We start from the raw sequence: 57,671 nt of genomic DNA on the forward strand, positions 1-57,671 counted from the left end.
GCAGATCCACTTCGTGCGAATTGGCCAGGGCCCTGCCACTCTGCCGGCACTGGCATCTGACTTGGACGCAAGGCGTTGCCGAAGTGGCGAGGTCACATCTACGTGATTTCTCACGCGGCAATGCGTCATTACTTCGGACCAGCTGAAAAGACGACGCGTCGGAGAACCGCAAGCCCCCTGGTCGCCACGCGGCACGCATCACCCCGTGGCAGCGGATTCAGTACCGCCTTAGACTGCCGCCAACACGGCGCGCTCGTGACCGCCATGCCCCACGTCCTCGACCCAGTGACCGGCATACCGGATCGCCACGACTTCATGGCGACGCTGCAGCGGGCCGTCGGCACGGCCAACGAGATGCACACCTCGCTCGCCCTGCTGGTGGTCGATATCGATGGCTTTGCCAAGATCAATCGCGCCAGCGGCTATTCGGCAGGCGATCGCGTGCTGCGGCACCTGGCGCAGCAGCTCAGGCAGGTGGCGCGCGATACGGACTACGTGGCGCGGCTGGGTGGCGACCGCATGGCGTTGATCCTGCCGGCCATCATGAACCAGGGGCATGCGGAACTGGCGATCCAGAAGCTGTTCCGCCTGCTCGACCTGCCATTCAGCTGGCAGGCTGTGCGCTTCAAGATCAGCGTGACCGTCGGCGCGGCGATCTGTCCGCAGCACGCCAGCCATCCCGAACATCTGCTGCGCCAGGCCGAGAAGGCGATCGACACGGCGCGCAGTCTCGGACAGCGCAGCGCCTTTCCGCCTGACGTGGGCGTCGACGAGGGCCTGTCGGCGTTCTGGGACATGGAGATCGAACTGTTCGGTGCGGTCGAACGCGGCGAGATGGCGATGTATTACCAGCCCAAGGTGCGCCTGCCCGATCTGCGACCGATCGGCGCCGAGGCGCTGATGCGCTGGTTCAATCGCGCGCGCGGCGCGGTGTCGCCGTCCGTGTTCGCGCCGATCGCCGAGCAGACGGGCCAGATCAAGCCGCTGACCATCTGGGCCCTGAACACCGTGTTGCGCCAGGCCAGCGCCTGGAAACACCCCTGGGGAAACCTGTCGGTGTCGGTCAACGTGCCGGCCGAACTGGTGGTGCAGCATGATCTGCCGGAGCTGGTGGAAAGTGCGCTGCGCCTATGGGGCAACGGACACATCCAGCTGATCCTCGAGATCACCGAGCGCTCCCTGGTCGCCGATCCGAAGCAGAGCTTCCGGATCCTCTCCCAGGTGCGCGACCTCGGTGTAAAGGTGTCGATCGACGATTTCGGCACCGGCTATTCCTGCCTGGCGTATTTCAAGGACCTGCCGGTGGATGAGCTCAAGGTGGACCAGTCCTTCGTCTCGCGCCTGCTGTCGGATACGGCCAGTGCGGACATCACCTCCCTGATCGTGGAGCTGGCGCACCAGTTCGGCTTGTGCGTGGTGGCCGAAGGCGTGGAGGACGTGGCCACGCTCGACGCCCTGTGCGCGCGCCGCTGCGATATCGCACAGGGATTCCTGTTCGGAAAAGGCATGCCGGTTGATGCATTCGAACACTGGCTCACGGTGCCCGCGATGACACTGGAGCGCCATGCCTGAGCCCGCAATGGCAACCGTCAATCCAGGAACAGCTCCCGCGGCTTGATGCCGAACGCGCCGCTCGGCAGGCCACACTTGACGCTGAGCGGCTGGCCGCGGTCGTCCTTGTCCACCACCGCCAGGTCCAGCGTGCGGAACTGCCGCAACGGCGTCTTGTTGCGGTCGAGCAGGACCATCACCGTCGGCCGCAGGCGCTTGAGGCTATGCACGGCGCTGACCACGCCCACTTCGCCACTGGACAGTTCCACCAGCGAGCCGGTGGGATAGATGCCGCAGGTCTGGATGAACTGCTCGACCAGTTCGGCCTGGAACAAGGTTCCGCGGTGTTCGTACAGATCGGTCACCGCCTTGTGCGGAGAATTGCTGGGAACATAGGGCCGCACGCAGACCATGGCGTCGTAGCTGTCGACGATGCCCATGATGCGACCGAACAGCGGGATCTCGCTGCCGCTCAGGCCGTTTGGATAACCGCTGCCGTCGTGACGTTCGTGGTGCGTCGCCACCATTTCCACGAGCTTCTTGGACAGCCCCGGCGTGCGCTCGACCAATTCCAGGCTGTGTTCGACATGACGGCGGATCAGCTGCACTTCGTCGGCCGACAGCGACGTCTGGCGCGCCAGCAGATCCATCGGAATGCGCGTCTTGCCCACGTCACACAGCAGGCCGCCCAGCGCCAGCTCGTGCAGATCGCTCTTGTCCAGTCCCAGGTGACGACCAAAACTCGCCGCCCAGAGCGCGCAGCCCAGGGCGTGCTGGTAGGCGTAGGAGTCCCGGCGCTTGATCTCCTTGAGCCAGACAAAGGCAAAGGGATTGCGCAGGATGGATGCCACCATCGCCGAAACGCCGTGCTTGAGGCGTTCCAGGTCCAGGTACTGAACGCGACGCAGGTCGTCCATCACTTCCTGGAAGCGCTTTTCGAGGTTGTTGTAGGCCTGGGCGGCGTCCTTGAGCTCGTCCTTGAATTCGCGCTCGATCGCCCAGGTGTTCTTGCGCGCGTCGGCCAGCTCGTCGCGATCGCGTGCGATGCGCACGACCGCCGCAGGCGCTTCCCGTTCGGGTTCGAGTGTGAGGTAGCGCGGTTCCGGCGCCTTGCCCAGCGCCGTATCGACATACACGAAGGCGCAGATGGCCTGCAGCTTGCGGACCGAATCGGGCGCTTCGAGCCGGACGCCTTCCATGGGAAAATCCGTCTCGATCCAGGGCCGGTCGAGCCGGCTGACGAACATGCCCGGGGTCAGGCCACGTACGCTGACCCGCAGTTCTCTGGCAGTGAGGTTCATGGCATCCCCCGACGCGCAAGGACGAGCGCGACGCCGCCATTCATCCCCTGATCCACGAAGCCGACCCTGGCCGGCAGAGGATTACCGGCGTGTCGCCGGGGCTATTCTGCGCCTGTCCGGGCGCAGCTGCACCCGTTTGTTGGCAACAAGGCGGCACGCCGTCGGGCACCAGGGCTCGACTAACGCCAAGGGCCCGCCCCGCGGGCCCGCGTCGGGTTCCGCCTACTTGCCGCGCAACCGTTCGTACGACGGCAACCGGGTTGGCACGCCGTTCTTGTCGCAGGACTCCATTTTGCACAGCTGCGCGCGCAACACCGGGGCGCTCTGCGCGATGATGTGGAAGATGACGTTCTGTTCCAGCTCGCCATGGAAGGCATAGGCACCCGGGCCGCGCGCGAAGATGGCCACGTCCTCGCCGCCGTGCGATTCGCTGCGCATGGGCAGGGTGGCTTCCTGCAGGTAGTCCGGTGCCTGCGTATCGACGCCAGAGAGATCCGGACGGACCGTGGCCACGCTCGCCTTGGTGTAGCCGTGGGGGAATTTCTTCGGGCCCGCCGGCTGGCGGTCGGTCGCTCCGAAATAGCCCGGGCCATTGGCATAGCTGAGCGTCGTATACGGCAGCCCGAGCTGGTCCTTGGCCAGGTCGCTGCCGGCACCCTCGAAATCCGAGCCACCGCGTACCAGGCCCAGAATGGGATTTCCGCGCACCGGATAGCCGGCAAAGCTCATCGTATGGGCGTGGTCGGCGGTAACCACGATCAGGGTATCGCTGACGGAGGTCTCGTCCATCGCCACCTTGACCGCATCGGCGAAGGCGATGGTGTCGGTCAGTGCGCGATAGGCATTACCGGCGTGGTGGGCGTGGTCGATGCGCCCGCCCTCGACCATCAGGAAGTATCCCTTCGGGTTGCGCTTGAGCAAGGTGATCGCCGTGCGCGTCATCTCGGCCAGGCTGGGTTCGCCCGCCTTGTCCGTGGCGCGATCGTGCTCATAGAGCAGATGCGAGGGTTCAAACAGGCCCAGCACCTGGCGCGGCGGCGCGCTTTCCAGCGCTGCCATTTGTTCCTTGTTCCATACATATACCGCGCCGTCGCGTTGCTGCCACTGGGCGATGAGGTCGCGTTCATCCTTGCGCTGCCCGCTGGTGCCGGCATGCTCGGGGTCGCGTTGCGACGCCGGGATGAACGCGGTGCGGCCGCCGCCCAGGGCGACGTCCAGGCCATCGCCGACGGGAAACTCCACCAGCTGGCGCGCAAAATCGGTGCAGCCCTGCGCCTTGGCTGCGTCGGGCATGGCCGCGTCGACTTCCCATTCGCGCTCCGGCAGGTGCCCATAGGTGGCGGCCGGCGTGGCATGGGTGATGCGAGCTGTCGTGACGGCGCCGGTGGCCATGCCGGCGGCCTCGGCCAGCTCCACCGCGGTGACCAGCTCCTGCCCTTTGCTCGACGCACAATCCGCCCGCTCGGCGGCCTGGCCAATGCTGATAAAGCCCGATTTCGTCTTGGCGCCGGTCATGATGGCGCTCATCGTGCCGGCCGAATCCGGGGTCTGCGAGTCGGTCTCGTAGGTCCGGCTCAGCGCGGTGTACGGCAGGGTTTCGAACGACAGGCGGTGGCTTTCGCCGTCCTTGCCCTGGAGCTGGCCCGCCAGGATGTGCGCCGCGGCAATCGTCGGAATGCTCATGCCGTCGCCCAGGAAAACGATCACATTCCTGGCACGCGGCGCCTTCGGGCCCAGATGGGCATGCGCGGTGGCGGCCCCGGCGGTGAACCACCACGCGGCCGTCTCGCCGGACGGACGTGCAATCGACGGCACTTCGATCGCGCCGGCCGCGGCATCGGCACCCGGGTGTCCGGCGCGATCGGCCGTCGGCTGGCTGGCGCAGGCGGAAAGGAGCAGGGCGAGCGCCAGCGGCGCAGGACGCAAAGTTCTCACGGCAATCTCCGGCACGAGAGCGAATAGGGGGCGGCAACAACCGCGGACCAACGGCGCGCAAGTCTGACAGCCCGCCCGGACGACGACCAGACGGACCCGCATGCGGATCCGGGCGGGCGATGCTATGGTTTCGCCTTTCCCTTGCGTTGAATGCCCATGATGCGTCGCCTGCCGTTGCCGATCCTGACCAGCCTGCTTCTTTCGGCCTGCACCACCGGTCCGGCAGGACGCCACGACGACGGCCCGAAACCGCCCGCCGACGGCGCGCGTGCGGACGTCGCCCTGCTGGAGACGACGGACCTGCATTCGAACGTGCTGTCCTACGACTATTTCAAGGGCGCCGCCGATCCGACCCTGGGTTTTGAGCGGGTCGCCACGCTGGTGCACGCGGCGCGGAAGGATTTCCCGAACAATTTCCTGTTCGATGACGGCGACACCATCCAGGGCACCGCGCTGGCCGATCACCAGGCGCTGGCCAGCCCACTGGCCTGCGACCAGAAGCTGGCGATGTACAAGGCGATGGATGCACTGGGCTACGACGGCGGCACCATCGGCAACCACGAGTTCAACTACGGTCTGGACTTCCTGGCGCATGCCACGGGCACGCCGCTGAATGTGGAAGGCACCGACGGCGCCCGCTGCACCGGCCCGGACTTCCCGCTGGTGCTATCGAATGTGTACTCCAGCCGCGACGGCAAGCCGCTGTACGCCCCGTACCGCGTGCTGACCAAGTCGATCACCGCCTGGACCGCCGACGGCAGCGCAGTGCAGGTTCCGTTGCGCGTGGGCATCCTGGGTTTCACGCCGCAGCCGATTCTCAAGTGGGACAAGCGCAATCTCGAAGGCAAGGTGACCGTCACCGGCATCGTCGAGGCGGCGCAGCGCTGGGTGCCGGAGCTGCGGTCACAGGATGTCGATATCGTCGTCGCGATCTCGCACGGCGGTCTCAATCCGGACGCGTACCACGAGACAATGGAGAACGCGAACTGGCACCTGGCGGGCGTGCCGGGGATCGACGCGCTCCTGATGGGCCATTCACACGATGTGTTCCCCAATGCCAGCAATCCGAAGTCGCGCTTCAACACCATGGCCGAGGTCGACAACGAACGTGGCTACGTGCGTGGCGTGCCGGCGGTGATGGCCGGCTACTGGGGCAAGGGGTTGGGCGTGATCAAGCTCGCCCTGGTGCGCCAGGGCGGCCGGTGGGTGGTCGACAAGCAGAAGACCTACAGCGAGGTTCGCCCGATTTGCACGGCCGCGAAGGAATGCGTGGCGGCCGATCCGGCGATCGCCCGCGTGATCGATGCCGAACACCGGGCGGCCAACGCCTGGGTCAGCACGCCCATCGGACGGACCGCGGTTCGCCTCAACACCTATTTTTCGGACCTCGGCGAAGTGTCGGCCCTGGGCGTGATCAACGCCGCGCAGCGCGACTATGTCGCCCGGCGCATCAAGACCGAGCGGCCGGACCTCGCTGCCGTTCCGGTGCTGTCTGGCGCGGCCGCCTTCAAGGCCGGTTTTGCCGGCAGCGAGGACTACACCGACGTCGCTCCCGGCGAGGTGACGATCAAGAGCGCAGCGGACCTGTACCTGTATCCCAATACCATCGCCGCCGTGCACATCGACGGCAAGACACTCAAGGGCTGGCTGGAAAAGGCGGCCGAGCGCTTCAACCAGCTCGACCCGGCGGCGACCACGCCGCAACCGCTGGTCAATGTCCGCGTGCCGACCTACAACTTCGACGTCATCCAGGGCGGCCTGCGCTACACCTTTGATCTGTCGCGGCCGACGGGCGAACGCGTCGTTGCCCTCACGTACAAGGACAAGCCCGTGGCGCCGGACGCCGCGTTCATCGTCGCCACCAACAACTACCGTGCCAGCGGTGGCATTCCGGGTGTGGATGGCAGCCGCATCGTGCTGGCGGAAGAGACGACCAACCGGGACATCGTGATCGAATGGCTCAAGGCGCACCCCACCCTTTCGGCCAAGGACATCGAGCCCAGTCCGGTCAGTTTCGCCCGGTTGGGCCTGAAGGCACCCGCCACCTTCCGCAGCCGCACCGGCAAGGCGGCCATCGCCGTGGCCGCTGGATTCACATCCGTGCGTGAAACTGCCGGCAACGGTGACGGAACGTCCACCTACGCGGTCGAGTTCTGACGAAACCCGCGGCCAGCCGGCACGCGGAATGGCTGCAGGCTCCGCCTTCGTTTGAACGTTTCGCGTCAACGGCGGTACCGGGCCAATCCGTCCGCGACGACGCCCAAGAACGGCGTAGCGGGATAAACTCGGGAAATGTCCAAGAGTTCCGATTCCCACGAAGGCCGACGCAGCGACGGCCACTCCGGCCGGGGCCGGTCCCGCGCCACGCCGGCAGCTCCCGCTGCCGCGCCGGCTCCACCGGCGCATCCGGCCGATGCATCGGATCGCTCGCGCCGCGTGCTGGCGGCATTTCTGCGGCTCGCGCCCGAGGCGCAGCGCGAGCGCTTCCGCGACTATCTCGTGCTCATGCGCATGGATCGCCCGGTCGGCGCGCTGCTCCTGCTATGGCCGACCTGGTGGGCGCTGTGGCTGGCGCGGGGTGATTTCCCGCCGCCGCACCTGCTGGTCATCTTTACCATCGGCGTATTCCTCATGCGCGCCGCCGGCTGCGTGATCAACGACTATGCGGACCGCTGGCTGGACCCGAAAGTCGAACGCACGCGCGGCCGTCCGATCGCCGCCGGGCGCATCACGCCCAAGGCGGCGCTGGTGTTATTCGCGGTCCTGATGGTGCTGGCCTTCGGCCTGGTGTGCCTGACCAACGCGATGACGATCAAGCTGTCCCTGGTCGGTGCGGCGCTCGCCACGCTCTATCCATTCGCCAAGCGCTACACACATCTGCCGCAGGTGGTACTGGGCGCCGCCTTCGGCTGGTCGATCCCGATGGCCTTCGCCGCCGTCAGGGGCGGTGACGGGGACTGGCTGGCGGCGCTGCCGCCGCTGTGCTGGCTGCTGTTCCTGGCCAACGTGCTGTGGGCAACGGTGTACGACACTGAGTACGCGATGGTCGACCGGGACGAAGACATCGAGGCCGGCGCGAAATCCACCGCTATCCTCTTCGGCGAGGCCGACCGCGTCATCGTCGGCGTGCTGATGGGAACCTTCGTCCTGGCGCTGGTGCTGGTGGGCAGCCGGGCCAAGGTGCATGGCATCTACTACGCGGGCGTCGCAGCGGCGGCAGCGCTCTGCATCTGGCAGCAGTGGCTGATCCGCCACCGCGACCGCAAGGCCTGCTTCGAGGCCTTCCGCAACAATCTATGGCTGGGCATGGCCGTGTGGATCGGCCTGTGCCTGGCACTGGGCCTCAAGCCGGTGTAAACCGGCAGGCGGCGGAGGTCGGGCACAACCCGTCCTCCGCCGCAGCGGACCGCGACTTATTCCGCGAGCTCGGCGCGTTCGAAATTGGACTTGTCGATGGGCATCAGGGCCCAGCCGCCGGCAATCCGGCGACGCAACTGCACGATGCCCTTCTCCACGCCGGCCACTTCGCCGTACATGGCGGGGCGCGCTTTCATATAGATCGCCACGCGCTTGCCGACCCATTTGCCCAGGTCCGCATAGGCGACCGGCGTTCCCGCCGGCGGCGGCGGTGGCGGCTCATCATCGAGCGGAACCACGGCAGGCGCGGCCGGAGCGCGGACTGTCTCGACCGCCCTGGCCGGTGCCGCCGCCGCGATGCTGTTCACCGGCGTTGCCGGCGCCGCTACGGAGGGTGCAGCAGGCGTAACAGCGGTTGATACCGGCGGCGCTGTCGTGACAGCCGGTGCCGTGGCACTGGCTACGACCACCGCACTGCCCGGCGCTGTCGCCGCCGGTGCGGCCGCTGCGGGCGCGACGCCGTAGCCCAGCTGGACCGGATCGATGCCCTCGCTGCGCAGGACCTGCACCATCGTGGGCAGCGGAGCGGTGTCGTCGTAATCCTCGGCTTCTTCGTCCATGCCCGGCAGCGGCCGCGGCGCGGTCGATTCCAGGCTCAACGCCATCGGCGTGCCGTTGAAGGTGAACTGGCCGCGCATGGCCGGCAGCCAGCTGGACAGCGTGTCGCTTTCCTGCTGCTGGACAGTGATCGGCGGGTCGTACTTGAGGTTGAGCGCGATCTTGCCGCCCTTGGTGGCGAACTCGCGATAAGCGTTGACCAGATTCTCGTGACCGGCGACGCCGACGGCGGCGAGGGCGCGGCTGACCGATGCAACGTGGCGGGCGACCACCTGGTCGGGCGTCACCTTGTCCTTCTTGGCGCAATGCTGGTTGCGCGCGGCGACGAAACCGCGGTCTTCGATTTCCCACTCGTCCTGGACAATGTCAGCATCGCCGCTGCCGCGCAGGCTCAGCAGCGCCGAGGTATCGCGCAGCGTCATCGACCCGCGGTAAGCCACGCGCGCTACGCCGGGCGTATCAATGGACTTGATGATGTTGAGCGTGTCGCCGTCACGGTGATATTCGACGATCACTTCGGTGGGGCCAGGCGTAAGCCCCATGTCCTTGAGTTCGTCGGTGCTCCAGAGCGAATCCTCCGCGCAACCGAAGGCTTCAAACAGTGCGCCGGACGAGCCGCCGAAGGCGGCCAGCTCGTAGCCGAACGGGCTGTCCTTGGTGCCCTGCCCCCCGGTCAGCACGATCTTCACGTCGCTGATCGCGTTGAACATCTTGCGTTCCTTGCGCGACAGCAGGCTGCGGAAGTACTGCCAGAAGGGGATCTCGATCCGCACCTTCTCGAACACGAAGTCGTCCGAGCTGCCGTCCATGAGCGGGAAGTGCACGTTCTTGGCGCTGATCGTGCCGGTGAAGCCCGGCCAGCTGGCCTGGTAGGTCGTGTCGTCGCCATCGAAGGCGACCAGCATGACGCGGCCAAGAACCCGATTGGAGTGGAATGCCACGTAAGCAACCAGCAGCGCGATGGTGAATACCGTGCTCAGCACGCGCTTGATAGACACACCCGACTGGCGGGCGCGGAACAGACGAACCCTCATGCGAAATCACCCTGATGACCCCGAGAGCCATCATACCGGCACTTTTCCGGCCGTGCCGGAGCCAGGTCTCAGTCGGGCGACGGGACGGGCGCCGGGCCGCCGGACCGAGGCGCGCGGGCGAGGGCCCAGGCGCTGACCCGCGCCACGCCGGCCGTGCGCAGCGCACCGGCGCAGGCGGCCAAGGTCGAGCCGGTGGTCATCACGTCATCGACGAGGGCCACGTGGGCCGGCCAGCGCAGCCCGGCGGCCGGGGCGAATGCGCCGCGCAGGTTGCGCCGCCGGGCGAGTGCGGCCAGGCCGGCCTGGGCGGGCGTTTCGCGGATCCGGTCCAGGCCGCCGGCGAGCACGGGTATTCCCAGGGTCTGTCCCAGGTGACGCGCCAGTTCCAGCGACTGGTTGAATCCCCGCTCGCGCAGGCGTTGCCGGTGCAGCGGCACAGGCACCAGCGCCTCGGGCCGGTCGCCGGGCGGGACGGCAGCCATCGTCTCGGCCAGGACGCGGCCGCAGGCAAGGTCGCCGGAGAACTTGAACCGGGTCAGCAATTGATCAAGCGGCGCGGCGTAGACAAAGGGCGCCCAGGCCGCATCGTACGGCGGCGGCCGCTTCAGGCACGGGCCGCATACGCCATTGCCGCTTTCCAGGGGAATCGCGCAGCGCGTGCAGGCACGGTGGTTGGGCGTGAAATCCCGTCGGCAGCCGGTGCACAGGTCCTGCGACGGTGCTCCCCGGTCCCCGCAGAGGACGCAGCGGGACGGCAGCCAACGGAATCCCCACCGGCGCAGGCCGTCAACCCAAGCGATTCCCTTCAAGTTGACAGTCTCCGGATCGATCACGACACTCGCCCGACTTTACGACCGGAAGGCCGCCATGACACCCATCCGCCACGACTGGACGCGCCAGGAAGTGCTCGCCCTGTTCGATCTGCCCTTTGCCGACCTGATCCACCGCGCACAGGTCACGCACCGCGAGCGCCACGACGCCAACGCCGTGCAGGTGTCGACCCTGCTGTCGATCAAGACAGGCGGTTGCCCCGAGGACTGCGCCTACTGCCCGCAGAGCGCGCGCTACGCGACCGGGCTCAAGGCCGAAAAGCTGATGGCCGTGGAAACCGTGCTCGAACGTGCCCGCCAGGCCAAGGCGGCCGGTGCGACCCGCTTCTGCATGGGCGCCGCCTGGCGTTCACCGAAAGATCGCGACGTGGAGAAGGTCGCCGCCATGGTCGGCGCCGTGAAGGCGCTGGGCATGGAGACCTGCGCCACCCTCGGCATGCTGAGCGGTCCGCAGGCGCAAACGCTCAAGCAGGCGGGCCTGGACTACTACAACCACAACCTCGATACCGCGCCGGAGTTCTACGGCGAGATCATCCAGACCCGCGAATACCAGGATCGCCTGGACACGCTCGAGAACGTGCGCCAGGCCGGCATGAAAACCTGCTGCGGCGGCATCGTCGGCATGGGCGAGACGCGCGAGCAGCGCGCCGGGCTCTTGCAGACCCTGGCCAACCTGCCCGAACACCCGACCTCGGTGCCGATCAATCGGCTGGTGCAGGTGGAAGGCACGCCGCTGGCCGGCACCGCCCTGCTCGATCCGTTCGAATTCGTGCGCACGGTGGCGGTGGCGCGGCTGCTGATGCCGGCGTCCGTGGTGCGCCTGTCGGCGGGCCGCGCGGAGATGAACGATGAGCTGCAGTCGCTGTGCTTCCTGGCCGGCGCCAACTCGATCTTCTACGGCGAGAAGCTCCTGACCACGGGCAATCCGGATGTGGAGCACGACCAGGCCTTGTTCCGTCGCCTGGGCATCCATCCGATGGAAGTCGTGCTGGAACCGGGCACCGTGCACGCGGATATCTGCGAGCCGGCGGCCGACGGCGAGCGCGGCTGCGGCCGCGCCGCCGCGGCCTGATCCACCGTACGTACCCGACACAGCAGCGATGCGCCGCCCCCACCCGATCGAACGCCTGGCCCGCGTCCAGGCCGAGCGGGCGGCGGCCGGGACGCTGCGGCGCGTGCGCGCGGTGCAGGCCGCCGAAGGGGCCTGGCTGCAGATCGACGGGCGACGCCTCCTGGGTTTTGCCAGCAACGACTATCTGGGCCTGGCGCAGCATCCGCGCCTACGCGAGGCGCTGTGGCGGGCGGCATCGCGCTGGGGCGTGGGCGCGACGGCGGCACACCTGCTCGGTGGCCATCGCGGCGAGCACGAGGCGCTGGAGCAGGACCTGGCCCGCTGGACCGGACGCGACCGTGCCCTGCTGTTCTCCACCGGCTATATGGCCAACATCGGTGTGCTAGCGGCGCTCCTGGACGAAGGCGACAGTGCGGTCCAGGACAAGCTCAATCACGCCAGCCTGATCGACGGAGCCCGCCTGGCGGGAGCCTGTCTGCGGCGCTACGTGCATGGCGATGTGGACAGTGCCCGGCGCCAGCTGGCGGCCGATCCATCGAAAGCAGCCGTGTTGTCCACCGACGGCGTGTTCAGCATGGATGGCGACATTGCCCCGCTCGGCGCGCTGGCCCGACTGTGCCGCGAGGAGGGTGCGGTGCTGCACGTGGATGACGCCCACGGCCTGGGCGTGGTCGGGCCGGAAGGCGCCGGCTGTGTCGCACAGGCCGGGCTGTCAGCCGGGGACGTGCCGGTATTGATGGGCACGCTGGGCAAGGCGCTCGGGGTTGCCGGTGCCTTTGTCGCGGGCGATGCCACGATGATCGACGGCCTGGTGCAGCGGGCGCGCAGCTATGTGTATACGACCGCCATGCCGCCGGCGCTGGCCGCCGCGGCGCGCGTGGCTGTGGAGATCGCCCGGTTCGAATCCTGGCGGCGCGAGCGGCTGGCCCACCTGGTGGCGCATTTCCGCCACGGCGCCGCGGCGCGCGGCCTGGAATTGGTGCCATCCACCACACCGATCCAGCCGGTACTGGCCGGTTCGGCGGAAACCGCTGTCGCGCTGTCCCGGGGTTTGCTGGAGCTGGGCTTCTATGTGCCGGCAATCCGACCACCGACGGTACCGTCGGGCAAGTCGCGCCTGCGCGTGACGTTTTCGGTGCACCACGGCGAAGCGGACGTCGAAGCGCTGCTCGACGCTATCAGCCACGTGCGGCAGAGGCTTTCCTGAAGATTCCAGGCGGTGCGTTCCCGTGCTGCCGCCATCGACCGACATCATGCATATCGAAACCCTGGGCCACGGCCCTGATCTTGTCCTGATCCATGGCTGGGCGATGCACAGCGGCATTTTCGCCCCCCTGACCGAACGGTTGTCGGCCGCGTTCCGGCTCCATCTCGTGGACCTGCCCGGCCATGGCCGCAGCGCCGATCGCGAGGCAAGCCTGGACCCGACGGCGTTCGCGCGGGAGGTGGCCGCCGCTGTGCCACCGGCCCTGTGGATCGGCTGGTCCCTGGGTGGCCTGGTCTGCCTGGAAGCGGCGCGCCTGATGCCTGGCACCGTCCGGGGTGTCTGCCTGATCGCCGCCAGTCCGCGCTTTGTCGTTGCCGATGACTGGCCCCATGCGGTGTCCGCCGATGTCTTCCGCCAGTTCGCCGAAGGCCTGCGCAAGGACTACCACCGCACCATCGACCGATTCCTGGCCCTGGAAGCGCACGGCTCGGACCACGCCCAGTCGGAGCTGCGCGAGCTGAAGGCGCACGTGTTCGACCGCGGCGAACCGGCGCTGCAGGTACTGTGCGAGGGCCTGGGCGTGCTGGAGCAGACGGATCTTCGCGGCGACCTGCCGGACCTTCGCGTCCCGAGCCTGTGGATTGCCGGGCGCCGCGACCGCCTGATTCCCGCCGCGGCAATGCGCTGGTCCGCGCAGACCAGCCCGCAGGGACGCTACCTGGAAACCGCCGCCGGCCACGCGCCCTTCATCGCCCACGGCGACGAGGTGGCTGCCGCCATCCGGTCCTTTCATGCGGAGATCAGCGCATGACGCCTCCCTTCGATATCCGCCATGTGCGCCAGGCCTTCGGCCGCGCGGCAGCGAGCTACGCCAGCCATGCCGTGCTGCAGAAAGTGGTGGAAGACCGCCTGCTGGAACGCCTGGAATACCTGCAGACCGCGCCGCTGCGCGTGATCGACCTGGGCTGCGGACCGGGCCGTGCTTCCGGCCTGCTGCGCAAACGCTGGAAACAGGCCCAGGTGATCGGCATGGATCTGGCCCTGCCGATGCTGCGCCAGGCCAGGCGCCAGGGCAGCTGGTTGCGGCCACTGCCGCGGATCTGCGCCGATGCGCGCGCCCTGCCCCTGGCCGATGCCAGCGTCGATGTGCTGTTCTCGAACCTGTGCATCCAGTGGATCGACGACCTGCCGGCCCTGTTCGATGAGTTCCGGCGTGTGTTGCGCCCCAAGGGAATGCTCGCGCTGTCGACTTTCGGCCCGATGACGCTGCACGAATTGCGCGCAGCCTGGGCGGAAGTGGATCGGGCGCCACACGTGAGCCGGTTTGCGGATATCCAGCGCGTCGGCGATGCGCTGCTGGCTGCCGGGTTTCGTGATCCGGTGCTCGACGGCGAGGATTTCACCCTCACCTACCCGGACACCATGGGACTGATGCGCGACCTCAAGGCGATCGGCGCGACCAACGCCGACAGCGGCCGCAGCCGTACCCTCACCGGCAAATCGCGCCTGGCCGCCGTCGCGGCCGCCTACGAGCCCTTCCGGCGCGACGGCGTGCTGCCGGCCACCTACGAGGTGATCTATGCGCATGCCTGGGGCCCGGAAGCCGGGCAACCACGCCGCAGCCGCGGCGTGGATATCGCCACCTTCCCGGTCGACCAGCTCAAGATTCGCCGGCGCGAAACCTGACGCGGCCGCTAGCGGCCGCGTAGCGCGTCGACGGCCTTGTTGAGGCCCGCGAGGGTGAGCGGAAACATGCGGCCGTCCATCAGTTCGCGCGTGATGCCGATCGACGGTGTCCAGTTCCAGCGCGATTCGTCCACCGGATTGAGCCAGATGGCACGCCGGTAGACGTCGGTCAGACGCTTGAGCCACACCGCGCCGGCTTCCTCGTTCATGTGCTCGATGCTGCCGCCGGGCTCGGTGATTTCGTAGGGACTCATGCTGGCATCGCCGACGATCACCAGCTTGTAGTCGGCCGGATAGGTATGCAGCAGGTCGAGCGTGCGCTGGTGCACGTCCCAGCGCCGCGCGTTGTCGCGCCAGACCCGCTCGTACACGAAATTGTGGAAGTAGTAGTGCTGCAGGTGCTTGAACTCCGCACGTGCAGCGGAGAAGACCTCCTCGCAGATCCGCACGTGATCGTCCATCGAGCCGCCGATATCCAGGAGCAGCAGCACCTTGACCGCGTTGTGCCGTTCCGGGCGCAGCTTCAGGTCGAGCCATCCGGCATTGCGCGCCGTGGCGCGGATGGTGCCGTCCAGGTCCAGCTCGTTCTCGGCGCCCGTGCGCGCCAGCCGGCGCAGGGCGCGCAGGGCCAGCTTGATGTCGCGTGTGCCGAGCTCGCGCGTGTCATCAAGGTTGCGGAACTCGCGCTTGTCCCAGACCTTCACCGCGCGGCGCTGGCCCGACCGGCCCCCGATGCGGACGCCCTCCGGGTTGTATCCGGAATTGCCGAACGGCGAGGTGCCGCCGGTTCCGATCCAGCGCGATCCGCCGCGATGCACGCCATCCTGTTCCGCCAGGCGCTGCTGCAATTGCTCCATCAGCCGTTGCAGGCCGCCCAGGGCCTCGACCTGGGCCTTTTCCTCGTCGGTGAAGACGCGGTCGAACTCGCGCCGCAACCATTCCTCGGGAATACGACCGTAGAGTTCGACCGCCGCGGCATCCACCCCGGCGAAGAAGCCGCCGAAGGCCCGGTCGAAGCGGTCGAACTGGGTTTCATCCTTGACCAGGCAAAGGCGGGCCAGGTGGTAGAACTCGTCCAGCGATAACCGGGCAAAACCGGCCTGGAGCGCCCCCAGCAAGGCAAGCAACTCATTGAGGCTGGGTTTGAGCCCCTGGCTGCGCAGCCAGAGAAAAATCGGATCAACATACGTCAAGTCCTGTCCATTCGCGCAGGCATCGGCCCAGAGCACGCGCCGGGCCGCGGGTTGATGGCATTATTCGACTTTCGATGCCAGGACAGCGTCGGCAAAAATCGCTAGGCTGTCGGGCCCTCTCAGTCGGCCGCGCTCGCTGCGCCCGGCCAGAATTCTACGTTTGCGGAGATCCACCCGTGCACAAGCTTGCCCTTCCGTTGCTCATTGCCAGTGTCGGCCTGGTTGCCTGCGGTCCGTCGACCGATGCCAACAAGCCCGCGGCCCAGGCCAGCCAGGCGGCGATCGCCTCCGCGGTGACGGGCCAGGTGGCGCTCAAGGTCCCTGCCCAGCTGTCGCCCGCCGCCACGCTGACCCTGGAACTGTTCAACGTCTCGGCCAAGCCCAAGGTGCAGGTCGCCTCCTCGACGACGAATGTGGCCGCGATGCCGATGCCGTTCAAGCTGGACGTCGAGCCGGGCAAGATCGACCCGAACTCGTTCTACATACTGATCGCCCGCGTCAAGGACGGCGAACGCAGCTACCTGGCCCCGCGCGAATACCCGGTCCTGACCAAGGGCTCGCCGGCCAAGGTGGAAATCCAGCTCGCGCCCGAACCGACGGCGTCGGAAAAGCTGGAATCCGAATACGGCATGCTCGAACGCGCCATCGGCGGCATGAAGGTCGCCAAGGGCGCCAGCGAAGACGAAACCAGCACCACCGCGTGGGATGGCTTCTTCGACAAGAACGGCCTGCGCTACATCCGCGAGATCACCGATTACGGCGACAAGGGCCGCGTCAATATCTACTTTGCCTACCACGAGAACGGCAAGCCGATGGCCGTGGTGCAGGAACGCGTCGCCGCGATGGCCGAAAAACCCAATTCGGTGACCCGCCTGGGTTGGGACGCCCAGGGCCTGTTCGTGCTGCATACCAAGAAGGAAGGCGGCGCCGTCACCGACGTGAGCGAAGCCGACGCCAAGCCGCTGCATGACCGCGCCGTTGCGCGCTTCGATACGGTTTCGAAGAAAAAGCCGAACTGATCCCGCCTCGCGCCACTGGACGGCCCACGAGCCGTCCAGTTCGTGTCAGCTCCTGCTTCATCGGCGATGATCATCGCCGCCACGGTTTCACGTAGGGCAGGACGGCGCCGTAACCGGGAAGGCAACGACGAACGTTGAAGTCGACGCCTCCCGCCGGTGACGTACCTCTCGCCTGGAGCCTGACGCATGCTTTTCATTCCCGGAACCTTCTCCGCCCGCCGCATCACAGCCCTTCTTGTCGGCTTGGTCGGGACGACTGCCGCGCATGCCGCCGCCTATGTCGGGCCCGACGGCGGCAGCTGGAATGTGGCGTCCAACTGGTCACCACAGATCGTTCCCGACTCAGCAACAGCTGACGTTTCACTTTCCTGCAGCGGCGGCCAGGGCTTCCACATCGATCTTGGTGGAACGGTTACAGTAAACCGAATTGTCGATAGCTGCGCTGGCGCTGGCGAGGCGTGGAATTTGGAGAATGGAACCGTACGGTTTGCTGGAACGGCACCCTACTTTGAATCCGCCGGCCATCATCCGACGACTGCCCCGGCATTACCCGCCGTGATCCTCGATGCCTCCACGCATTTCCATATCGTGGAGGCTAGCAATAGCCACGTCGTGGTCGGCGGAGGAATCAGCGGCAGCGGCTCACTTACCAAGACGGGACCCGGTGCCCTGGGCATGGTTGGAACGCAGTCGCTGACGGGCGCTATTACTGTCCGCGATGGCATGGTTTGGCTACCCGCGGGCTCTACAATTCCTAACGCCACAACAACGCTGGAAAGTACCGGACTACCAGCGGTGCCATATTTGATGGGCGGCGGGCACTTCGGCAATGCCGTACTTGCTCGATACGCCGTACTGCGTCCTGGCGATTCGCCATTCGAGCTGCAATGGGTACCCGGGACGATGACCTTCAGTAGTCTGGCGGTCAACAGCGAAGCATATGTTCACTTCGATTTGACGGAACAAGGCGAGAGGGATCTGGTCGCGGTACAAGGCGAGCTGCAGCGTGGGCAGGACGGCATTCTCCATTTTGTCTTTAAGACTGGCTTCCACGTCATCGGCAGCAGCTTTACGCTCATGACGTTCTCGCAGCAAACGGGATTTGACCTTTCGCATTTCCGATTCACGGTCACCGGGCACACGGGAGGTTTCGGCGGACATTTTGTCCTCACACCGACATCCTTGCAGTTTGTCATCGACAACCTGCCCGTGACGCTCCAATCGTTCCAGGTCGATTAAACGTTCGGCCGGCGCGGTGTCTCAGCCGCCGCGCCGCGCCAGAAACGCAATCTTCTCAAACAGCTGCACGTCCGCTTCGTTCTTGAGCAGCGCGCCGTAGAGCGGCGGAATCGATTTACGCTGGTTACGCTCGCGCAGCGTTTCGACGCCGATATCCTCAGCCAGCAGCAGCTTCAGCCAGTCGAGCAGTTCCGAGGTACTGGGCTTCTTCTTGAGACCCGGCGCTTCGCGCAAGGCGAAGAATGCCGTCAGTGCCTCGTGCACGAGTTCCTTCTTGATGCCCGGGTAATGCACGTCAACGATCGCGCTGAGCGTTTCGGCATCGGGAAAGCGGATGTAGTGGAAGAAGCAGCGGCGCAGGAAGGCGTCCGGCAGTTCCTTTTCATTGTTGGAGGTGATGATCACGATCGGCCGGTGCAGGGCCGTGATGGTCTGGCGCGTTTCGTAGACGTGGAAATCCATGCGATCGAGTTCGCGCAGCAGATCGTTCGGAAATTCAATATCGGCCTTGTCGATCTCGTCGATCAGCACGACCGCGCGCTGATCGCTCACAAAGGCCTGCCACAGCTTGCCTGGCACCACGTAGTTGGCGATCTCCGACGCACGCGCCTCGCCCAGCTGCGAATCGCGCAGCCGCGCTACGGCGTCGTACTCATAGAGGCCGTGCTGGGCCTTTGTGGTCGATTTGATGTGCCATTCGAACAGTGGCGCGCCGAGTGAGCGGGCCACCTCTTCGGCGAGCAAGGTCTTGCCGGTGCCCGGCTCGCCCTTGATCAGGAGGGGTCGCTGCAGGGTGATTGCGGCGTTGACGGCGAGCTTGAGCTCATCCGTGGCCACGTAACGATCGGTGCCTTCAAAACGCATGGGAGTGCCGTGGAGGATCGGACGGCAGAGGATAGCCCGCGTCGCCGGCGGCTCCAACGGCCGCACGCGCCGGACCCGAGGTGACGCGCGCCAGCCGATGGACCGGCCGCATTCACGCTCAGTCCGCCGGTGCCTCGCTCAGTTGCGCGGCACGCAGCTGTGGCTGGCCATCGGTCACCGTTGTCCAGACGAGGAAGGCGCCATCTCCGTGGGGCGCCAGGCGCGGAACGCCCGTTCCGCGGCCACGGGGCAAGGTCGCGATCTGGGTGGTATCCACTGTCGACAAATCGCTGGTGTAACGGGCTGCCATGAGGAAGGCGCCCTCGTCCGTTTCTTCCAGCCAGCTCACCCAGACGGCGTCCTTCACCAGGGCCAGGTCCACCCGCCCGCTGACTGACCGCCGCGCGGGCAAAGTCACCGGCGCGGCGAAGGAGGCGCCGCCGTCCGTAGAACGCGCCAGGCGCAACGTAGGCTGGTCGCCTGGCGCCGTGTACCAGGCGACGTAGACATCATCGCCCCGGGCGGCGACGGCCGGGCCATTTACCGGACATCCCGGCATCGTCCAGTTATCGGCATGGACGGGCCGCGGCGTACTCCAGCGGCTGCCGTCCCAGCGCACCACGGCAATGTCGCGAATTTCCTTCTCGCTCCGGTCGCGGAATACGACGACCGGCCCCTGGCGGGCCAGCGCCACGTCGGTCTGGCAGCAGTCGCACACACGGGCGTCGATCAGCGATTCACCCGCTGCCTGCATCGCACTGGAGAAGACCGCCGTCCGCAGCCCGGTGGCGCCTTCGCCGCCGTGGTCATGGGCGTCCTCGGACGGCGCGTCGCGGCCATCGAGCCAGACCAGGGCGAACCGGTGTGCGTCCATTGGCCAGAGCGAAACGAAACCGTGTTCGGCGGGGCTGCTGTCGGCGTGCGCCGATACGGCGTCGGACCAGGTCCTGCCGCCATCGGCCGAGCGCGTCAGGCGGACGCCGTAGGCATAGGTGCCCGGCGCCGTCTTCTCCAGCCACCAGGCCACCAGGGCGCCGTCGGGCATGACGCGCAGGCCAGGCACATCGGCCCAGTTCACGAACCACCGCGTGCCCTGGGCGACGGTGGCCGACACGGTGAAGCCCTTGCCGTCCCAGCGGCTGAAGCGCAGTTGGTGACCTTTCGCGGCCGTCGCGATCCAGCTCAGGTAGATGTCGCCCTTGGCGTCCGTATCGAGGCCGGGCTGCGCCGCGTGACCCTGCATGGGCAGGGGCACGGGCGTTGAGCGGATGGCGGCACCGGCTGGCGCCACCGCCAGCCCGAGGGCCACGATGACTGCAATGCCGGGCCGCAGCATCGGTCAGTTTCGCTTGGCGCGCGCGAACGCGTCGGCGAAGGCGTTGTTGGTCGGCGCCGGCGCACTGCCGGGCCGCGCACCGCCGGGACGCGACGCGCCGTCACGACGCGGCCCGCGGTCATCCTTGCGGGCTGCCGCGGCACCCGGCGCGCTGGTGCGGGTATCGCCGAGCGGGTCGTCCAGGCGCATGGTCAGGGCGATGCGCTTGCGCGGGATATCGACCTCCAGCACCTTCACCTTGACCACATCGCCCGCCTTCACCACCTCGCGCGGGTCTTTCACGAACTTGGTCGACAGCGCGGACACATGCACGAGGCCGTCCTGGTGCACGCCGATATCGACGAAGGCACCGAACGCCGCGACGTTGGACACGCGGCCTTCCAGCACCATGCCGGGCTTGAGGTCCTTGAGATCTTCCACGCCCTCGGCGAAAGCCGCGGTGACGAACTCCGGGCGCGGGTCGCGGCCGGGTTTTTCCAGTTCACGCAGGATGTCGCGCACGGTCGGCAGGCCGAAGGTGTCGTCGGTGAACTGCTCGGCCCGCAGCGTCTTGAGGAAGCTGGTGTCGCCGATGATCTGGCGCACCTCGCGGCCACAGGCCTTGATGATGCGCTCGACCACCGGGTAGGCCTCCGGATGGACAGACGAGGCGTCGAGCGGATTGTCACCGGCCGGAATACGCAGGAAGCCGGCGCACTGTTCGAACGCCTTGTCGCCCAGCCGCGGTACTTTCTTGAGTGCGTCGCGCGTCTTGAACGGGCCGTTGGCATCGCGGAATTTCACGACGTTCTCCGCCACCGAGGCGGACAGGCCGGCGACGCGGGCCAGCAGTGGCGCGGACGCCGTGTTGACGTCGACGCCCACCGCGTTCACGCAGTCTTCCACGCGGGCATCCAGCGCGCGCGCCAGCTTCACCTGGTTCACGTCGTGCTGGTACTGGCCCACACCAATGGCTTTGGGTTCGATCTTCACCAGTTCGGCCAGTGGATCCTGCAGACGGCGCGCAATCGACACCGCGCCGCGCAGGCTCACGTCGAGTTCCGGGAATTCCCTGGCGGCCATTTCCGAGGCGGAATACACCGAGGCGCCGGCCTCGCTGACCACGACCTTCGCGAGCTTGATATCCGGATGCTTCTTGAGCATGTCGCCGACGAGCTTGTCGGTTTCACGCGAGGCCGTGCCATTGCCGATGGCGATCAGGTTCACGCCCAGCTGCTTGCACATGGCCGCGAGCTGCGCGATGGACTGGTCCCACTGGTTCTTCGGTTCGTGCGGGTAAACGGTGTGGGTCGTCAGAAGCTTGCCGGTGCCATCGACCACCGCCACCTTGACGCCGGTACGGATGCCCGGATCAAGCCCCATGACGACTTTCGGGCCCGCAGGGGCCGCCAGCAACAGGTCCTTCAGGTTGTCGCCAAAGACGCGGATCGCCTCGTCCTCGGCGCCTTCACGGCTCTTGCCGAAGAGGTCCAGCGCCAGGTGCAGGTGCAGCTTCACGCGCCAGGTCTGGCGGCAGGTTTCCAGCAACCAGGTATCCGCCGCACGGCCGCGCTGGGCGATACCGAAGTGCGCGGCAACGCGGCCTTCGGCCTCGGCGTGGCCCTGGTCGGGCTCGATGGTCGGCTCCAGTTCCAGGTCCAGAATACCCTCGTTGCGCGCCCGGAACAGGGCAAGCAGGCGATGCGAAGGAATCGACTTGATCGCTTCGGCGTGGTCGAAGTAGTCGCGGAATTTGGCGCCTTCGGCTTCCTTGCCGGCGACGACTTTCGCGCGGATCTGGCCACGCTCGGTCAGCCATTCACGCAGCTGGCCGACCAGTGCGGCGTCTTCCGAGAACTCTTCCAGGAGAATCGAACGCGCACCGTCGAGCGCGCCCTTGATGTCGTTGATGCCCTTCTCGGCGTTGATGAATGCCTTGGCTGCTTCCTCGGGGGCTTGCGTGGGGTCGCTGCGCAGGCCGTCGGCCAGGGGCTGCAGGCCGGCCTCGCGGGCGATCTGCGCCTTGGTGCGGCGCTTCGGCTTGTAGGGAAGGTATAGATCTTCCAGACGCGCCTTTGTATCGGCTTCTACAATTTCTTTTTTCAGCTCGTCGCTCAGCTTGCCCTGTTCGGCGATGCTGGCCAGGATGGCGCTGCGGCGCTCTTCCAGCTCGCGCAGATAGCGCAGGCGCTCTTCCAGATTGCGCAGCTGGGTATCATCCAGGCCGCCGGTGACTTCCTTGCGGTAACGGGCAATGAAGGGAACCGTCGCGCCGCCGTCGAGCAATTCGATCGCGGCATTCACCTGCACGGATTTTGCGCCGATCTCCTCGGCAATCTTCTGTTCGATTGTGAGCATGAGGGTGTTCTGTTCAGTCCTGCGGATACGCGCACGGCCACCGCTTTCGCGACCGTGTCAGCGGCGGAGTCTAGCAGTCTTGCAGGCCGATTCCGTGTGCAGGTCGACCGCCCGCGCAGACGGCCGGCGTTCATGCCGGCAATGCCGGCGGAACGGTCAATGTCAAGGTTCGGCGCCGCAGAGCGTGCAGCGCCGGCGTCTCAGGCGACGCGACGACCCTTGCTGCGCTTGAGGTGCACCAGCAGTAGCGAAATCGCCGCCGGTGTCACGCCGGCGATGCGCATCGCCTGCCCGACGGTCTGCGGCAGGGATCGCTTGAGTTTCTGCGCCACCTCGGCGGAAAGGCCGCTGACCTGGTCGTAGTCGAACGGGTCAGGGATCGGCGTTTCCTCATGCCGGCGTGCACGCTCGATCTCTTCGCGCTGGCGCTCGAGATACCCCGAATACTTTGCCGAAATTTCCACCTGTTCAGAAACTCGCACATCATCGACCACCGGCCCCAGCCCGGGCACGCGCGCGATGTGGCTGTAGTCCACTTCCGGCCGGCGCAGCAGATCCAGCGCACTGGTTTCGCGCGACAGCGTAATGCCGAGCTCGGCTTCGATCTGGCGTCCGAGCGCGTTGCCGGGTGCAGCCCACAGCCCGCGCAGGCGCTCTGTCTCACGTTCGACGGCATCGCGCTTGCGCCGGAACGCGTCGTGACGCGGCGCATCCACGCAGCCGAGCTGGAAGCCGGTTTCGGTGAGGCGAAGATCGGCATTGTCTTCGCGCAACTGCAGGCGGTACTCGGCTCGCGAGGTGAACATGCGGTACGGCTCGGTGGTGCCGTTGGTGATGAGGTCGTCCACCAGCACGCCGAGGTAGGCCTCATCGCGACGTGGCGTCCACGGCGCCTTGCCCTGGGTGGCGAGCGCGGCATTCAGCCCCGCCAGCAGCCCTTGTGCCGCCGCTTCCTCATAACCGGTGGTGCCGTTGATCTGGCCGGCGAAATACAGCCCCTCGATGGCCTTGGTTTCCAGCGAGGCCTTGAGGCCGCGCGGATCGAAATAGTCGTACTCGATCGCATAACCCGGCCGCGTGATGTGCGCGTTCTCGAACCCCTTGATCGAACGCACCAGCGCCAGCTGCACGTCGAACGGCAGGCTGGTGGAAATGCCGTTGGGATAGATCTCGACGGTGTCCAGGCCTTCGGGCTCGATGAAGATCTGGTGTGTCTCCTTTTCGGCGAACCGCACCACCTTGTCTTCAATCGATGGACAGTAGCGCGGGCCGACGCCTTCGATCTTACCGGTGTAGAGCGGCGAGCGGTCCAGCGCGCCGCGGATGATGTCGTGGGTGTGCTGGCTGGTGTGGGTGATCCAGCAGCTGACCTGGCGCGGATGTTCGCTGACATCGCCCAGGAAAGAGAACACCGGCATCGGATCGTCGCCCGGCTGCGCCTCCAGCCCCGAGTAATCGATGGTTCGGCCGTCGATGCGCGGCGGAGTGCCGGTCTTGAGGCGGTCGGTACCCAGCTTGAGTTCGCGCAGGCGCGAGGCCAGCGTGGCGGCCGGCGGGTCGCCCGCCCGGCCACCGGCGTAGTTGGCAAAGCCAATGTGGATCTTGCCGGCGAGGAAGGTACCCGCCGTCAGCACGATGGCGCGCGCGCGGAAGCGCAGGCCCATCTGGGTGATGACACCGGCGACGCGGTCGCCCTCGAGGATCAGGTCGTCCACGGCCTGTTGGAACAATGCCAGGTTTGCCTGTTGTTCCACCATGCCGCGAATGGCTGCCTTATAGCGGACGCGATCGGCCTGGCAGCGCGTGGCGCGCACCGCGGCGCCCTTGGAGGCGTTGAGGACGCGCCACTGGATGCCGGCCTGGTCGGCCGCACGCGCCATCGCGCCACCGAGGGCATCGATCTCCTTGACCAGGTGGCCCTTGCCGATGCCACCGATGGCCGGATTGCAGCTCATCTGCCCGATCGTTTCGATGTTGTGGGACAGCAACAGTGTCTGTGCGCCACTGCGCGCCGCCGCGAGTGCCGCTTCGGTACCGGCGTGGCCGCCGCCGATGACGATGACGTCGAAATGTCGGGAGTAATCCATGGGTGCTGCAGTGACTGAAAAACCAGGGCGGCGATTCTACCAGGGTATTGACAAGCCGCTGGCAAAGCTGCCCGGAGCAAGGCACGTCGGGAATCGGTCATCTGTGACAACCGGTGACGCCGGGCCGTCGCCGGATGACGAGATGGTGGCGGCCCGGCGATGGGTTTTTGTCACCCGGCGGATCATGGCGCACCGTAAAACACCGAAGATCAGGGCCAGCAGACCCGGTGGGCGTCGGTCTCAAGGATTGGCACAGCTCGTGCTTTATAAAACTCGCACTCCCACCGACGCACGGCGTTTGCGAGCACGTCGATAGTCGGAATTCAGGGGCCGGCTCTGCGTCGGTGGGAGGACGCACCACGATCGAGGGGCGACGCCAGATAAGGCTGGCGCCCGGCGGTCGTAGGAACAGGGGGAATCCAAGAGGACCGTATGCCGGGCGCCAGTAACCGGTATGACGCCGCGACGCGTAGCGCCGCGGCGTTTTTGTATTCACGGCTAAGAGTAGCGCTCGTACACATTAGTAAACCGTGAAGGTCTTCGTAGATTCCGGTTGCGTGCAAGGTCTGTCAGCTCCGGTCACTATCCGACAGACGTCGTCACTCTCGCGACGAACGTGACTACCGTGACAGATCCCGCAATTTTTTGATCCTGGCACGCGAACTGCATCACAGATCACGCACCTCGAAGATCGGTTACGGAGCAGTTCGATGAACCTCGCCAACGACACCCTCATGCGCGTCAATCCGCTGTTCCTGCGCCAGGACCTGATGATCGAAGTCGGCCGCCTGGAGTTGGCGATCGAAGATATCCGCAGTCACAAGTCCGCGAATGAGGCCGAAAGCCTGGTGGCACCGCTCCTGTCGCGCATTGCGCGTCTCAACGAAGCCCTGGGACGCCTGCTGGCCTGATCGACCGATCTCACACCCTCTCTCTCCCTCCGCGCGTTCATTGCGCGGTTAGCCCCCGACCTCGCGCCCACGCGAGGTCGCTTTTTTCCAGGGTTCGCTACCGGTTGCGAAGCGCGCCGGTTTCAGCGGTCCGGATCGGCCTCGCGCTGGCGCGAAGGTGCCGGCGGCGGCATCGACCGCGGCGCTGAAGGCATCGAGGGGGCACTGCGGACCGGCGACGGCATCGCGTCAGCCTGGCGGATCCGGGGTTCCCGCACCGGCGTCGGCGTGCGCACCGGCGCCCCTTCGTCGATCGGCATCCGCGTGATCCGGCCGCCCCGCGTCACGTCGCCGGGGATCGGTGGATCACCATACGGACGGGGACGCGTTGTCCGACGTGGACCGACTGTGTCCTCCCGTGTCGGGAACGGCATGGACGTGTCAGCCCTGCGCACGGATTGTTCGGCATCGACGCGCGTGCGCCGGCCGCTCTCCGCCGGCATACGCGCCTCATCCAAGGGCATCCGGGGCGGCGCCGAAGTCCGCTGCAGGCCTGCCACCGCCGCACGTTCGTTCGCGACGCTGCCGAAGCGCTGCCAGTACGCCTGTCGCGCGTGCTGCTGCTCCCACCAGGCCCAGTCGTAGTAACCGTCCCACCAGCTGCCATACCAGGGCGAGTAGGACCAGTAGGGTCCGCCCCAACCGCCGCCAAAACCGAACAGGTTCGTCGGGTACCAGGTGACGCCGTAGTAAAAGGACGACGACCAGAACGGATCGTAGTAGCCGTGGTAAGCCGGCCACAGCGCGGAGTAGTAGCGGCTGTAGGCGATGTAGTCCGGCCGGTAGGAATCGTCCCGGTCGTAGTAGTAATCGGCCTCACCGGTGCGGTAACGGTATTCGGGGACCTGCGCGCAGCCGGCCACGGCTGCGACGACGACAAAGGATGACAGGAAGCGACGCATGCTGATCACCGGGCGCGTGCGGGGCTCTGAGTGTAGTCCCGCACGGTTGAGGAAGCGTTAGAAAACGATGCAATCCTGCGCAAAGACGACGTCAGGCAAGCGTACGTCGCAGGATGTCGGCAAGGTCCGGCGATGTCGCCGCCGCGGCGAGGCGCTCGACGCTCGCCTGCAGCAAGACCCGGCGCGTCGGTTCCAGGCGTTTCCAGTCCTTGAGGGTGGCCGCCAGGCGCGAGGCCGTGGTGGGATTGATCGCATCCAGTTCGACCAGGCAATCCTCGATCAGCGCATAGCCGGCACCGTCGGGCCGGTGGAAGGCGACGAGGTTGCGCGCCGCGAAGGCGCGCAGCAGCGCATAGACCCGGTTGGGATTGCGCAGGTTGAAACGGCTGTCAGCGCGCAGCGCGGCAACGCGTTCCACCGCCGCTTCGGCGGGGATCTGCGCCTGCAAGGCGAACCATTTGTCCAGGGTGATCGGATCGTCGGCGTAGCGCGCGGCGAAGTCGCCCAGCGCCGCCTCGGCCTGGGGGGCGCCGTGATGCGCCAGGAGGGTCAGCGCCGCCAGCCGCTCGGTCATGTTCGGCGCCTGCGCCGCGCGCCGCGCTGCTACTTCTGCGGCAGCAGTGGGATCGGCGCGCATCCACAGGCCCAGGCATCGGCCGGCAAGGCGACGCCGCGACTGGCTGGCGCCGTCGAGCGCACCCTGCTCCGCCTCCACGAGTTGGCCGTGGCGCGCCGCCACGCGCGCTCCGGTCACCTGGGCCAGGCTCTTTTCCAGGAATTCGCGTGCGCGGTACACCGCGGCGGGATCAAACGGCTCGCAGCGCTCCGCCAGTTCCAGCGCGTCCGGTGGCGTCAGCAGTTCGGCCAGGAGGGCCGGTTCGACGCGGTTGTCATCGAGCAGGGCGGAAACCGTGCTGACCCATACGCCAATCTCCGCGGCACGCAGGTCGCCCGCCAGGACGCGGTCGAAGGCCAGCCGCGCGAGCTGTTGCGCCGCTTCCCAGCGGTTGAACCCGTCGGACTCATGACGCACGAGGAAAGCCAGGTCATCGGCGCCAAATCCCGCTTCCACGCGCACCGGCGCGGAGAATCCCCGCAGCAGTGACGCGGCGCGCGGTCGATCAATATCCACGAACGTGAATGCGGCCTGCGCGTCACGCAACTCCACGACGCATTCGGACACCGCCGCCTGCGCACTGGCACCGCGCAATGGCAGGGGCTGCCCGCCGGCGTCGAGCAGAGCCAGCCGCACCGGAACTGGCAGGGGTTGCTTCACGTCCTGGCCCGGCGTGGGCGCGGTGTGCTGGCGCAATTCCAGGGTATAGGTGCGATGGGCGGCGTCGTAGCGGCCGCTGGCAAGCAGTTGTGGCGTGCCCGCCTGCGCGTACCAGACAAGGTACCCGCGCAAGTCGACCTCGTTGGCCTCCCCCAGCGCGGCGAGAAAGTCCTCGACGGTGGCCGCCTCGCCATCATGGCGCGCAAAGTATTCGTCCATGCCGCGGCGCCAGCCCGCCGGACCCAGGCGGCCGGCCAGCATGCGCACCAGCTCGGCGCCCTTGTCGTACACGGTGGCGGTGTAGAAATTGTCGATCGCGCTGTAGCGGTCGGGACGGACCGGATGCGCCAGGGGCCCGGCGTCCTCGGGAAACTGCGCGCGACGCAGCAGCTGCACGTCCTCGATACGCTTGAGCACGTGAGATCCCATGTCAGCGCTGAACTGCTGCTCGCGGAACACCGTGAGGCCTTCCTTGAGCGACAGCTGGAACCAGTCGCGACAGGTCACGCGATTACCGGTCCAGTTGTGGAAATACTCGTGCGCGACGATCGCTTCGACGTGGCGGTAATCATCGTCGGTGGAGCGGGCCGGGTCCGCCAACAGGTACTTGGCGTTGAAGATGTTCAGGCCCTTGTTCTCCATGGCCCCCATGTTGAAATCGTGCGTGGCGACGATGTGGAAAACGTCCAGGTCGTAGCATCGGCCATAGTGCTCCTCATCCCAGCGCATGGCGCGCTCGAGCGCATCCATCGCGTAGCCGCAGCGGTCGATGGCATCGGCCTCGGCGTAGATGCGCAGCGTCACCGCCCGTCCCTCGGCCGTGACGAAAGCCCGCTCCAGGACTTCCAGGCGCCCGGCCACCAGCGCGAACAGGTAACACGGCTTGGGATGCGGATCGTCCCAGCGGGCCCAGAGGCGGCCGTCGTCCAGCAATCCGGTGCCGGCGGGGTTGCCGTTGGCCAGGAGAATCGGGAAGCGCGCCGGATCCGCACGCAGCGTCGTGGTGTAGCGGGCCAGTACGTCGGGCCGGTCCGGGAAGAAGGTGATGCGGCGAAACCCCTCGGCTTCGCATTGCGTCAGCAGGAAACCGTGCTCCGGCGTACCCGACAGGTATAGCCCCTGCAACGCGGAATTGGTCGATGGATCCAGTTCAACGCAGGTATGCAACACCGCGCCGTCGGGCATCTGCGCGATCGTCAGGCCGTGCTCGTCCAGCCGGTATTCCGTGACATCCAGCGGTCGGCCATCCAGGGCGATCGACACCAGGCGCAGGCCTTCGCCATCCAGGAACAGCGGCTCTCCGGCCGGGCCTGCACGCCGCAGCGTCAGGCGCGCATCGACCCGGGTACGGTGGATGCCGAGGTCAAATTCCAGGTCGACATGGTCGACGCGCCAGGCCGGTGGACGGTACTCACGCAACAGGACGGGCAGTTCGCGATCGGGCTTGGCGGGCATGTCAGGGGTGGGCGGATGTCGGCAGCGCAGGCTAGCATGCCCGTTTTACCGCCTGTATCGTCACGAGGATATGAACAATCCTGACTGCGTCACACTCGACACCATTCGTGACGCGGCGGCGCGCATCGCGCCGCACGCGCACATTACGCCGGTCCTGCAGTCGCGCAGCCTGGATGAACTGACGGGCGCGCGCCTCTATTTCAAGTGCGAAAACCTCCAGCGCGTGGGCGCGTTCAAGTTCCGTGGCGCCTGCAATGCGGTGTGGTCGCTGGATGAATCCATGGCCGCGGCCGGCGTCGTCACTCATTCATCCGGCAACCACGGCGCCGCACTGGCTCTGGCCGCGAAGACGCGCGGCATTCCCGCGCACGTGGTCGTGCCGGAAGGGGCGAACCGTTCGAAGGTTGCCGCCATTCAGGCCAACGGCGCCACCCTGCACTACTGCGCGCCCACCATCGCCGCGCGGGAAGCCACCGCCGAGTCGGTTCGGCGCGACACCGGTGCCGAACTTGTGCACCCGTATACGGATGTGCGCGTCATTGCAGGCCAGGGCACGGCGGCACTGGAACTGATGCACCAGAGCGGCGGCCTGGACATTCTGGTCACGCCCGTGGGCGGCGGCGGCCTGGTGAGCGGCTGCGCCATCGCGGCGCGGGGACTGGATCCCGCCGTCACTGTCTACGCAGCAGAGCCGGAAGGCGCGCCCGACGCGTACGAATCGTTCCGGCGCGGTGAGCGCTTCACGGCCATCACGCCCGACACCATCGCCGACGGTCTGCGCGGCACGATCGGCGAGATCAATTTCGCCATCATGCGCCAGCACGTGCGTGACGTGCTGCCCGTATCCGATGCGCAGATCATCGCCGCGATGCGTCTGGCCTGGGAACGCCTCAAGCAGGTGATCGAGCCGTCCAGCGCCACGGTGCTGGCCGCGGTGCTGCGCTACCCGGACCGCTTCGCCGGAAAGCGCGTCGGCCTGGTGCTCACCGGCGGCAACGTTGACCCGGACGCACTGCCCTGGATGACGCCCCGCGCGGGCTGATCCGCTATTCCTCGGGTTGGCGCGCCGGTCGCGTGATGCCGACCAGCGCCGCGGCGACCAGCGCGATGCCGCCGGCCTCGATCGGCAGCGGGCGCTCGCCGAGCAGCACCCAGGCAAAGACAAAACCCGTCAGCGGCACGGCCAGGCTGGTAATGCCGGCCACGGTGGCCGGCAATCGCTGCACCACCATCGCCCACAGCACCCATGCCAGCCCCGAGGCCAGTACCGCGTTGTAGGCAAGGCCGGCGATGAAGCCGGGTGTCCAGGCAATGGCCCGTTCGGGCACCAGCAGCGCGATCAGGACCAGTCCAATCGCGCCGAACCCCATCTGCCACGTGGTGAGCGACAACGCCGATACCTCACCGCCAGCGGACATGCGCTTGGAGATCACGACGCTGATCGACCAGGCCAGGCCCGCTGCCAGCGCCAGCAACGCGCTACCCAGCCCGCCAAGGCCCCGCCAGGGCTGCAGCACCAGCACCAGTCCGGCACCGGCCAGCGCGGTCCAGGCCAGCTGCGCGCGTCGCGGACGTTCGTGCAACAGCCACCAGGCCGGCAGGATCAGCCAGAACGGCATGGTGTAGACCAGCAGCGCGGTCTTTCCGGCCGCGCCCTCTACCAGCGCCCACTGCACCAGCCCCTGGAACGCGGTCGTCTGGAACAGGCCCAGGGCCGCGGTGCCCAACAGCGGCGGCGGCTTCAGTGGCACGCCGCGCAGCGCCATCGCGATAACCAGCACCAGCGTGGCGAGCACGGCGCGGATCGCCGCGAAATGAAACGGCCCGCAATCGCGCAGCACCTGTTTCATCACGATCCAGTTGTAGCCCCACACCAGGGTGAGCAACAACAGGGCCACCAGGGCTGATCGGCGCGCGGAATCTGTGGTCATTCGTCGTCGCTGGCGAGAACGCGGTTGTCGATGATACCGGCGATCTGGCGCCGCGACCGGCCCTGCGCCATGATCCGCCGCCACGGACAGGGCGTGTCCCGCCTACAGGTTCCGCGCAGGAACCCCGATATCGAACAGGATGGAGAACGGCATGATCGTCGACGGCGTACGTTCCATGGATCGCGCGACGGAGCTTCTGCTCCGCTACTACACCGCCTTCAACAAGGGCGACTGGGAAGGCATGCTGAGCTGCCTGTCGGATGATGTGCGCCATGCCATCAACCAGGGTGGTGAAGAGATCGGCGTGGAAGCCTTCCGCAGCTTCCTGGGGCGGATGAACCGCTGCTACAAGGAACAACTAAGAGATATCGTGGTGATGGCCAATGCCGACGGCAGTCGCGGCGCGGCCGAGTACGTCGTTCACGGCCAGTACCTGCAGACCGACGAAGGCCTTCCGGCGGCGGCCGGGCAACGCTACGTGCTGCCCGGCGGCGCGTTCTTTGCCATCGAGGATGGCCTCATCACGCGCGTGACCAACTACTACAACCTCAACGACTGGCTGCGCCAGGTGGCCCCATGACGACGCGTTGCGCCTGGGCCGAAAACAGCGACATCGAGCGCGACTACCACGACACCGAGTGGGGCCGCCCGCTACGCGATGAGCAGCGCCTGTTCGAATTCCTCTGCCTGGAAGGCGCCCAGGCGGGCCTGTCCTGGCGCACGGTGCTGGCCAAGCGCGACAACTACCGCCGTGTTTTCCACGATTTCGCTATCGCCCGTTGCGCGGCGATGACCGATGCGGAACTGGAAACCGTCCTGGCCGATCCGGGTATCGTGCGCAACCGGCTCAAAGTGTATTCGGTGCGCAAGAACGCCCGCGCGGCGCTGGAAGTGATCCGCACCGAAGGCAGTCTGTCGACGTTCCTCTGGCGCTTTGTCGGCGGCGAGCCGATCGACAACCGACCGCGCGAACGCGGTGACGTGCCCGCGACCACGCCGGCATCCGACCAGATGAGCAAGGCACTGCAGAAGCGGGGCTTTACATTTGTCGGCTCCACCATCTGCTACGCGCTGATGCAGGCCACGGGGATGGTCAACGACCACCAGATCGACTGCATCGCCCGCCAGGCGCCGGGCCGCGCGCGCCGGAAGACGGCGTGATCGTCGAGCCGGCAGCCCCACGGGAACGCCACACGCGCCTGCTGCGCTGGCTTCACTGGCTCAGCGCGGTGCTGGTGGTGGCCGCGAGCGTCCTGGCGGAAATCCGCGAGTTCATCCCGCGCGGCGTGCCGGTGCGGGCGGCGCTGATGCAATGGCACATGGCCACGGGTCTTGCGCTCCTGGCGCTGTACCTGCCGCGCGTCGCCGCGCGGCTGCTCGGCAACGCGCCCGCCGCACCGCCCGAGGCATTTGCCGGAGCGCGCCAGCTGGAACGGCTGCTGCACGGATTGATCTATGGGGTCCTGCTGGTGCAGCCGCTGCTGGGGTTGGCCGCCGCGCAGGCAGCGGGTCGCACGATCACGCTACCCCTGGTCAGCGCGATCGTGCCCGCTTTGCCCGGTATCGGCGGCGCCTGGGAAGGCGCACTGGAAAACGCCCACAGTCTGCTGGGACGCCTCTTCTACGGCCTGATCGCGCTGCATGTGGGCGCGGCTCTGTGGCATCACCTCGTCAGGCGCGACGCCACCCTTCGGCGCATGCTCTAGCGCCGGCTCAGGTGTTGTCGTCACCGTGGCAGACGCGGTTGCGGCCGGTTCGCTTGGCGCGGTAGAGCTCGGAGTCCGCCGCACGCAACAGGCCGGGCAATCCACTCATCGCCCCGCTCCACTGCGCCACCCCGATGCTGACCGTGACGGCCGTCGGCCCGTTGCCCAGCTCGAAATGGTGCGCCTGCACGGCCGCGCGCACGCGTTCGGCGCCCTCGGCGGCTTCGGCCAGCACCTGCTCGGCGTAGACCAGGGCGAATTCCTCCCCGCCGATGCGCGCGACCAGCTGGTCCGAACGCACCGTGCGCCGCAGGATGTCGGCGACGCCGCGAATCACCGTATCGCCCATCGGGTGGCCGAAGCGATCGTTGATCGCCTTGAAGTGATCGATGTCCACCAGCGCCAGGCAAAGGCTCCGGTGATGCCGCGCCGCGCGCAGGATCTCCTTCTCGATCAGTTCCTGGAACTGGCGCCGGTTGTACAGGCCCGTCAGCGGATCGGAGGTGGCAAGCTGGTAGAGCTCTTCGTGGTAGCGCGCCTCGAGCGAACCCTGCTCCATGAACTTGAGCACGCTGTCGCCTACGCCGATGTGATCGCCGTCCTGGAGCGTTGCTTCCTGGACAGCCTTGTCGTTGATGTAAGTGCGGTTGGTCGAATCCAGGTCGCGGATGCGGTACTCGCCGTTCTCGCGCCAGATACGGCAATGCTGGCGCGACACGCTGCGATGGTTGATCTGGAATTCCACATCCGGCGAGCGGCCGACAATCACGATCTGGTCGCCCAGCTGCACGCGCCGTCCCATCCCTTCGCCGTGGATCACCACCACGCAGGCGGCGCTGCTCCGACCCGGGCGGTCGTCCAGGGGCCGCAGGGCACGGCGCTGGGTCGTATTGCTGTTGCGCATGAGGTCAGTGTACCGGTTGGCCGGGCCCAGGACAGCGTTGCACCAGTGGATTGCCGTGACCTTGGGACCTTGGCAGCCCACATCGCCCGGGCTAACGTCGGAGGGATCGCCGTCCGAACGGAGTACCCGAATGCCCACCCCCTCCTGCGCCCGGTCGCAGCGGCCTGCCTCGTGCTGTTGGCCGGTGCCGTGACTGCCCGTCCTGAACCCCATGCTGCCACCACCACCGCCCAGCGGTGGGCCGCATGGGAAGCACACCAGAAGCTGGTCGCCCAGTCGCCGTTCAACGGCCTGAAGTGGCGCGACATCGGCCCGGTCGTGCAGGGCGGTCGCGTCGTCGACATCGCGTCCGTACCCGGCGCGCCATACACCTTCTACGTGGCCTACGCCTCGGGCGGGGTGTGGAAGACAACCAACAACGGCGTCAGCTTCGAACCGCTGTCTGACCGCCTCCCGACCATGGTCACCGGCGCCATCGCGGTCGATCCGCAGAAGACCGACACGCTCTGGGTCGGCAGTGGCGAACCCAACTCGTCGCGTTCGTCCTACGGCGGGCTGGGTGTATTCCGCTCGGACGATGGCGGCAAGTCCTTCCGTCCCATGGGCCTGGACGACACGGACCGCATCTCGCGCATCCTGGTGCATCCGGGCGACTCCGACACCGTGTACGTGGCGGCGATCGGCAAGCTGTACACCGAGGGCGGCTCACGCGGCATCTTCCGCACGCGCGACGGCGGCAAGACCTGGCAGCACGTGCTCAAGGGCGAGTCGCCCTGGACCGGCGCCATCGACCTGGCGATGGATCCGCGCGATCCCAACGTGCTCTACGCCGCCCAGTGGGAGCGGGAGCGCAAACCGTGGAAATTCGTCGAAAGCGGCAAAGGTTCCGGAATTTACAAATCCACGGACGGCGGCGAAACCTGGACGCGCCTGGCCGGCGGATTTCCCACCGGCGCCAAGGTCGGCCGTATCGGCCTGTCCATTGCCGCCAGCCAGCCCGATACGCTCTATGCCAGCGTCGACAACTGGGACGAACTGCCAGCCGACCAGCAGGAGAAGAGCGACCGTTCGCTCTCGGCCGCGAGCCTGCGCACGATGAGCAAGGAGGAGTTCCTGCGCCAGGATCCGGAAGAGATTGAAACCTTCATCCGCAACAACGACCTGGATACCGCGCTCGATGCCACCGCGCTGATCGACAAGGTCAGGAAGGACGAGGTCACGCTGGCCGACCTGGTGCGCAAGCTCGATGCCTCCAGCACCGGATTTGACGCCGACAAGATCCGCGGCCTCGAGATCTACCGGTCCGACGACGCCGGCAAGACCTGGCGCCGCACCAACCAGCACCCGCTGCGCGAGGTCAATTACAGCTACGGCTACTACTTCGGCGTCGTGCGCGTATCGCCAACCGATCCGGAACACGTGTATGCGCAGGGCCTGCCGATGATCGAGTCCACCGACGGCGGCAAGACCTGGCACGGCCTGAATGATCCCCAGGTGCACGTGGACTACCACGAGCTGCTGATCGATCCGAACTACCCGCAGCGGTTGATCGCCGGCAATGACGGCGGCGTGGACATGAGCTACGACGGTGGCAAGACCTGGATCAAGCTCGACGCACAACCGGTCGGACAGCTCTACACCATCAACGTCGACATGGCTGACCCGTACAACGTCTGCGGCGGATTCCAGGACAACGGCACCCTCAAGGGTTCGAGCCGCACGAAATGGCGCCAGCATGAAGACTGGTCGGAAGTGGGTGGCGGCGACGGCATGTGGTGCGCATTCGATCTGCGCGACGGGCAGACCTTCTACTCGGGCTACCAGTTCGGCAACTATTCGCGCTCCGGCGGTCCGGGCGGCGCGCAGGAAGTGCGCGCGCGCGCGGCGTTGAAAGATCCGCCACTGCGCTACAACTGGCTTTCACCGCTGGTGCTCTCCACGCACAATCCCGACGTGGTGTACCTGGCCGCCAACCGCCTGTTCCGCTCGTTCGACGAAGGGGAAACCTGGAGCGCGATCAGCCCGGACCTCACCACCAGCAAGCAGCGCGGCAACGTCCCCTTCGCCACCATCAGCACGGTCAGCGAATCGCCGCGCCAGTTCGGCCTGATCTGGGCCGGCACGGACGACGGCAACGTCTGGGTGACCGATACGGCCGGCACGCACTGGAAGAATGTCGCCGATACCCTGCCGGCCGACCGCTGGGTCAGCCGCGTCGAAGCCTCGCATCACGAAACACGCCGCGCCTACGTCAGCCTCAACGGCTATCGCAATGACGACGGTACGCCCTATCTTTACCGCACTGACGATCTCGGCCAACGCTGGACGTCCATCGGCAAGGGCCTGCCCGATGAACCGATCAACGTCGTGCGCGAAGATCCGGTGAATGCCGACGTGCTTTACGTGGGCACCGACCGCGGCGTCTATGTGAGCCGCGACCGGGGCAATTCGTGGGAATCACTCCAGGCCAACCTTCCCAACGTGCCGGTGCATGACCTCATCGTGCACCCGCGCGAGCGCGAACTGGTCGCCGCCACTCACGGCCGCAGCGCCTGGGTGGTGGATGTGCTGCCGGTGCAGGAGCTCACGCCGGTGCTGGCGAAAGAAGCGCTCAAGCTGTTCCCGCTCGAATCCGTGCAGGGCAGCCGCGACTGGCGTTCAAGGCCGTCCGAGTGGTTCGACGAGAAGCCCTACCTGCCGCAAATCGAGGGCGCCTACTGGGTGAAGTCGGCAGGCACGGTCACGCTCAGTGTCGTCGACAGCAACGGCAATCCGGTGCAGAAACTCACCTTCGAGGCCGGCGCCGGCGTCAATGCCTGGCAATGGGACCTGTCGATCGACAAGGATCTGGCACTAAAGGCCGAGCAGGCTGCGCTGGCGAAGGATGCCGGGACCGAAAAGGACGGCAAGCCGAATCTGTCCAAGACCCCGGTGGCGGAATCAGTGCGGCTGGGACATCGCCTGCTGGCCACGCCCGGCAAATACACCGTGCGCCTGGAACAGGGCAGCGCCAGCAGCGAAACGGCGCTGGAAATCAAGGCACCCGAAGCGCGCAAGCCGCGCGCCAAGGCGCCCCCAAGCTGCGCGGCAAGGACAAATGGACACGTCCTCAACCGGCGGCAGGCGCCAATCCGCTGGCCGAGGAACGCCAGCGCGAGTCCGCCGGCAAATAAGGCCGTACAGGCCGGCGCTGCGCAAGGCAGCGCCGGCCGTTGCTCAGCGCGATTCGCGCCAGCGCAGCACTTCGTCGGCGATCTTGCGGCCCAGGGCCAGGCCGTCTTCGTTGTCGTGCCGGAAATGGATGCCACCGTACAGCCGTGACGCGGCGGCCTCCTCGGCCATCGTGTCCAGTCGCTCCGCCTCCTGCGGAAAATAGTTGCCCAGGATGCGCGCCGCGGCCCCGCTGAAGCCGGCGTGGCCGGAAACGTACGAGGGAAACGGCGGTGTCAGGATCGGCAGTTTCAGCTCCTGGCCCAGCAGCTTCTTCGCCGCCGTGATCGGCCGCATTGTCCAATAGTGGTATTTGGTATCCCACACGGCGATGAAGGTGTCGGCCATCGCGATATTGATCTCGGCGAAGAGGCGCGCGGTGGTGGCGTCATCGAGCCGGGCCTTCTTCACCTCGTCCATCGCAATCTGGTTCCAGTGCCCCGGCGGCGTGACCGACCCATGGCCGTCGACCCAGAACTTGGCGATGCGCAGCTGCTCGTCGGTGCGCGAGGTGTGGATGGCGACGACTTCCTGCACGTCCTTGAGATACCGCTCGGAGCCGAAGGGCGGCGGAGTCGGGCGGAACTGGTCGGCGCGCTTGAGCACCCAGGTCTTCCAGCCCGGCGCGAAGGGCTCGTCGGGCGGATAGTAGAAGTACGGCGGCGTGGGCTCCCACGAACCAGGACCGTAGTAGCGATCATCGCCGTACCACTGCAGGCGCGATCCGTTCCAGCCGCGCTGGGCCCCGTCGGTTTCCGCGCGGGCCACCACTTTCTCACCGACGCCGTAGCCCAGGCGAAGAGCGTCGAGCGCGGCGGGCGGCAGGGTCTCGCGTGTCGTGCCACTCAGCTGTGCGGCGACCGAATAGGCAATGCGGTCAAAGGCGCGTTCCTCGGCCGTGAACTGATAGCCCAGCACCCGCGCCGCTGCGGCGGATACCACGAGCTTTGCGTCGAGTTTGCGCGCGATCGCCAGCTGGTGGCCGTCGTACATCGCCACGTGCATCAGCGCCAGGCCGCGCGCGCCGCGCGTGGGCATGGCCTTGTGCTTGATGTAGCGCGCCAGCTGGAGGCGGGTCCAGGGCAGCGTCACCGGCTCGGTTTTCCAGGCTTCGACGAGCGTCGCCGCTTCGGATTCCGCGGCCTGCCAGTCGTGAAAAGCCGTCTGCGGAACGGCGATCGTGGTATCGCGCCCCGTTGAGCGGGGGTAGTCGAGCAGGGTGCCGGCCGAAGCCACGCCGGCGACCATCACCACCATGAAGCCGACGAAGCGGCGGAATGACGCGCGCGGCGAACAATGACGCAACATCATCACGGCTGACCTCCCGGTGTCGCTGCCAGGCGCGCCGCTATCTCCTTGCGACCCGTCCGTTCTGCGACGGCAAGCGGCGTATGTCCCGCCGCATCGCCCTGTCGCGCATCGGCGCCTGCGGCGAGCAATTTCTCCACAACCGGCAATGATCCACTGTGAACGGCAGCGATCAATGCCGTCGGACCGTTGTCGGGACGCACATCCGTGCGCGCTTTCTGGCCCAACAGGATGTCCACGATAGCGGCACGCCCGTGGTAGGACGCGTTGATCAGCGGTGTATTGCCCTGCCAGTCGGTCGCGTTGACATCGGCCCCCAGTTCCAGGAACCGGCGAACGAGGCGCTCATGCCCCTGGGCCGCCGCGTTGTGGAGCGGCGTGACGCGGCGCTTGGGTTCGGCGTCCCTGGGCGATACGCCCGCGGCGATCAGCAATTCGACCGTCGCCGCGTCGCCGTCCGCCGAATACTGCACCAGGCGTTCGATGGACACGTCGACATTCGTCGCCTTGAGCTGCTTGCGCGCCTCGCTGCGCGACGGCGTGTCCGCCGCCTGAGCTGCACCGCCCAGCAGCACGAGTGCGACTGCTGCGATGAGCCGCCTCATGGCGCACCGCCTGCGGGCACTTCCGGCCTGATCGAATCGCTCGCCAGCTGGTGGTCGATGATCTGGGTGAACACGTCAATGTTGTGCAGGCCTTCGAGCTTGAAGCCCTGCACGTAGAAGGTCGGCGTCACCTTCACCCCGAATCCTTCGGCCTCCCGCCGGTCTGCATCGATCCTGGCGCGACCGGCATGGCGGTCCAGATCGTCACGGAACCGGCCCAGATCCAGCTTGAGTTCCGCAGCCAGTTTCTCGATGCCACGACGGTCACGCGGGCTGCCCTTGGCAAACAACGCATCGTGCATGGCGATGAACTGCCCCTGCTCCGCCGCCGCCAGCGCCGCCTCGTGCGGCAGCACGCCGGTCTCCGACAGATCGACGGGAAAATGCTTGAACGCGATCGACAGCTTGCCGGCATATTTTTGCTTGAGCGTGTCGAGCATCGCCTGGGACTGCGCGCAGTAGCCGCAGTCGAAGGCCGCGAAGACGACGATGGAAACAGCGGGATCCTTCACCGGCGGCACCAGCGACTGGGCCGATGCCGTGAAGGGCAGCAACGCAAGGAAGGAACACAGAAGCGGTCTGAGCATCACGGGTGAACTCGCTGCAGCGAAGCTGGGGAAGAGAATGTGCGGGTGATCATCGCAGCCGGACGTTCCAGAACCAGCCGGTTTCCGGCGCAATCTGCTTGCGCTGGCGCTCTTCCTTGCGCGTCAGATAAGCCTTGCCCTGCGGCTCGTCCATGGTGCGGTAGACATAGCCTTCGTTCAGCGCGACGGAATAGACGGGCCCTTCACGCACCGCTTCGGTCAGGTGATCGGTGAAACGGTAGGTCATCTCGTACGACTCACCCGGCGCCAGGTGATGAAAGGTGAACAGCGGTCCATCCGTCTCCCCGCTGTCCTCTCTGGGGGCGTACAACTTGCTGACATGATCCGAACCGGCGTAGACCGCGATACTGAATCGCGCCGCGGGATGGCCGTTGAGTTGCACCTCGATCGGCCGTGACGACACGTTCGTCAGCGTCTGCCGCACCGCAATGGCGATGGGTGGGTCATCCTTGGCGGCAGGATCGGCAGGAACCAGGCAGCTGGACGTCTTGAGCGTCTCCAGCAGCACCGTCTCGTGCGTCTGCAGGCAGCCGGCCGACGACGTTGGTACATCCGCGGCGGCCAGCAGGGACGTGACCGCCATGACGAGCGATTGAGCGATAGTCATTGCGCAGCTCCTAGTTCGGGCACGAAGCAGCCGGACGGCTCACGGCCGGACAGCCATGCGTGACGCGCAGATAGTCGAGCAAGGTGAACGCGCCAGCCATCGCCCCCAGCGAGCAGCCGTAGAACGCATTTTCCGGCGTGTGATCACCGCTTCCGCCGATGGCGTTGCGTCGGGCGACCGTATCGTTCTGCAGCTCGATCTGCGCATTCTTGAACAGCACCTTGATGTGCTGCGCGTTCTTGGCCTGTTCCTTGGTCGGGAAGTGGTACATGTGCGCCTCCAGGGCATCGATCTTGCGCTTGAAGTCGGCCCAGCCGTGGCGCATGTAGTGCTTGAAGCGCGAATAGTGCTGATTCTCGTGCGCCAGCACCTCTTCCCACCGGTCATAGACCTTTCCGTCCGCACCAACATTCATGCCGGCCGCGTTCATGGCGGCGACATCCGGATTGCCGGCGGGTCCGCCGGGGTAATGGCTCGAGGCAGAGCGACGCAGCTCGTACTCATCGTGGTTGTAGTGCGTGCAATAGCCAGCCGGCGTCGAGGCCGTGTGGCCGTTGATCATGGCATCGGTCAGCTCGACATAGGGAGCCGTTGCGGGGCGGATGATCGTTCCGGTGACTTCCGCCTTGGTCAGCTTGAACTTCCATTTGCCTTCCGGCGTGCAGTAGGGCTCGATGTCGAACTCCCAGTCCGCCGGATGTGCCGGTGCGGGGTTACCGAACTCGTAGCCACTGAATTCCGCCTTATTGGGCGTTGCGCCGATCACGACGTTCGCATCCTTGAAGGTGATGTCGGTGACAACGCCTGTGACAGTTTCCGGGAAACGTGCCGGGTCCGGCCCGCAACTGCCATTGCCCTTGCAGCGCCGGCAGTAGTTGCTCGTGGTGCATTCCTTGCCGACCTTCGCGATGTTCACGGTGCAGGACGGACACTGCTGGCCCTGCGCCTGCGACTGCTGCTTGCATGGCCCACAGGGGCCGCATTGTCCGCCCCGGCAGCTTTCCGCGGGCGGATTGGTGCCGCAATTGGGTGGCGTTGGCGGCGGGCCGCCGCCCCAGCCGGCCTTGGTGATGCCTGAACCCGGATCACTGACGACACGCGTGCCGTCTTCGCTCACCGTTCCGCGCCCCATCGGTACGAAGGTCGCCAGGTCGTGGTCCCACTGCACGATCGGCAGCGTCTCACCGGGCTTCATGCCGGCAAGATTGGGCATGGACACCTCTACCGGTGGATCAAATCGCGTGCCGGTGGGCTGAATCGTCCAGGCAATCGCACCGAAAGTGCCGAAGCCGCCCGGCGGCACCATGGGCAGGCGGTCGCCATTGACCGGCGTCACCACCAATGGGCCCGTGGTGGAACCATCCGGGAAGGTCACGCTGTGCGCCTTCACCCGCATCGCGAAGCCGTCGAGGCCGGGAATGGTCAGGGTCACGTCGCTGTCGCCACCAACGATCTGCGCCTGGCCCAGGTTGATCGGCGGCAGGTAGATCGGGTGCGGCAACTGGTTCACCTGGCCCTGGATGACCGCCGTCTCGAAGTGCAGTCCCGGGTATTGCACGGTCTGCCCCCGACGGGTCTGGCGGATCGCCGTGCCGTCGACGAACAGGTCGATCTTGCCGGGCGGAACCTGGTCATCGAAGCGGAACCGGCCTTCCGCATTGCTCACGGTCGACAGGCTGGTGCGGCTGATGGAAAGGCGCACGCCGGGCAGCGGCGCGCCGGTGTGATCGAGCACCACGCCCGAGAAGGCCGTCGGGCCGTCCTTGCGTTCGAGCACCAGCAGCTGGAAATCCGCCGCGCCAAACGGTGCGCCGGCCACGATCGCCTGGGCACGCACATGCACATTCCCGGCGATAGCGCCGGTGATCGGGCGCACGCTGGCCATGCCGTTCTTGTCGGCCGTGACGGTGATCTGGCGGCCGTCCGCGCTGACGCTGCCGCCGGCCGCCGACTGCGCCGTGAAATGCGCATCGCCGTCTTCGATGGTGAACTGCACCGGGGTGCCGGTCATCGGATTGCGGTCCGCGTCGATCACGACGGCCGACAGGGGTTCCACCGGCTGGCTGTGCGTCGACACGTACTGGCTGCCCGACAGGCCGCTGACCAGCACCCATGCCGGCGTACCGCGCAGCCCGGTGGCGGTGAACACGACATCTTCGGCCAGGTCCTCGCTCCAGGCGCGCACCATGTTTCCGGATTCCGCCGCCTCGGTGCCGAGCGTCAGCCAGACTTTGGCCTGCCCGCTGGCATCGGTCCGCACGGCGATATTCCGGGCCGCGTTAACGCCGTCGGGCGTATCGGGCTGGGATTCAACCGTGCGGATCGTGCCGGCACCGCGCAGCACGTCGAAATGCACCGGCACGTCCGCCAGCGGCAGGCCATCCGCATCGATGGCAACGATGCGCAACGGCGCGCTCAGGGACTGCTTGACGGGACCGGTCTGGCGGTCGCCCGACAGCAGGGTCAGGCGCCGCGAACCGGCGGCAATGCGCGTGACCGTCACCGCCTGGCTGCGCGCATTTCCGTGCACGTCCGTGGCGGTCACGCTGACGGTGTTGCTGCCCACTTCCAGGGGGACGTTACGCGCGAGGTAGTAGCGATCGGCCACCGTCGCCGTCACCGTGTGGCCGTTGGCACTCACTTTCACCGCAGGCTCCGGCGCGTTGAGCCCGGCCTCCACCGCGTCGTTGACCACGCCACGCACGTCGATGCGCACGGCCGAGGTCACCGCGCCGGGCAGTGGTCCTTCGACGGTGAGCAGCGGTGCCGTCTGGTCGACGTAGACGGTGATCTGGGCCGTACCGGTGCGACCGTGGCTGTCCGTCGCGTTCGCACTGAGCAGGTTGGTGCCTTCGTGCAGGAAATACCGTTCGAAGGTGAAGCTGCGGCCGTCCGCGGACAGCTGCGCCTGCTGCTGGTTGATGGTCACGCCGGTCACCGGCTTGTTCAGCGTGCCGGTGATCGTGACCGGCCGCTGCACCGCACCGGTCAGGTCGGTGGAACCGCCCGGCGTCACGCCGCCGGTGGCCGCGACCGGTCCCAGCGCGGCCCAGTCCTGCGGGCTGGTGAAGGTCACGACGGGCGGGGCATCGTAGGTCAACGTGGTGGTGGTCGTCCGTGACTGGCCATCGGCGAACATTGCCACGGCGGTCAAGGTGTTCTCGCCGGGCTGCAGCATCACCTCGCCGTCGAATGGTCGTGGCTGCTCCAGGAACGAACCGACGGCCGTGGGCTGGTCGTTAAGGGTCACGGATACCGCATCGCTGCGATTGGAACCTGCCAGCAACCGCACCGGCACCTTCGGTTCGAGCACGGTGCTGCCGGGCGCCGGCTGCGCAAACTCCAGCGAGTACGACGGCGCGTCCTCGACGCGGAAGACCGTAGTGGCCCTGCGCACCGCACCGGCACGATTGGCGATCGACAGGTCCGCCGTGTGCTGGCCGGCTGGCAGCGGCGTGCCAGTGGTGTACTGGAGCGTGCCCTGGCCCGGCGTGGTCATCTGCACCGCCACCTGGGACGTGACCTCGGCATCATCGAGTGACAGGCGGATGCTGTCCGGGTCGATCGGACTGCCGGCGTCGTCGAAGTGCGCGGTAATCACCGTGGGACTGCCGGCGGCCAGGCTGACATTGGAGGGCGTGAACACCGCGATGCGTGGGCCTTCAACCGCACGGAAAGTCCAGCTGACACGCGCGGAACCGACCGTCAGCTCCGCCCGGTGTTCGCCGGCGGTCAACGGCTTGACGGAATCGCGTGCGATGGCCGACTCCGTGACGTGCGACTCGGGCGTGATGTTCATGCCATCCAGCCGCAACGTGACAGCGCCGGCACCGGTGCCTGCCGGCAGCGTGTAGCGCGCACCGACGGAATAATGCTGCCCCGCGGACAGCACGGCGCCGTCGCGCGGCGTCAGGCTGTCCAGATCGATCGTGCCGGCGACGACAGGCTCGAACGTGCCCGCAAAAATCAGGTCATCGTCGAGCGCGCCGGCCCGTGCCGTCGGCGGCGGTGAGGCCGCGGCCGGACTTCGCGCGCCGGTTGCGGCAGCAGAAAGGCCCAGCGCAGCCGTCAGCAGAATGAGCTTAATGGACGTTTTCATTCAGTAACTCTATTCAGTGACTTGTCTTGTACGGCCGCCAGACGGCGAGGCCAGGGAATCCGGGAGCACGCCGCGCCGGCATCGCGCCAGAACATCGGCTGACGCGCGCTGCGCGGCCGGCGGCGGCGTCGCACCGGGCCACCCCGGCGGCATCGCTTCACCACACGCCACAGACGCGTTCAGCTGCGCCGCCAGCCGCAACCAGGGATCTTCCGCCGCCAGCGCCTCGCGCCAGGCCGACGCACTGCGCCGGAGCGGAAACACGGAGGGATGGCGCGCGGCCAGCGCCGTCTGCTGCAGGGCCGGCATCTGAGCATAGGCGTTTTCGAGCAGGCGGCGGCCCGCGCCCGGCGCGTGCGTGATGAGTTGACCGCCCAGGGCGGCGCGCAACGCAGGATCCGCCTGCACCGCACTGACGTTCTGCAGGAGCAGCCGCTTGGCGGGAAGATCCCGCGGCGAAGGTTCCTGCCGGTTGTCGCTGGCGGCGTGGAGGAATTCAAACGCCCCTTCCACCGTCAGCTCGGCCGCTGCGGTGCGCCAGACCGCGTCGGCGGGCATCGCCAGCAGCCACTCGATCTGATCACGTCGAGGCGGGCCGCTGATGACTTCCACCCGCTCGTACGCCGTGGCCCATTGGGGATCCCCGGGTACGAACGGCTGCGCCAGCAGGGCTTGCGCGACGGCGCCGCGGTTGGCGGCGACCCAGTCCGATTCGTCCGCTGTTGCCGCGGCGCGCACCAGGTCGGACGCCTTTGCGTCACGGTCGGGCAGACGCAGCAACCAACGCGCCGCCAGCGCCTGGCCACGACGTTGCTGGTGTGCGTCATCTGCTTTCAGCAGATCGTCCACGTGGCGCTGTGCCGCGTCAGCGACTGCGTCGCCCAGCAGCTGCCAGTGCCGCTCAACCGCATCTTCCACGCACGGCGCCTGCCGGGCGGTGGAATCCACCAGGCGGTCCAGCAAAGCCTGGCGGAAGCGCTGGGCCAGGGGAGCGTCTGACCGGATGAAGGGATCACTGAGTCTGGCCGCATTGCAGACATCGCCCGGGGCTGCACCTCCCAGCGCGTCCAGCGCTACGGAATCGAAAGCATGGTCCCCACCCATGGCCAGGGCCCATGCCTGGACCAGTCCAGGAGAGGCTTCCAGCCGGGCTTTCAGCCGCGCGCCATCGCCACCAATGGCCAGTACATGGTGGGCCGTGCCGGCGTCCGATCCGTCCAGGGAGGTGCGCGCCGCTGCCAGACGCGCCAGGGATTTGAGCGGCCGGATATCCATGCGCGCCTGCAGCATCCACAGGGCATCGATCTCGGTGCGATTGCAGTCCGTACCGGGCTTCAGGCAGGCCGCGAGGGTATCGAGCACGTTCCTGGACCCGTCCATTGCCGTCTGCGCCAATTCGAACGCCGGCCAGGTCCAGTCCGGCGGACGGCGCGAGGACGCCAGTCCGGTTGTCGTAAAGGCCAGGAGAAGGCCTCCGAGCAATGCCGGAAATGCGGCACGCCTCCGCGCGTTGCTACCGGCTCCGACAGCACGGACGCGGCACAGCAACGCGGCAAAGGTCATCTGAAGTCGGTTCGACATGGAGGGTCCTGGTCGGCGGAATCGTCGACTTACGGCGCCTGGCGCCGCGCCGCAGTGCGATGCGACAGCCAGTCGGACATCCGTACGGCCACATCGCCTGGTTGCTTGCGCAGTCCCAGCTCCTGCCAGGCCACCTTCGAACCGGCTTCCAGACCGATGATGGCCGGCGTTCCGGGAAGGTCGAGCCCTTCGAGCACCTTTGCGCTGCGGCCGGTGATCCAGCGGGCCTGTGGCAGCAGTGTCTTCTGCCCGGCCACCACCGTCGCTGACGCGGCATCGCCGACGACCAGCACGATGGCGTTGCGGCCCTCGTAACCGGCTTCGCGCAGGCTGTCTGCGAATGGCATGAGATCTGGATCGTTGGCATCGAGCACGACCAGGATCCAGCGATCCTTGGGACGGATGTCGCCGGAGGATTCATTGACTGCGCGATCAGCCAGCGTCACCGGGTCGATGACCTGCCCGACCGGAACGCGGGCCGCAGCCGGGAGGAACGCGCTGCTTGCGAGGAGCAGCGCGGTGATAAACGTCCTGCTTGGCATCAGTGCGTCACCGTGAAGTTTCGAATACTGGCCTTTTCGGCCGTGGAAAGACCGTCGAACAGGCCCGGCAGCGACTGGGCGGCGACCTGCTCCGCCACGTTCTGCACGTCGCCAGCGCCCTGCGGACCACGCACCACGACCACCGACAGGAAGCTGACGGTCTGGCCGGCCGGAACAGTCACCGTCCAGCCCCAGCTGACGTCCGGATCGCCGCTGGCGAAGTGACGGGAGGTCGGCGCAAGCCCGTCCGCGCTACTCATGACATAGCCCGCTGCGCCCCTCGCGTCCGCGGCGGCCGGATCGTGCGCGCGCTGCACCGCGTAGCGGCCGCCGTTCGTATCCGGCGTCACCGCCAGGACACCCTGGGGATCGGCATAGCGGCCGACCAGGCGCACCGTCACGGTGACATCCGACGCACCTTCGTTAGTGAAACTGTCGAGCTGGCGTACCAGGCCGAACTGCGTCGGTACGAAGGTCCGTCGTCCGACGCGCAGGCCGGACAGGCTGGCCGGCACCTGCTGCAGTTCACGGCCACCCTGCAGCTGGCGGGCCGCGGGTGCCGACGGGAAACGGCGACCGTCCACTTCCAGCCGCAGGGTCAGGTCGTCGAACGGATGGCTCCCGCCCGTCTCGGCCATCGCAAAGATCGAGGCATCGCCATGAACCTGGATGGTGTAGCCGGCGATCGTGTCCTGCAGGTAGATCGGCAGGAGCGCTGCGTTTCCAGCCTGCACGTCTTGCGTGGTCGTACCGCCGGGCACCGACAGCGTGTCGATCACACCCGTCGGTTCTTCCCAGCACGGCGCCTGCAGGGCCACCGGCCCCGGCGTCACTTCGGGGAAGGTGTACCGGCCCTGCGCATCCGTGTAACCGAAGAAGTAGCGGTAGTCGTAGCTGGCCGACGGGGCCGTCGACCACAGACGCACGCACGCGTTCGGAACCGTATCGCCCTGGGCGTTCTTCACGACGCCCGTAATGGCACCGGGTTGTCCCAGCTGCAGGTTCAGCGTCTGGGTCTGGCCCAGCGTGGTCAGCGTGATCACGTCGGACACGACATTCTGCGATTCCGGTGCGGTCGCCGTCACCACCACCTGGCCCAGCGGCAGGCGATTGAGCGTGTACTGGCCGTTCGAATCAGTCTGGGCGTGACGCTCGAACCCGGCATCGACATGGCTGGCGATGGTCGTTGCATGGGGCACGGGCTGGCCGCCCGCATCGGTCACCGTACCGCGGACGCCCGAGGTCGGCGCGAAGGTGAGATCCATCACCACCGGCGTCTGCACGTCCGTCAGCGTTCCGGTGGCGGTGACGGTCATGCCGCTGTCGTTGTCCTGCGCACGCAACTCGAACGGACCCGGCGGGACGTCTTCCAGGCGATAGCTGCCCTGCCAGGAGGTTTGCGCATCGTAGGTCTGGCCCTGCGAATCGGTCAGCGTCACCGACGGATAGCTCGCCGCTTCGCCGTCGGCATGGCGCACCGTGCCCTTGACCACCGAGATGTCGAACACGATGTGTTCGGCGTGGTCGCTGGTGACCGTGACGCTACGACGGCCGATCAGGTTGTTGGCACTGCCACCGCGCGTCTCGCCGGCCGGGCGCGCTCCCTGTCCCTGGTCGTAGACCGACAGCGTTGCCGGGCCCGCCGGCAGGCCATGGAAGCGGGCGGTGTGATCGCAGCGCAGATAGCGCGAGACCTCATAGGCACCCGTATCGCTCACGAGCTCGTGAACGCAGTAGTTCCACGTTTCCGCCTCGTCGGCAACACGGACGCGGGAAGTGACTGTGCCGCCCGCGATGTCGAATACCAGGTCAGCCAGCCGGTCGAGGTTGCCCTCGGCCAAGGTGACTTCAGCCGTTGCCGTGTGCTCGCCGTCCTGCGCATGGACCTGGGCAATCAGCGTGATGGCAACGCCCGACGGCAGGTTTTCGATCCGATAGCTGCCATCGGCGGCCGATTCCGCATTGCGGTTCGTCGTGGCCCCGCTGGCGCTGTCATTGACGTAGCGCGCGACGATCTCCACGCCGCTGATGCCATCCCCCCAGTCATGACGGACCTTGCCGTGGACCGCACCGCGGGCCGGGAAGCGCAGGTCCCGCGTCGTCGTCTGGCCCGTAACCAGCGTCACCGTCTCGTTCACCATGACGTCGGTGACCGGATCGCTCACGCGCAGGCGGGCGTTCGCACCGCCCGGCAGGCGTTCGAAGCGGAAGGCGCCCTGCGCATCGGTGATCTGCGCCGACGCGAGCGATTCGCCGGTTTCCGGACGTTCGATGCGCACGTACGCATCCGGCACCGGTACCTGGGCCGCATCGTAGACGTGACCTTCGACGACCGTCGGACCAATGCGGATGGCGATATCCAGTGTCTGGCCGTCGGCCGGCTGCACGACGGCTTCGCCGGTCGACTGCCAGTCGTTCGGATCGCGCAACATGATCACGCCCGGCAGGTTGCTCACATAGGTGAATGTCGCCCGGCCTTCCTCGTTCGTGGAGCTCGACAGGTAGTGGCCCTGGGCGTTGGTCACCCCGTAAGACACCGACTGCGTGAATGGCGCGCCATCGACACGCAGGGCGCGCAGATTGACCGTCGTGTACGCCGGCAGGATCAGGTCCTGCTGCCAGGTGGTACCCGGGCTGACGGCACCCGTCAGCTGTACCTGCCCATTGACACCCGGCTCTTCAAGCGCCGTCAGGCGGACGCTGGTGGAGGGCACATTGTCGAACGCGAAGCTGCCGTCAGCGGCCGAGATCCGCTGCACGTGCAGGACCGGCGAGGTCTGCGTGCGCAGGCGCACCTTCACGCCCGGCTGCGGCGTGACCGAATCCGGACGCAGCACGCGCCCGTGCACGCTGCCGGCGTTCGGGTACGCACCGGGCGGCGACACCGCGCCGTTGCGTGTGGTGCGCAGCCGATAGCCGCTGTCGTAGCAGCCGAAATCTCGTGAAGTGACCGCAATCACGTAGGCGCCGCTGTTGGTCGCGCTGATGTTGGCCAGGTCGCCGATCAGGTTGACCGGATCACCCGTGTAGGCATAGCCACGCGCAATGATGCTGCCAAAGGGCGAATACACATCCACCTGGATATTGCAGCGCGCCTGTGAGTTGCCCACTGGCGCACTGTTGATCCGCACACCGAGGTGGTCGCCCGCCGAGGCGGTAACGGCATACAGGTGGCTTTCTGTGTAGAACGACAGCTCACTGGCGACGCTGTTCTCGGCGCTGATGGCGATCGTCTGTTCGACAGTCTGGGCATCGTCGGCCGGTCGTATCGCCACCGTGCCGGTACCGATCAGCAGCTGCGGCGTTTCCACGCGCAGCTCGTAGCTGCCTTCCGGCATGGCGGGGAATTGCCCCCAGCCATCCGTGCCAGTGTCGACGTAACCGCGCCACTCGGCCGTGCCCGACGGGCGATAGCGCACGTTGGCGTCGGCAATCGGCGTATTGCCGGCGTCCGCGTCCACCACGCGCACGCGCAACAGCGCGCTGGCCTTGAGGATGGCGGTCAGGCTACCCAGTTCACCATCGTTCTGGACCGCGCCGTCGGTCACCGATTCGGCGCTGCTTTCCGGGTGGCGGGCGTGGATCTGGTACGGCCCCACGGCCAGCTGCACGGTGAGCGTGCCGTTGCCGTTGGTCGTGCCCAGGTAGAGGCGACCGTCGATCGTCGGCGAGGTCGCCCAGAGCGAAACGTTTGGTGCGATGGCGCCGCGTGCATAGCGCGTGGTGATCGTCACCGTGCCCAGTCCCGGCATCGCCAGGTCGCGCGAGGCCGTCTGGCTGGCCGTGACGGTCACCGGCGCCGAAACCCTCGATCCTGAGCGCGGATCGGTGGTCGAGACGGTATAGGTGCCCGCCGGCACGGCCGACAGCAGGTAGTTGCCCTGGCCGTCGGTGAAGCCGGCACGGGTCACGCCGCTGCCCGCCAGTTCGACCCACTGGTTCGGCAGCGCAGCGCCGGTGCCCGTGGTCAGGCGGCCGGACACCGCGCCGTTGGCTGGCAAGGTGACCACCTGGGTCGTGCTCTGGCCTGCATTGACGGTGACCGAAGCCACCTCGGCCTCAAACGTCGAGCCGTACTGGATCGCGAATGCGACCTCCAGGCGATAACTGCCCGGATCCAGGCCACCGATGACGTAGGAGCCGTCCGGATTGATCAGTGCCGAACTGCGTCGCTGCGAACCCACGTAGGCTTCCACACTGCCCGCGTACGGCGGGTTGTAGCGGAAGGCGCCGATCACGGTGCCGCGGATGGTGCCGCCGGCGAAGACCAGGTCACGCGTGGCACTGGTGGTACCCGCATCGAAGGTCGCCTCGGCGACCGCGATCACGCCCGAACGCGGATGGTAGGCACGCAGCTCCACCGGCGCGTCGACCGGAATGGCGATGCTCTGGCTGTCGTCACGCAACACGCCGGCCAGGCGGTAGACGCCCGTGGCATCCGTGTACAGGCCCGCTTCACTGCGGTAGCGGTAGCCGAACAGCGGATGACGGCTGTGCACCTCGACGCTGGCGTTTTCCACCAGCGTGGTGCCGTCACCTTCCAGGACGCGGCCGGAAATCTCGCCCGTGAGCGCCGGCAACGGCGGCAGCGTGCTCTGTCCGTCGGCCGGAACGGCGAAGTTGGCGACGGCGTCGAGCAGCGACACATCCAGGCCTTCCAGCGCTTCCGGCGGCAACTGCCGCAGGCGTTCGGCCGAGGCCCGCGCGCCGTTCGCGCTGAGCTGGTTGGCAGCAAAGTGAAGCAGGGCGACACGCTGACCCGCCGGCACGGTGACCGAGGGCCATCTGGCCACGGCCACATTGGTACCCAGGCTGCTGTCGTAGTGGTATCCCAGTTCCGGAGCCGCCAGGCGTGCGCCCGACGCCCAGGGCACCAGGCTCTGGGTGTGGATCTCCTCGCCCATGGCGCCCGACAGCGACAACCAGATATCGGACGGCGTGCCGGCGGCGTTGATCTGGTCGTCGCCGCTGCTCGTATCCACCACGCGCCGGCCGTTCGCCGACGTCTCCAGCGTCACGCCTACGGTGATCGGATTCGTGCCGCGGTTTTCCAGGATTTCCACATAGCGCGCAAAGTAACCATTGCGCGGCACGTAGACCATGCGGGTGACATCCAGCCCGGCCAGCGGCGTTTCCTGGTGCACGGTCACCTGGCGTTCGCCCAGCGACTGCACGGCCGTCGCCGCGCCGGTGAAAGCAACACCGGAGATCTCAAGGCGCGGCAACGCAGCGCCGCCCGCATCTTCGTCGGTGTCGTAGTAGCTGCGATTGGCGTCGTAGAAGGACACCGGCAACGCCACCAGCGAGCGACGCAGGTCGAGCGTGACCGGACGCGTCTGCAGGTCATCCGGAGCCGCGACCGTACCGCTGGCCTGCGCCTCGCGCGTCAGGTTGCCCTGGCGGATCGTGGCGCGCACGGTGTAGCTGCCTTCCACCACCGGATCGGCGGTGATTCGCCCCTGCGCATTGGTCACGCCGATGTCGCGGCGTCCCAGTGCATCCTCGATCGCCACCGTCGCACCCGCCACGGCGACACCGCCGTTTTCGCCATCCACCACGGTGACGGCGAGTTTCGCCGCCGCCATCAGGCGGATCGTATGCGCGTCCTGCTGGCCGCCGGCGGCGATGCTGCCGGTGACGGTGCGGTCCATGCCCGCCGCGTTCGGATAGCGCGGATCACGCACCCGCAGGCGGTAGCTGCCCTCGGGGATATTGGCGACCGTGACACGGCCGTCGACATCGGTGCGGCCGGCGACTTCCTCCGGATCCGTCCCCGGCGTGAGGTAGACGTAGGCATCGATCATCGGCGCACCGCCGGCGCGCGTGACCGTGACGTTGGCCGATCCCACCGCCAGCAGCGTGACCGGCACGGTGACCGGGGTGGCGCCGATGGTGACCGGCACCGTACGGCGTCCGCCCGACACCGGATCGACCGCCGTCAGCATGTACTCGCCCTGCGGCACTGCCACGAAGCGGTAGCGCCCCAGGCTGTCGGTGAGGACCTCGCGCTCCACCACGCGCTTGCCCTTGTGTTTCGGCAAGGCCGCGGGCGAGCAGCCCGTGGCGCACTGGTCATAGACCTGGCCTTCGGCCGCACCGCGCAAGGTCAGTCGTGCATTGCGCGACGGTTCCGCGTTGGAGGTGATGACCGCGCCGTCTAGCGTGCCGGTGGGCTGCACGTCAATGTCCGCCGTCCAGATGTCACCGACGGTGACGCGGACCGCGGCGCGCGAGCCACGCAGGCCGCCGTCGTTCAGCGTGGGGTTCGGGGCGCGCGTGTCGAACAGGAAGTCGTACTCGCCGGCGGGCAGGCCGGCGTAGACAAACGTGGCGTCGCTGGCGATCGGCACGTACACCGGTTCATAGGCGTCCGGATCGTCGATCGAGCGATAGACGCGGCCGCTGGTGATCGAATGGTTGCCGTCACCAACCGCCCTGCCGGTGATGATGCCGGTGTCGTAGATCACATTCTGCGTCGCCGTCACGGGCACGTTCACCACCCGCGAGGGATAGCGCGTGAACGGATGGCCCGCGTAGTAGCCGTAGCACGGCCGCGCACGCTGCGCCGTCAGGGTGATATCCACGCCCTCGGGCAACGCGATGGAATCGGCCGCCGTGAGCTGGCCCTGCAGCACGAAGCTGCCCAGCGGCGGCGGGTTCTGCGTACCGCCGGCAACCGTCGCCACGCTGACCAGAGTACCGACCGGTGTACCACGCGGACACCAGGGATTCGGATCACCGTTCATGCCCCACACGCGGTTGAACAGCGGGTGGTCGGATTGCACCGTGACAGAGGCGCGAAGCACCGGCGTGCGCACATCGCCCTCGTAGGCGACGCCACGCACGGAAGCGGTGAGCGACGGCAACGGCTCAATCGGGCTGGAAAGATCGGCCGGGACCGGGAAGTTGCGCACGGTCGCGGCTTCCGCGCCGGTCAGGTCGGTCAGCACTTCCGGCGGCAATGCCACCAGGCGCTCGGCCGCCGCGCGGATACCACGGCGATTGATCTGCTGCGCCACGAAGTGCATCAGCGTGACACGCCCGCCCGCCGGCACCACGAGGGCATTCCAGCGCTGGGTCAGCACCGGCTTGCCGGCGTTGGTCACGACATTCACCGAGTCCGGCGGCGCCGTTGCACCCGACGCACTGGCAAACACATGCGTCACCGGTGCCATCTGGTCCGGATCAATCGCAATATCGTCATCGACGGTATCGTCGACGATCACCCACTGGTCTGCGGCCGTCACGGCCGTGTCACCCGACGAGGTCGTCAGCACGCCGCCGCCGGCGAACTGGGTGGCCAGGCTCACGTCGACGGTGATGGGCGCAGCCGAAGGGTTGTCGAACACTTCCAGGTAGCGCGCGAAATGCGCACCGCGCGGCACGTAGATGCGTCGCGTGACATTCAGGCCGGCGACCAGCGTCGGCTGGGTAATCGCAAACTGACGGCGCGTCGCCTCCAGGCGCGCGCTGCTGTCGCCCGTGTAGGCCTGGTCGTTGATCGACAACGTCACGCCGCCGTTGCTGAACACGCCACTGCCGGTCGCCAGCTGGCCAGACTTCTGCACGTCGAAGACGAAACGGTTGGCGTCGTGCAGCGTTGCGGGCAACGCGATGCGGTTGTCGAGCAGGGTGAGGTTGAGTTCGACTTCCTCGCCATCGCTCTCGATGCTGAATTCGGCGTCGGCGAAACGATCCTGCTGCGCGTCATAGGCGGTGAAGACATAGCCACCCACCGGCAGCCCGCCAACCCGGAAATTGCCCGTGTTGGTGGTGTTGCCGCTGCGCGAACCGCCACCCGTGCCGCGGATCTGCGTCACGGTGAACGGGAAGCCGCCTGCCAGGGTGGAGCCATCCGGGCGCACGATCTTGCCATGCACGGTGCCCGCCGGGCCGAGCGTCAGGGTGATCTCCACCGGCTGGCCACTCTGCGTGACGTTCACCGTACCGTGTCCGTGCAGCACGCTGCCGCTGAATTCCGGATGCGCCGCAGTGATCTCGTAGGTGCCCTGGGCGACCTGGAAGCGCGCCACGCCGTTGGTATCGGTGCGTGCAGTGCCGTAGCCGGGCACGTAGACCGGCGCCCCTGCCGCCGCGCCGCCACGTGCGTACTGCACGTTGACCGTGATCGCGCCGAAGCCGCGCAGGGTGATGTTCGCGGGCGTGTCGACGTCAACGGAAACGCTCGCATCCGCCCAGCCTTCGGCGTGCGAAATGGCATCGCGCGCCACCACGCGGTGCGGGCCGAGGGGCAGGTCGTACAGGCGGTAGCGTCCCGCCGTGTCGGTGACGGTCGCGCGCTGCACGCCGCCGTTGCCGTTCGCGCCCATGTGCAGCTCGACACGTGCATTCACCACGACCTGGCCATCCGAATCACGCACGATGCCGGAAATCGAGCCGGTCTCCTCCATGAAGACATCCTGCGTCCACGTGTCACCTGCGGTCACGGTGGCGGTGGCGCGGCCGAGGATGGCGCGGCCGCCGCCCGATCCCTGTGGATGCGGAAAATCGGCGAAGAGGAAGTAGTCGCGCGGCGTGATGCCGGTCATGAGGTAGCGGCCACCCTCCGCGCTCTGGGCGTAATTGTCCGGATTGGGCAGCTGGTCGGTACAGGTAAAGCGGTCGTCCAGGCGGCACAGACGGACGCGGGCGCCGTCGAGCGGCGATCCGTTGTGACGTTTTACAATACCGCGCACATTACCCTTGGATACAAAGATGAGGTCCTGCTGCTCGTGGACCTGGCCCGCGTCGAAATCGCCCGGCGTCAACGCCGTGGCGGCGCCGCTGCGCGGATGCGTGGCGATGAGCTCGAACGCATAGACCGGAATGACGTAGTTGTTGATCGTACCGTCCAGCGTCGAACGGTACTCGAAGGCCCCATCCGGGTTTGTGGTGGCGAAGCGATGGCGCGTGAACAGCGGGTGCAGGCTCTTGAACTGGACGCGCGCACCCGGCACCGGCGTTGTGCCGTCGCCCGAGAGAACGCGGCCACTGACCTTGCCGGCATCCAGGTTGGGCAGCGGCGCGACGCTGGAGGTTTCCGGCACCGCGAAGTTGGCGATGGCCTGGCGCTCGTCGGTGGTGAGGTCGTCGATCGCTTCCGGCGGAAGCTGCGACAGACGCATCGCCGCCTCGCGCGCCGCCTGGCGGTCCAGCTGGTTGAACGCAAAGTGCATCAGTGAAACCTGGCCGCCAGCCGGAACGGTGATATCGCTCCAGGTATAGCTGAGGCGTCCGGTCGGCCCGATCAGTTCGTAACCGGCGCTGCTGACACGCTGCGCGGCGCCGGTGCCATCGAACAGATGGCCGGTTGCGGCGATCGAGCCGGTGGCAAACGGGTCGGCGTCCTGCTGGTCATCGACGACGACCCAGCGGTCCGGCGCTGCCGCATTGCTGACGGACAACACCTGGTCGCCGTCGGAGCTGTCGACGACGCGCGGATTCGCGTTCGACGAGCGGTGATGCGAGCGCACCCGCACCTTGACCGTGATCGGCTGGTCGGAGTCGTTGCGCAGCACTTCGATGTAGCGCGTGAAGTAGCCGGCGCGTGGCGTGTAGATGCGTCGCGTGACAAACAGGCCCGAGGGCGTGGCGTCGTCCACTTCGACCATCTGGCCGTTCTGGCTGACGCGTCCGATCGTGCCGTTGCCGTTGGTGAACGGCACTTCGGCATCGTTGCTGCCGATGATCGAAAGCCGCATGCCGGCGTTATCCGGCGCCGGGGCGCCGAAGATGCCCAGGTGGCCGTTGCCGATCGCGCCATTGCCGGTGATGTCGAACGGGAAACCGTTGGCGTCGTAGTAGGTCTGCGGCATCGTCACGGCGCTGTCGACCAGCACCATGTTCACCTCGACCACATCGCCATCCGAATCCACGCGATCGGCCGCCTCCGCGCGCAGCGTGCGCGTGGCATTCTCCGCCGTGATGGTGAAGTTGCCGGGCGGGGCATCGTCGATGCGGTAGTTACCCTGCGCATCGGTAATGCGATCGTAAGTCGTGCGGCGGTTGCAGGTGACATTCGCGCCGTAGACCGGGTCCGGATTGGTCATCCGCACCTCGATGCCCGCCATGGGCTGACCCTGCGCATTGGTCACCTGGCCGAAAACGCGGCCCTGGCCAATCAGCTGGATGTTCGCCACCGCCTCGGGCTCGGTCGCCGAAACGGTCACCGCGGTGGCGCGGCCGCGCACGCGGTCGATCGCGGGACAGGCAAGCGGGTTGTAGAAATTCACCGCATCAACCGTGTAGCTGCCCGCTTCGACGGAGTTGAAGCTGTAGTCGCCGTTCGCATCCGTGACGGTGACGAAGGCGTTGGCGAAGGGCTCAGGCAGCATGCGCACGACCATCCCCGCGCCCACGGGCGTGACGCCGTCGGGACGCAGCACCTTGCCGCGGACACGACCGATCGGCAGCGCCTGCAGGGTGATTTCCACCGACTTCACGTCGCCCGGCAGCAGCGTGCCACTGGCCGATCCGCTCAGGGCGCCGACCGGCGCCGGCTTGCTCGCGCTGATGCTGTAGTCACCGGCGAACACGCGCGGGAACACGGCGTTGCCATTGGCATCGGAAGTGACTTCCGTGCTGGTGGGGAACGGACTGCTCGTGCTGACCGTGACGCGTGCGCCGGCCACCGGGGCCGATTGCGCATCCACCAGGTGCACACGCAGTTCGCCCTGGCCGACCAGGCGCACGTCGAGGTTGCGCGTTTCGCCGGCGGTGGCCAGGCGCGTGGTGGCCACGCCCTTGTCGCCCGTTTCGATCGCTTCGGCCGCGACCACGACATTGCCCATTGGCACCAGCTCGAACACGTAGGATTCGCCGGCATCGAACTCACGCGTGGCGAAGGCCACGCCGTTGGCCTGCAGACTGACACGCGTCGCGCCGCTGACCGCTCCGCCGTCGCGCTGGATCACCCGGCCGCGGACGGTGCCGCTGGCCGCCAGGCGCACGTCGAGCATGATCGATTCGCCTTCATTGTTCAGGCGGCCGGAATTGGTGCCGGCCAGATGCGTGGTCGGATTCACTGCAACGACGGAGATATCGCCGACGAAGACGCCATCGATCGCGTAGCGGCCCTGTGCATCCGTCTGCACGGTGCGTTCGGCATCAAACGCGCCGCGCGTGATCACCTTGACCGGCACGTCGGCCTGGATCGCACCGGCCGAATCGCGCACCGTGCCGTTGACCGTCCCCTTGGCCAGGAAGACCACGCGCGATTCCAGCGGCTGGCTCGGATCCAGGTTGACGATGACCACCTGGCTGCGCCCGCGCTCCAGCGCCTGCTCGGCCTGGACGTAGTAGGTATCGGGCGCCGGCACGCG

36 protein-coding genes (1 of these 36 cut by a window edge) are annotated in these 57,671 nt (G+C 67.1%); 15 read left to right on the top strand and 21 right to left on the bottom strand.

All coding sequences use genetic code 11. From position 1 onward, the window contains the following. Nucleotides 1-264: 264 nt before the first annotated feature. A complete protein-coding gene (locus N4264_RS00460; RefSeq protein ID WP_261695122.1) occupies nucleotides 265-1,572 on the top strand; it encodes a putative bifunctional diguanylate cyclase/phosphodiesterase in 1,308 nt (435 codons plus the stop codon). Between the two features lie 17 nt (nucleotides 1,573-1,589). Here the strand turns inward: N4264_RS00460 and N4264_RS00465 are convergent, their stop codons facing one another. Further along, nucleotides 1,590-2,852 carry an HD-GYP domain-containing protein gene (locus N4264_RS00465; RefSeq protein ID WP_261695123.1) on the bottom strand — a complete coding sequence of 421 codons (1,263 nt, stop codon included), beginning with the start codon at nucleotides 2,850-2,852 and terminating at the stop codon, nucleotides 1,590-1,592. Nucleotides 2,853-3,074: 222 nt separating this feature from the next. Beyond that, the gene (locus tag N4264_RS00470) at nucleotides 3,075-4,787 is read right to left on the bottom strand and encodes an alkaline phosphatase family protein (protein WP_261695124.1); all 1,713 of its coding nucleotides are present in this window, start codon (nucleotides 4,785-4,787) and stop codon (nucleotides 3,075-3,077) included. A gap of 156 nt (nucleotides 4,788-4,943) precedes the next feature. Here N4264_RS00470 and N4264_RS00475 point away from each other — a divergent pair, with 156 nt between their 5' ends. After that, nucleotides 4,944-6,944: a bifunctional 2',3'-cyclic-nucleotide 2'-phosphodiesterase/3'-nucleotidase gene (locus N4264_RS00475; RefSeq protein WP_261695125.1), complete on the top strand. Its 2,001-nt coding sequence runs from the start codon at nucleotides 4,944-4,946 to the stop codon at nucleotides 6,942-6,944. Nucleotides 6,945-7,223: 279 nt separating this feature from the next. Then, nucleotides 7,224-8,144 carry a 4-hydroxybenzoate octaprenyltransferase gene (ubiA, locus tag N4264_RS00480; RefSeq protein ID WP_425508325.1) on the top strand — a complete coding sequence of 307 codons (921 nt, stop codon included), beginning with the start codon at nucleotides 7,224-7,226 and terminating at the stop codon, nucleotides 8,142-8,144. 56 nt (nucleotides 8,145-8,200) lie between these two features. On the opposite strand, the gene N4264_RS00485 is transcribed toward ubiA, so the two are convergent. Further along, on the bottom strand, nucleotides 8,201-9,796 hold the full coding sequence (locus N4264_RS00485) for a hypothetical protein (protein ID WP_261695127.1): 1,596 nt from the start codon (nucleotides 9,794-9,796) through the stop codon (nucleotides 8,201-8,203). Between the two features lie 68 nt (nucleotides 9,797-9,864). Continuing rightward, nucleotides 9,865-10,605: a ComF family protein gene (locus N4264_RS00490; protein ID WP_261695128.1), complete on the bottom strand. Its 741-nt coding sequence runs from the start codon at nucleotides 10,603-10,605 to the stop codon at nucleotides 9,865-9,867. Nucleotides 10,606-10,663: 58 nt separating this feature from the next. Between N4264_RS00490 and bioB the strand changes: the two genes are divergently transcribed. From bioB to bioC, 4 genes are read left to right on the top strand one after another with little or no spacing between them, the layout of a single operon-like run. After that, nucleotides 10,664-11,698, top strand: coding sequence for a biotin synthase BioB (gene bioB, locus N4264_RS00495; protein WP_261695129.1), 1,035 nt, complete (start codon nucleotides 10,664-10,666; stop codon nucleotides 11,696-11,698). Nucleotides 11,699-11,726: 28 nt separating this feature from the next. Next, complete coding sequence (bioF, locus tag N4264_RS00500; protein WP_261695130.1) at nucleotides 11,727-12,905, top strand: 8-amino-7-oxononanoate synthase; 1,179 nt, start codon at nucleotides 11,727-11,729, stop codon at nucleotides 12,903-12,905. Between the two features lie 22 nt (nucleotides 12,906-12,927). After that, on the top strand, nucleotides 12,928-13,716 hold the full coding sequence (gene bioH / locus N4264_RS00505) for a pimeloyl-ACP methyl ester esterase BioH (protein ID WP_343231983.1): 789 nt from the start codon (nucleotides 12,928-12,930) through the stop codon (nucleotides 13,714-13,716). Then, the gene (gene bioC / locus N4264_RS00510) at nucleotides 13,713-14,591 is read left to right on the top strand and encodes a malonyl-ACP O-methyltransferase BioC (protein ID WP_261695131.1); all 879 of its coding nucleotides are present in this window, start codon (nucleotides 13,713-13,715) and stop codon (nucleotides 14,589-14,591) included. The genes bioH and bioC overlap by 4 nt, the downstream gene beginning before the upstream one ends. An 8-nt stretch (nucleotides 14,592-14,599) precedes the next feature. On the opposite strand, the gene N4264_RS00515 is transcribed toward bioC, so the two are convergent. Then, nucleotides 14,600-15,784: a vWA domain-containing protein gene (locus tag N4264_RS00515; RefSeq protein WP_261695132.1), complete on the bottom strand. Its 1,185-nt coding sequence runs from the start codon at nucleotides 15,782-15,784 to the stop codon at nucleotides 14,600-14,602. Between the two features lie 176 nt (nucleotides 15,785-15,960). Between N4264_RS00515 and N4264_RS00520 the strand changes: the two genes are divergently transcribed. Together N4264_RS00520 and N4264_RS00525 are read left to right on the top strand one after the other, a co-directional pair. Then, on the top strand, nucleotides 15,961-16,803 hold the full coding sequence (locus N4264_RS00520) for a YbaY family lipoprotein (protein WP_261695133.1): 843 nt from the start codon (nucleotides 15,961-15,963) through the stop codon (nucleotides 16,801-16,803). A 186-nt stretch (nucleotides 16,804-16,989) separates the two neighbouring features. Beyond that, nucleotides 16,990-18,042: a hypothetical protein gene (locus N4264_RS00525; RefSeq protein WP_261695134.1), complete on the top strand. Its 1,053-nt coding sequence runs from the start codon at nucleotides 16,990-16,992 to the stop codon at nucleotides 18,040-18,042. 21 nt (nucleotides 18,043-18,063) lie between these two features. Here N4264_RS00525 and N4264_RS00530 read toward each other — a convergent pair whose 3' ends face one another. From N4264_RS00530 to mnmG, 4 genes are all read right to left on the bottom strand, one after another. Then, nucleotides 18,064-18,906, bottom strand: coding sequence for an AAA family ATPase (locus tag N4264_RS00530; RefSeq protein ID WP_261695135.1), 843 nt, complete (start codon nucleotides 18,904-18,906; stop codon nucleotides 18,064-18,066). A 118-nt stretch (nucleotides 18,907-19,024) separates the two neighbouring features. Next, nucleotides 19,025-20,242 carry a hypothetical protein gene (locus N4264_RS00535; protein WP_261695136.1) on the bottom strand — a complete coding sequence of 406 codons (1,218 nt, stop codon included), beginning with the start codon at nucleotides 20,240-20,242 and terminating at the stop codon, nucleotides 19,025-19,027. A gap of 3 nt (nucleotides 20,243-20,245) precedes the next feature. After that, nucleotides 20,246-22,579 carry a Tex family protein gene (locus N4264_RS00540; RefSeq protein ID WP_261695137.1) on the bottom strand — a complete coding sequence of 778 codons (2,334 nt, stop codon included), beginning with the start codon at nucleotides 22,577-22,579 and terminating at the stop codon, nucleotides 20,246-20,248. 200 nt (nucleotides 22,580-22,779) lie between these two features. Beyond that, nucleotides 22,780-24,666 carry a tRNA uridine-5-carboxymethylaminomethyl(34) synthesis enzyme MnmG gene (gene mnmG, locus N4264_RS00545; protein WP_261695138.1) on the bottom strand — a complete coding sequence of 629 codons (1,887 nt, stop codon included), beginning with the start codon at nucleotides 24,664-24,666 and terminating at the stop codon, nucleotides 22,780-22,782. 710 nt (nucleotides 24,667-25,376) lie between these two features. On the opposite strand from mnmG, the gene N4264_RS00550 reads away from it, so the two are divergent. Next, on the top strand, nucleotides 25,377-25,577 hold the full coding sequence (locus tag N4264_RS00550; RefSeq protein WP_261695139.1) for a hypothetical protein: 201 nt from the start codon (nucleotides 25,377-25,379) through the stop codon (nucleotides 25,575-25,577). 122 nt (nucleotides 25,578-25,699) lie between these two features. On the opposite strand, the gene N4264_RS00555 is transcribed toward N4264_RS00550, so the two are convergent. After that, the gene (locus tag N4264_RS00555; RefSeq protein ID WP_261695140.1) at nucleotides 25,700-26,518 is read right to left on the bottom strand and encodes a hypothetical protein; all 819 of its coding nucleotides are present in this window, start codon (nucleotides 26,516-26,518) and stop codon (nucleotides 25,700-25,702) included. Nucleotides 26,519-26,609: 91 nt separating this feature from the next. After that, complete coding sequence (pepN, locus tag N4264_RS00560) at nucleotides 26,610-29,249, bottom strand: aminopeptidase N (protein WP_261695141.1); 2,640 nt, start codon at nucleotides 29,247-29,249, stop codon at nucleotides 26,610-26,612. A gap of 70 nt (nucleotides 29,250-29,319) precedes the next feature. Here pepN and N4264_RS00565 point away from each other — a divergent pair, with 70 nt between their 5' ends. Then, the gene (locus tag N4264_RS00565; RefSeq protein WP_261695142.1) at nucleotides 29,320-30,291 is read left to right on the top strand and encodes a pyridoxal-phosphate dependent enzyme; all 972 of its coding nucleotides are present in this window, start codon (nucleotides 29,320-29,322) and stop codon (nucleotides 30,289-30,291) included. A gap of 4 nt (nucleotides 30,292-30,295) precedes the next feature. Here N4264_RS00565 and N4264_RS00570 read toward each other — a convergent pair whose 3' ends face one another. Then, on the bottom strand, nucleotides 30,296-31,180 hold the full coding sequence (locus N4264_RS00570; RefSeq protein WP_261695143.1) for a DMT family transporter: 885 nt from the start codon (nucleotides 31,178-31,180) through the stop codon (nucleotides 30,296-30,298). A 151-nt stretch (nucleotides 31,181-31,331) separates the two neighbouring features. On the opposite strand from N4264_RS00570, the gene N4264_RS00575 reads away from it, so the two are divergent. Genes N4264_RS00575 through N4264_RS00585 form a run of 3 tightly spaced genes read left to right on the top strand, consistent with a single transcriptional unit; the run spans nucleotide 31,332 to nucleotide 32,886 of the window. Continuing rightward, nucleotides 31,332-31,760, top strand: coding sequence for a ketosteroid isomerase-related protein (locus N4264_RS00575; RefSeq protein WP_261695144.1), 429 nt, complete (start codon nucleotides 31,332-31,334; stop codon nucleotides 31,758-31,760). Continuing rightward, nucleotides 31,757-32,341 carry a DNA-3-methyladenine glycosylase I gene (locus N4264_RS00580; RefSeq protein ID WP_261695145.1) on the top strand — a complete coding sequence of 195 codons (585 nt, stop codon included), beginning with the start codon at nucleotides 31,757-31,759 and terminating at the stop codon, nucleotides 32,339-32,341. The genes N4264_RS00575 and N4264_RS00580 overlap by 4 nt, the downstream gene beginning before the upstream one ends. Continuing rightward, nucleotides 32,338-32,886 carry a cytochrome b gene (locus tag N4264_RS00585; protein ID WP_261695146.1) on the top strand — a complete coding sequence of 183 codons (549 nt, stop codon included), beginning with the start codon at nucleotides 32,338-32,340 and terminating at the stop codon, nucleotides 32,884-32,886. The genes N4264_RS00580 and N4264_RS00585 overlap by 4 nt, the downstream gene beginning before the upstream one ends. A 7-nt stretch (nucleotides 32,887-32,893) precedes the next feature. Here N4264_RS00585 and N4264_RS00590 read toward each other — a convergent pair whose 3' ends face one another. Next, entirely contained in the window at nucleotides 32,894-33,790 is an 897-nt protein-coding gene (locus N4264_RS00590) for a GGDEF domain-containing protein (RefSeq protein WP_261695147.1), read from the bottom strand. 189 nt (nucleotides 33,791-33,979) lie between these two features. Between N4264_RS00590 and N4264_RS00595 the strand changes: the two genes are divergently transcribed. Beyond that, nucleotides 33,980-37,111: a WD40/YVTN/BNR-like repeat-containing protein gene (locus tag N4264_RS00595; protein WP_261695148.1), complete on the top strand. Its 3,132-nt coding sequence runs from the start codon at nucleotides 33,980-33,982 to the stop codon at nucleotides 37,109-37,111. Here the strand turns inward: N4264_RS00595 and N4264_RS00600 are convergent. The 8 genes in view from N4264_RS00600 to N4264_RS00635 are tightly spaced (at most 49 nt apart) and all read right to left on the bottom strand, a layout consistent with a single transcriptional unit that may run on beyond the window. Then, nucleotides 37,007-38,311 (bottom strand): vanadium-dependent haloperoxidase, encoded by a 1,305-nt coding sequence (locus N4264_RS00600; RefSeq protein WP_261697552.1) that lies wholly within the window; start codon nucleotides 38,309-38,311, stop codon nucleotides 37,007-37,009. The two genes, N4264_RS00595 and N4264_RS00600, sit on opposite strands and share 105 nt — an antisense overlap. Further along, entirely contained in the window at nucleotides 38,311-38,913 is a 603-nt protein-coding gene (locus tag N4264_RS00605; protein WP_261695149.1) for an ankyrin repeat domain-containing protein, read from the bottom strand. Before N4264_RS00605 ends, N4264_RS00600 begins: the two co-directional genes overlap by 1 nt. After that, nucleotides 38,910-39,500 carry a DsbA family protein gene (locus N4264_RS00610; RefSeq protein WP_261695150.1) on the bottom strand — a complete coding sequence of 197 codons (591 nt, stop codon included), beginning with the start codon at nucleotides 39,498-39,500 and terminating at the stop codon, nucleotides 38,910-38,912. Before N4264_RS00610 ends, N4264_RS00605 begins: the two co-directional genes overlap by 4 nt. Before the next feature lie 49 nt (nucleotides 39,501-39,549). Continuing rightward, nucleotides 39,550-40,128 carry a hypothetical protein gene (locus N4264_RS00615; RefSeq protein ID WP_261695151.1) on the bottom strand — a complete coding sequence of 193 codons (579 nt, stop codon included), beginning with the start codon at nucleotides 40,126-40,128 and terminating at the stop codon, nucleotides 39,550-39,552. A gap of 10 nt (nucleotides 40,129-40,138) precedes the next feature. Next, entirely contained in the window at nucleotides 40,139-44,227 is a 4,089-nt protein-coding gene (locus N4264_RS00620) for a carboxypeptidase regulatory-like domain-containing protein (protein WP_261695152.1), read from the bottom strand. A 9-nt stretch (nucleotides 44,228-44,236) separates the two neighbouring features. Beyond that, complete coding sequence (locus N4264_RS00625) at nucleotides 44,237-45,808, bottom strand: hypothetical protein (protein ID WP_261695153.1); 1,572 nt, start codon at nucleotides 45,806-45,808, stop codon at nucleotides 44,237-44,239. Between the two features lie 29 nt (nucleotides 45,809-45,837). Further along, nucleotides 45,838-46,350: a hypothetical protein gene (locus tag N4264_RS00630; RefSeq protein ID WP_261695154.1), complete on the bottom strand. Its 513-nt coding sequence runs from the start codon at nucleotides 46,348-46,350 to the stop codon at nucleotides 45,838-45,840. Beyond that, nucleotides 46,350-57,671: the 3' portion of a carboxypeptidase regulatory-like domain-containing protein gene (locus tag N4264_RS00635; protein ID WP_261695155.1), read on the bottom strand. 1,830 nt of this gene lie beyond the right edge of the window; the window shows 11,322 of its 13,152 coding nt (coding positions 1,831-13,152); its start codon lies beyond the right edge, outside the window; its stop codon occupies nucleotides 46,350-46,352. The genes N4264_RS00630 and N4264_RS00635 overlap by 1 nt, the downstream gene beginning before the upstream one ends.

It is taken from the genome of Tahibacter amnicola (genome assembly GCF_025398735.1).
Lineage (GTDB): Bacteria > Pseudomonadota > Gammaproteobacteria > Xanthomonadales > Rhodanobacteraceae > Tahibacter > Tahibacter amnicola.

What these genes read in the sequence shown, in the direction of transcription:
- N4264_RS00525 (WP_261695134.1), top strand. Translation starts at nt 16,990, where the DNA reads ATGCTTTTCATTCCCGGAACCTTCTCCGCCCGCCGCATCACAGCCCTT.
- mnmG (WP_261695138.1), bottom strand. Translation starts at nt 24,666, where the DNA reads ATGGATTACTCCCGACATTTCGACGTCATCGTCATCGGCGGCGGCCAC.
- N4264_RS00555 (WP_261695140.1), bottom strand. Translation starts at nt 26,518, where the DNA reads ATGCGTCGCTTCCTGTCATCCTTTGTCGTCGTCGCAGCCGTGGCCGGC.
- N4264_RS00465 (WP_261695123.1), bottom strand. Translation starts at nt 2,852, where the DNA reads ATGAACCTCACTGCCAGAGAACTGCGGGTCAGCGTACGTGGCCTGACC.
- N4264_RS00570 (WP_261695143.1), bottom strand. Translation starts at nt 31,180, where the DNA reads ATGACCACAGATTCCGCGCGCCGATCAGCCCTGGTGGCCCTGTTGTTG.
- N4264_RS00530 (WP_261695135.1), bottom strand. Translation starts at nt 18,906, where the DNA reads ATGCGTTTTGAAGGCACCGATCGTTACGTGGCCACGGATGAGCTCAAG.
- N4264_RS00485 (WP_261695127.1), bottom strand. Translation starts at nt 9,796, where the DNA reads ATGAGGGTTCGTCTGTTCCGCGCCCGCCAGTCGGGTGTGTCTATCAAG.
- pepN (WP_261695141.1), bottom strand. Translation starts at nt 29,249, where the DNA reads ATGCCCGCCAAGCCCGATCGCGAACTGCCCGTCCTGTTGCGTGAGTAC.
- N4264_RS00610 (WP_261695150.1), bottom strand. Translation starts at nt 39,500, where the DNA reads ATGCTCAGACCGCTTCTGTGTTCCTTCCTTGCGTTGCTGCCCTTCACG.
- N4264_RS00575 (WP_261695144.1), top strand. Translation starts at nt 31,332, where the DNA reads ATGATCGTCGACGGCGTACGTTCCATGGATCGCGCGACGGAGCTTCTG.
- bioC (WP_261695131.1), top strand. Translation starts at nt 13,713, where the DNA reads ATGACGCCTCCCTTCGATATCCGCCATGTGCGCCAGGCCTTCGGCCGC.
- bioF (WP_261695130.1), top strand. Translation starts at nt 11,727, where the DNA reads ATGCGCCGCCCCCACCCGATCGAACGCCTGGCCCGCGTCCAGGCCGAG.
- N4264_RS00600 (WP_261697552.1), bottom strand. Translation starts at nt 38,311, where the DNA reads ATGATGTTGCGTCATTGTTCGCCGCGCGCGTCATTCCGCCGCTTCGTC.
- N4264_RS00460 (WP_261695122.1), top strand. Translation starts at nt 265, where the DNA reads ATGCCCCACGTCCTCGACCCAGTGACCGGCATACCGGATCGCCACGAC.
- N4264_RS00540 (WP_261695137.1), bottom strand. Translation starts at nt 22,579, where the DNA reads ATGCTCACAATCGAACAGAAGATTGCCGAGGAGATCGGCGCAAAATCC.
- N4264_RS00535 (WP_261695136.1), bottom strand. Translation starts at nt 20,242, where the DNA reads ATGCTGCGGCCCGGCATTGCAGTCATCGTGGCCCTCGGGCTGGCGGTG.
- N4264_RS00550 (WP_261695139.1), top strand. Translation starts at nt 25,377, where the DNA reads ATGAACCTCGCCAACGACACCCTCATGCGCGTCAATCCGCTGTTCCTG.
- N4264_RS00475 (WP_261695125.1), top strand. Translation starts at nt 4,944, where the DNA reads ATGATGCGTCGCCTGCCGTTGCCGATCCTGACCAGCCTGCTTCTTTCG.
- N4264_RS00605 (WP_261695149.1), bottom strand. Translation starts at nt 38,913, where the DNA reads ATGAGGCGGCTCATCGCAGCAGTCGCACTCGTGCTGCTGGGCGGTGCA.
- N4264_RS00620 (WP_261695152.1), bottom strand. Translation starts at nt 44,227, where the DNA reads ATGAAAACGTCCATTAAGCTCATTCTGCTGACGGCTGCGCTGGGCCTT.
- N4264_RS00630 (WP_261695154.1), bottom strand. Translation starts at nt 46,350, where the DNA reads ATGCCAAGCAGGACGTTTATCACCGCGCTGCTCCTCGCAAGCAGCGCG.
- N4264_RS00590 (WP_261695147.1), bottom strand. Translation starts at nt 33,790, where the DNA reads ATGCGCAACAGCAATACGACCCAGCGCCGTGCCCTGCGGCCCCTGGAC.
- N4264_RS00565 (WP_261695142.1), top strand. Translation starts at nt 29,320, where the DNA reads ATGAACAATCCTGACTGCGTCACACTCGACACCATTCGTGACGCGGCG.
- bioB (WP_261695129.1), top strand. Translation starts at nt 10,664, where the DNA reads ATGACACCCATCCGCCACGACTGGACGCGCCAGGAAGTGCTCGCCCTG.
- N4264_RS00580 (WP_261695145.1), top strand. Translation starts at nt 31,757, where the DNA reads ATGACGACGCGTTGCGCCTGGGCCGAAAACAGCGACATCGAGCGCGAC.
- N4264_RS00615 (WP_261695151.1), bottom strand. Translation starts at nt 40,128, where the DNA reads ATGACTATCGCTCAATCGCTCGTCATGGCGGTCACGTCCCTGCTGGCC.
- N4264_RS00625 (WP_261695153.1), bottom strand. Translation starts at nt 45,808, where the DNA reads ATGTCGAACCGACTTCAGATGACCTTTGCCGCGTTGCTGTGCCGCGTC.